Raw genomic sequence first — 52,196 nt, forward strand, 5'->3', positions numbered from 1 at the left:
GTTTTCCAGATAGGAAATCCAGTTCTCCCACGGCGCTTCCATGAAGTGGACATCGACCATCTCGATCGGGATTTCCGTCGTGCCGTAGAAGCTGATCAGCTCGGTCAGGGCAACGAAAGGCGCAGAAGCCGCGAAGTGCTCCGACGCGATGGTCGCGCCCCAGGAAGAGGCAAAGCCGCCATAGGAGCCGCCGGTAATACCGACGCGGTCGCTATCGACAATACCCGCTTCGGACAGGGCCGTGATGCCATCAACCAGATCCCAGAATTCCTCGCCCGGCGCATCGAGATGGTCGAGCTTGGCAAAACGCTCACCGCGGCCCGTCGAGCCCCGGTAGTTGGGATAGAAGACGGCGAAGCCCTCACCGGCCCCGATATGACCAAGGCGGGAATAGCCATTGACCCAGCCATTATTGTCATGCGCTTCCGGGCCGCCATGGACGGTCATGATCATCGGCCAGCCGCCCTCCGGCGCCTCGCCCTGCGGCGTCACCAGAACACCCTCGATACGCTCGCCATCGCGGGCGGTGTATTCAAAGACGGATTGATTACCCCAAGCGATATCGGCCAGTTGCGGATTGTGATCGGTCCAGCGCTGCAGCGAACGGCCGCTGGCGACAAACAGCTCGCGCGGATGGTTGGCGGCATGAGCGGTAACAGCGAGTTCGCGATCGTCACGGTCATAGTCCATGGCGGAGATGACCATGCCCTCATGATTGGAGCGGCGCTCCTCGCGGCCATTGACGTTGTAATCCACCAATGCCGTACCCGTGCCCACAGCCGTCAGGGCGATGATGCTGTCGCGGTCACGCCAGGCGATCTGGCTGATGTGCTGCTCGGCATCGCGGGCGATCTGGGTGAACTCACCGGTCGCCGTATCGGCCACATGCAGCGTGCCTGCCGTCGGGTCAGCGCGGTCAGCGCCGGCCAGATAGGCAAAGCGTGAATTGTCCGGCGAGAAGGCCCCGCCGCCAATCTTGGCCGGGCTTTCAATGGCGGAGATGACCTCACCCGTGGCGGCGTCGACGATATGCCAGTCGCGCTCCATCAGGCTGTCATCAACCAGTGTCGTCGGGGCCAGCGCCACGGCGAGGCGGGACCCGTCCTCGCTCATCACCATGGAGGAGGCATGGCCCGGCAGGTCATGCTTGACCGGCTCGGCGCCTTCTTCGGCGAGATTGACCGACCACAGATAGGAAAAGACGCCGTTTTCTTCATAGACATTGGCGCGGAAGCCACGCTCGCGCAGCTGGCGCTGCACCGGGTCAGCAGCCTCGCGGGCGATGAAGAAAAGGGTCTCGCCGTCCGGCGCCAGGGCGTAGGACTGGATCGAGCTGGCATGGCTGAACACACGGCTCGCCTCGCCGCCATCGACCGGGATCGCGTACAGCGTCGTACCGCTATCGCCGTCACGGCGGGTCAGGAAGTGAACCGCGTCGCCATTGGGCGCCCATTCCACGCCCCAGACCCGGCCTTCGCCGGTGATATAGGGGCGGGCCTCACCGGCACCGGTCGCGATGTAGAGCTCGACATCGCCGCTGCCATCGGCGTCGCCGGCAACAATATTGCGCGGAACAGAAACGGTGAAGGCGACGTCATCGCCATCGGGTGACAGAGCAATGGCCCCGACCTGGCGAATCTCGAACAAATCCTCCAGCGTCAAGGCGTCCTGAGCCAGGCCCGGTGCGCTCAAGGCCGCCAGGGCGGCCAGCCCGGCAGCGCCGCGCAGAATAGTGCGATACATGTGAAACTCCCCTGTTGGGCACGTAATATTCTTGTAATCGCGCGCACCCTATAGGACCGGCAGGTCACACGTCGAGCAAAACCGGCTGCGGCGAAAGCGTCAAAATTGCTGGGGAAATGGCGCTAGCGATAAGCCTCGGCCTGCAGGGCAAACATCTCGGCATAGGGACCGCCTGCCGCGACCAGCGCATCATGGCGCCCCGCCTCCACCAGACGGCCCGCCTCCAGGACCAGGATATTGTCTGCCGGACGCAGGTTTGACAGGCGATGGGAGATCAGGATCAGGCTCTTGCCATCCCGCGGCTGCGCCATCAGCGCGGCCTCGGCCTTTACATCAAGGGCAGCTGTGGGTTCGTCGAGGATCAGCATGTCGGCGGCCTCATTGGCATAGGCGCGGGCCAATCCGAGGCGTTTCCACTGCCCGCCGGAGAGTTCGAATCCGTCGAGAAACCGCTTTGACAGCCGCGTCTCGAGCCCATGCGGCAAAGCCTCGATCACGTCGCTGGCCAGCCCCTTTTCGGCGGCGCGATGAGCCGCCTCATCGCTGAGCTCGGCAAAGCCGATACCGGCGGCGATGTTTTCCCGGGCCGTGAGCTTGAAATTGGTCGAGGGCTGGAACAGGACGCCGAAGCGGCGGCTCAAGGCGTCCCGGTCCCAATCGGCCAGGTCGAGCCCGTCCAGGGTAACGCGCCCGCTCTGCGGCCGGTACAGTCCCAGCGCCAGCTTCACCAGGGTGGATTTGCCCGCACCATTGACGCCGACAATGCCCAGCGATGCGCCGGGGGGAAGATGAAAACTGACATCCTCAAGGGCCGGGCGCTCGGCCAGCGGATAGGTGAAACTCACGCCCTCAAAACGCAGCCCGCCGGAGAGGTCAGGACCGGCCTTGGCCCCCTGCCCCGCTGGCATGACCGGCCGGTCGAGCAGGGCGAACAGGTTGGATACGTAAAGCACGTCCTCGACGACACCGTTAAAGGCAGAGAGGAGATTGGCGATATTGGCCTGGCCCTGTTTCACCAGGCCGACAAACATCGTCATCTGGCCCAGCGTGATCGTGCCGGCGATGGTGACCCAGACGATCCAGAGCTTGGCACCGAGAAACACAGCAGAGCTGACAATGGCGAGCGCTGCGCCCCATAGCGCCTGACGCCCCTTGAGCGCGACGTCATCCTGATAGAGCTCGCGAAACAGGGCCCGGTAGCGTGCCATGATCCGCTCGCCGAAACGGTAGTGCAGGCGCTCCTTGGCATTCCCCTCGGCCGAGATCAGGCCTTCCAGATAGCTGCGCTCACGTACCTGCGGCGTGCGGCCTTTGTAAAAGTTATAGGCGGTGTCGGAAAAACGCAGATTGCCGAGAAACAGCGGCAGTGCACCGCCCAGCATGAAGACGAGCAGGACCGGCGAGAAGCTCCAGAGCAGGGCCGCGACCGAGATCAGGGTCACCGCCTGCTGGCCGCCATCGAAAATGCGGTTGATCAGGCTATAGGGCCGGCTGGTCGCGAATTGCTTGGTGATGACCAATTGCTGCTGGGTATCGGCACGCTCGATCTCCTCCAGCGTCAGGGCTTCGGCGCGGTCAAGAATGGCCGAGCTGGCCGCGAACCCGACCTCCGCATGCAAGCGAGACTTCTCGAATGTCAGCAGACGGCGCAGCGCCAGCAGCGCGGCGAGAATTCCGGTCTCCACCCCAACCCAGATCAGGGCCTGATTACGGTCCTCAACGGCACCGCTCTCAATCGCCGCGACGACACCATCAACGACGAGTTTGGACGTATACAGCGCCGCGGCCGGTAGCAGGGCGACCGCAAGTGTCAGCACACCGGCCCAGATAATCAGCCCCGGCGAAGCGTCAAAAGCGAGCTTGAGCGTCCGCCAGGCATAGCCCAGCCCCTGCCGCAGGCTGATCGCCTCGCTATCGGGCTCAGCCTGGGCCATGGCCTAGGCCACGGCTTCCACCGCCGCCTGTTCGGCCAGCATTTTGCGCGAGAGGACAGCGCCCTTGTGCGGGAAAGGTTCGGTCGGGATCGGGCGGTCAAGGAAGCCGGCGAGCTTTTCAAAACCCTCACCGGAGACGATGTCGATCACCAACAGGTCTTCGGGCCGGTCCTTGAAATATTCCATCACCTCGCGGACATGACGGTCATAGACGGCGGAGAAGCGCTCGCGGTCGAAATTGTAACAGCCATAGACCGCGGCCCGCAGGAATTGGCGCATTTTCAGATGCACTTCCTCATCGGGATCCTCGACATCCTTGAAGGCCGGGCGGTTGAAATAATGCCGGGCACACGATCCAAGCCAGCCTTCCTTGTCACGCACGGTGAGAATGAATTTGCTGCCCGGGTAGAGCTTGTCGAAATGATGGTAGAAGGGAATGGTCGTGATGTCGGTCAGACCATCGAAATACTTCAGCAGGGTCAGATCGTACTGGGCGTTGGACAGTTCGGTATAGGTGTCCTCGTCGATCGGGTAATGGCTGCAATCATAGCCCAGCACCTGTAGGGCTGCGGTCAGGCTGCGGGTACCGGTACGGGACAGGCCCAAGCCGAAAATCTTCTGCTGCCGCGCCTTGCTGGAATAATCCACACGCGAGCGGTTGGTCTTGAGCCAGGTGTCGAGCTCGTCCCGGGTAAACTCCGGCTTTTCCTCCAGGCCCAGCGCCTGCATCTGCGAGGCAGCATGTTCCGGCAGGGCTTCGATAAAGGCATGCACCTCATCCGGGCTCGCCTCGGCCGGCACGGTCTCACGGGCATAATCCACCGCATTCCGGGCCATGGTCAGGTCGCACATCACGCCCGGCTCGACCTCCCACTTCTCCATCGAGCGGGTCAGTCGCGGCGCCTGGATCTTGGTCCGGCTGCGCAATTCGCGCAGGGCGTATTTCATGAAGATGTGCTGATAGGATTGGAAATGGTCATGCAGGATGTCGAAATTCCGGAATTGCTTCGACATTTTCCGCGGCTTCATGGCCAGGTTGCGCAGCCGTGACTCCGGCCGCAGCACGTACTTCATGTCGTTTTCCGGCACCTCCGTCTCGGCCATGGCCTGCACCAGATCAGCCCGGGTGATATGCACCCCGCAATGCAAACGCCCCCGGAAACGATCCGTGACATAGCTGTCGACATAGGGGGCATCACACCGCTCGATGAAGCCACGAATATCCTCAAGGATCAGACAGTCGGCATCGACATAAACAACATAATCCGCGTCATGCTCGATCCGAAGCATCTGGTTGACGCATTCCGTGAAAGGCCGGACATCATCGATGATATGCGTGGCATCGGGACGGATATGCTCGATGGCCAGCTCAAGCGCTACATCGCGGGTGCGCTCGTCAATCTGACGGAAAACGAGATCGATTTTGGCCATCACGCGGCCTCCCATTTGATCTTGGCATTGATATCGCCGGCCAGCGCCTCAAACAGCGCCGCATGCTCCGCAGACAGCTCCGACATCCAGCGCAGATCGAGCTCGATCCGGCCCGAATGCGCGCCGTAATAGGCCCGCGTCCGGTCCGTAAGAGAGACGAAAGCCTCCTCAGGATTGTCGAAAACCGCCTTGGCGGCGAGGTATTGGGTGCCGTTATTGCCGCCGAGCACATGATGCGGGGTCGCGGCAAAATCGAGCATGGCAGCTTCAAATTCGATGCCGAGCCAGGCGCATAAATCGCGCACCACGGCTTCGGTATCACTGGCCAGGTCCTCATAACGCAATTCGCGCTTGGGCCCTTCGAAAGCGTCATAAAGCGCGCGCGCAGAGGCCATCTTGCCGGTCCATTGCCGGATCTGTTCGCCCGGATCGCGCTCGGGGTATTTGCGGATACGCGAATTGACCACGGCCCGGCCATCGCGGGTGAGAAAAATGAGATAGGGCGTCCCGCCGGCGGCCCGTGTCTCCTCGGCCCGGCTGGCGATCCAGCGCTCGTCCTTGCTGGTATCGACAATCACCCCGGCGCCGGTAAAGCGGGCCAGCTGGGCGTGCAGCGGCTGGTTCTTGTCCCAGTGGAATTTCGACCACACCGGACAGGCCTCGCCGCAGATCTTGCAGACCCGCTTGCGTAGTGGCTTCGCCGCATCGTGGAGATAGCGGACCTTGGCCCCCTCGCCCATGTAGAAGGCGTCGGAGTGGGAGCCGAGCACCATGCCCAAAAGGGTCGAACCGGAGTGGCCCGCCCCGCAGACACCTACCGTTTTCAGGCCGTCTGGCTGCATTGTCGTCGTCATACATGTCCCCGCCGGAATCCCGCCCCCACGGCGATTCCCGCATCCCTCAGGCATCTTTTGGACCGCGAATTACGCCGCATTGCAACAAAAATGCGTCTAGAGAGGTGATTTCAAACGCAGAAGTTGTCCGATGCAGGCGCAAGGCTATGCGCCCCCCTCTCCCGCCATAACCCTGTCAGCATCCCCGCAGCGGGGGCACTGGACGCACCCGCCCCGCAGGCCTACATCTCCGCCTTCGCGCAGCGACTGGACAGACCGGTTATGTTCACGCAATGTTCCGCGCGAGTATTTCGAATCCGGATGAAGGCAGGCAATCCGCATGGCGCTCGACAAGATCCGCGTACAGGGTGCGCGCGAACACAATCTCAAAGACGTTTCCGTCGAGCTGCCGCGTGACAGCCTGATCGTCTTCACCGGCCTATCTGGTTCCGGCAAGTCCTCGCTCGCCTTTGACACCATCTATGCCGAGGGCCAGCGCCGCTATGTCGAGAGCCTGTCGGCCTATGCCCGCCAATTCCTCGAATTGATGGCAAAGCCGGACATGGACTCCATTGAGGGGCTGTCCCCGGCGATCTCGATCGAACAGAAAACCACCTCGAAAAACCCGCGCTCCACGGTCGGCACGGTGACCGAGATCTACGACTATATGCGCCTCTTGTTTGCCCGTGTGGGGACGCCCTATTCGCCGGCAACCGGGCTGCCGATCGAGAGCCAGACAGTGAGCCAGATGGTCGACCGGCTGATGGAGCAGGAGGAACGCTCGCGCTTCTACTTGCTGGCGCCTGTGGTCCGCGGCCGCAAGGGCGAATACCGCAAGGAGTTCGGGGAATGGCTCAAGGCCGGCTTCCAGCGTGTCAAGGTCGACGGGCAATTCTACCTGCTCGAGGAAGCCCCTGAGCTGGACAAGAAGTTCAAGCACGATATCGACGTTGTTGTTGACCGGATCGCCATCGCCGAGGGCCTGGAGAGCCGCCTGGCCGACAGTCTGGAAACTGCCCTGCGCCTGGCCGATGGCATTGCCGTTGCCGAGAGCGCCGACCAGAAGGACGAGCACGGCAATCCCAAGCGTATTGTCTTCTCCGAGAAATTCGCCTGCCCGGTCTCCGGCTTCACCATCCCGGAAATCGAGCCGCGCCTGTTCTCCTTCAACAACCCGTTTGGCGCCTGCCCGAGCTGTGACGGTCTCGGCCAGTCACTGAAATTCGACCCGGACCTGGTCGTGCCCGACCGGGACAAATCCCTCAATGACGGCGCCATTGCGCCGTGGAGCCGGGCGACGTCGAAACTCTATCAGCAGACGCTGCAATCCTTGGCCGGGCATTTCGGCGGCGACATGTTCCAGCCCTGGCGCGACCTGCCGGAGAAGTTCAAGCAGATCATCCTCTTTGGCACCAAGGAAGACGTGACTTTTGTCTATGAGGACGGGTTGCGGAAGTTCGAGACCAAGAAACCGTTTGAAGGCGTGGTGCCCAATCTGGAGCGGCGCTGGCGCGAGACGGACAGCAGCTGGGTGCGCGAGGACCTGGCCCGCTTCCAGTCGTCCCAGCCTTGTGAAACCTGCGGCGGCAAACGTCTGAAGCCGGAAGCCCTGGCGGTGAAGATCGACGATCACGATATCTCCCAGGCCTCCGAACTCTCGATCCGCAATGCGCGTGACTGGTTCGGCCAGGTCGAGGACACGCTGTCGCCGAAGAACCGGCAGATCGCCGAGCGCATCCTCAAGGAAATCCGCGAGCGTCTGAAATTCCTGGTCGATGTCGGTCTCGATTACCTCACCCTCGACCGCGCCTCGGGGACGCTGTCCGGCGGTGAAAGCCAGCGTATCCGCCTGGCCAGCCAGATCGGGTCCGGTCTGACCGGCGTGCTCTACGTGCTCGATGAGCCCTCAATCGGCCTGCACCAGCGCGATAACACCCGCCTGCTCGACAGCCTGCAGGGGCTGCGCGATCTGGGCAATACGGTGATCATTGTCGAGCACGATGAAGAGGCCATCCTGACCGCCGATTATGTCGTCGATCTCGGCCCGGCCGCCGGTGTTCATGGCGGCGAAATCGTGGCAGCGGGCACGCCGGCCGAAATCCAGGCCAATCCGAAAAGCCTGACCGGCCAGTATCTGTCCGGTGCCAAGCAGATCGAACTGCCCTCCCAGCGGCGCAAGATCGACAAGAAGAAACAGGTCAGCGTGATCGGCGCGACCGGCAACAACCTGAAAACCGTCGACGCGCATTTCCCGCTCAAGGTCCTCACCTGCGTTACCGGTGTGTCCGGCGGCGGCAAGTCGACCCTGACGATCGAGACCTTCTACAAAGCCGCAGCCCGCCGCCTGTCCAAGTCACAGCAGGTTCCCGGACCGCATGACCGGGTCGACGGGCTCGATCAGCTCGACAAGATCATCGATATCGACCAGAGCCCGATCGGCCGCACGCCGCGCTCCAACCCGGCCACCTATACCGGCGCCTTCACTCCAATCCGGGAGTGGTTTGCCCAGCTGCCCGAGGCGAAGACCCGCGGCTATAAGCCCGGCCGCTTCTCCTTCAACGTCAAGGGCGGGCGCTGCGAGGCCTGCCAGGGCGATGGCGTGGTGAAGATCGAAATGCACTTCCTGCCCGACGTCTACGTCCCGTGCGATGTCTGCCATGGCAAGCGCTTCAACCGCGAGACGCTGGAGATCCAGTTCAAGGGCAAGTCCATCGCCGATGTGCTCGACATGACGGTTGAGGAAGCCGCCGACTTCTTCAAGGCCGTGCCATCGGTGCGCGACAAGATGGAAACGCTGAAACGTGTCGGTCTGGGCTATGTCAAAGTCGGCCAGCCGGCGACCCAGCTCTCCGGCGGTGAAGCCCAGCGGGTCAAGCTGTCCAAGGAATTGTCCAAGCGCGCCACCGGCAAGACGCTCTACATCCTCGACGAACCGACCACAGGCCTGCATTTCGAGGACGTCCGCAAACTGCTCGAAGTGCTGCACGAGCTTGTCGAGGCCGGCAATACGGTGGTGGTCATCGAGCATAATCTCGACGTCATCAAGACCGCCGACTGGATCATTGACCTCGGCCCTGAAGGCGGCGATGGCGGCGGCGAAATCGTCGCTGTCGGCACGCCCGAGGATGTCGCCGAGGTCGAGCGCTCCTGGACCGGCCGCTATCTCAAACCACTGCTCGAACGTGATGCCGGGCGGGCCCAGTCAGCCAAACAGAAGGCGAGCTAGCACTCGCCCTCACGCCCGCTAGACACGCTGCTCTTCAGCGCCGTCGCCCACACTGTCATCGCGGACGGCGACATAGGCCGCAGGGCCCGACAGGATGAAGAGCATAACGCCGTAAAGCCCCAGCAGGACGAGATAGGCCGGACTCCAGACAAACTGCGCAATCGTCTCACCGGCCGCAACATTCCCAGACTGCCAGATCTCCGTCGGCATGATGGAAAACTGCACCCCCAGGATTACCGCAGTGAGCACCAGGTAAGGCAGGCCAAGGGCGAGGAAAAGCTTGACGCCGACGCCCGATGTGGCCTTCCAGGCGCCCAGGCGGAGCCTGCGATCTCGGGTCGTCAGCGTATAGACCGGCAGGATGCGGGCGTAGATGTAGAGGCCGATCGCCATGACCGGCAGCTGAATGGCGAGCGCCCCGATGATTGTCATCAGCGGGTCTCCGCTCTGCATCCCGCCTGCCATCAGCGGCAGCATGATCATCGACAAGGGGATCATGACGATAAACAGGCCAATCATGACGACAATCGAAATGGCGATCACAAACAGGTGCAGGACCAGGTAGCGCAGCTCGTCGAGGCCCAGCTGCAACGGCAGGAAGACATTGACCGTGTCGCGGACCAGCAAGCGGTTGAGCCCGGCGAACACCACGGTGCCGATGACCAGCTGGATGAGCATGAGCTCACCCCAGAGCTGGACAAAGCTGACCATGTCCAGCCCGCCGCTGGAGGCTTCAACCAGCATCATCTCCGAGTAAAGAACCTCGATGCGCTCGAGATAACCCTGACCGGTGACTATCTCCAGACCGGCAAAGACCGCCCAAGGCACAATAATCACCGAAGCAATGAACACCAGAAACGCCAGCGGCCGTTCGCCGAACCGCTTCACGCTGAAGAACATGGCATCGAAAATACGAAACTCACTGGTCATGATGACCCCCAACTCAAAACCCGTTCGGCCTGCCCGGCACCCCTCTCAGACCGGTATCACTCCTATCAGCCCTCTTCCGGTCCGAAAACCAGCCTATGCGCCCAATTGGCGCTTCGCGGCAATGGCCGCGGTCGGGCCCATCATCAACAAGGCCAGCACCGACTGAAGCGGCGCTGCGATCCACTTCCAGTCGCCGACGGGATTGGCCATTTGTGCGGCCAGGGCTTCGGCATCCGGAGTGGTCACGGGGTCCACGCCCATCGTGAAGCTGGACATCATCACATCATAAGCGAGCACGAACTGCACCAGCATCATCACGGCATAGATCACGAGATGGGCAAAGAAGAGCGACCAGCCCATGCCCTGGCTGGCTTTCCAGCCGCCCAGGGTAAATCGGCGCTGTTTAATGGTGAGCGGAAAGCTGACCGATATCCGGCCGACGAAATAGAGCACCGGCAAGAGGGCCACGAAGCCGGTGAACAAGCCGGCATAGGCCGCGCCTTCCGGATCTCCCGCGGACAGGGCCAGCGCCAATGCTACGCCGACAATGCCGGCCACAATGGCTGCGACGATGACAACACCGAGGAAAATCAGGCCGACAACGAGGAAGAGCAGGAGGAAATTCAGCTCATCACGTCCGAGCTGGATCGGGAAAAACGGCTTGGCATCTTCCCGTACGAGGACGCGATATCCGCTGGCGTAATGGATCGCGCCGAAGATGAGCCCCACCAGCATCATCTGTCCGATCGCCGCGAAATAAGGGCCGACCGCCCCTGTCGACAGCCCCAGGGAGGCCTCGGCATAGCTCAGGAAAAACGCCATCCCGCCCGGCGATTGCGCCCAGCTGTAATAGCCGATCATGATCAGACCGAAGACGGCAACGAAAACCGCTGAATGCACCGGTCGCCAGAACAGGGTCCGCACCCCATAGGTCGCCATGTCAACAAAACCCACGCGCTCGCTCATCGCTTACTCCCCAAATTATTCTTTCCAGCCGGCCCGCGATCAGTCGCCACCGCCATCGCCACCATCTGCGCTATTGTCGATCGTCGCATCGGCCGCGTTTTTATCATCGCCCTCGGGCTTCCGCTCATTCGCTGCCACCACGGGCTGGCCATCACGCCGCATTTCGACCGGCAAGGTTCCAGCATGCCAGCGCACCACATAGGCGACGGGGCCCAACGAATAGCCTATCAGCAAGGAGACCAGCAGAAACAGATAAGCGGCCATAACGACGCCGCCGACGGTCGAAAAATCACCGGCCGTTCCCGTGGCGTCAACGGCCATACCGCTCAGCGTCATGATCGGGAGCATCGGCAGCATCCCGGCAAATTGCATCACCATGCTGATCACGCCCGACACCAGTATCGCCCCGAGGAAGGGCCAGAACACGCCCTTGCTCACCCGCCAGACACTGAGGCCGACAATGCGCCTTTCATGTATGCTCCAGGCGAGTATGGGCGAAAGCCGAATAGCCACCCAGAAATAGGCCCCGACCAGCGCGATCGCCACGACGACTATAGCCGCAGTTGCGGGTCCGTTGGGGGCGCCACCGTCCTGCCCGCCCAATGCTATAGCGATCCACCCGATTGGCAGGAATAGCAGCCCCATCACAAGAGCAATGAGGAGCAGTAGGAGCATGAGCGTGATGATCAGTCGCAGCTCATCGGCGCCGAGGCCGATCGGCCACCAACCTCCGCTCTGATCGCGCACCAGGAAGCGCAACCAGATCGAATAGATCGCCACAAAAGCGAACAACAAACCGCAATAAACCAAAATCAGGAATGGCCAGGACGGAACCTCTTCAAGGCGCCCATCCGGTCCCGACTCGGGCAACAGATCCTGCAGTCCGAACAGGTAGATTGCCGCAAAAATCAGCACAAAAGGCATGAAGGCCCAGACGGCGACCCACAGCGCGGAGAGTGGCCGCTTGAAGACCTGCAGCGGCATGAAGAACACCGCATCGGTGAAGTTGAACCCGGTTTTCATGATTCCCCCAAATCAGATCCGCTCATGAGACACGACACACGTCCGGCGTGCAATGCCGTGACAAAACCAGACGTGGAAACGATCAGAAAACCAACTCGGCGACACCCCAGAAGGCCGCGCCGGAGGCGATGATGCCGGTGAGCAGGATCAGGCCGTCATGCGTGGTCAGGCCGATCGCGAGGAAGATCACACCGATCGCCGGGATGACCACGCCACCGGGAACCACGGAGGCAACGAACATGGCCAGGGAAAGCAGGACGCACAGGATGGCGACCAGGACGGGCCAGGGCGGCCCCATCATCAGGTTGAGACGCGGATGGATGAAACTGTCCAGCCGTTTCAGCCAGGGCCGGCTCCATTCCAGCGAGCGTTCGAACAGTCCGCGCGGAACCGCGATGCGCTGCACGCTGCGCGGCAGCCACAGGGATTGCCGGTTGAACAGGAATTGCAGTGAAATCAGCAAGGTCAGCGCCGACATCGTCCAGGTCACACCCGGAATGGCTCCGATAATGGGCAGGATGGAGATCAGCGCCGGCAGCAGCAGGAGCGGCCCATAGGAGCGGTGGGCCAGCGCATTGAGAATATCGCCGACACAGAGCTGTTCTGTCTGCGGACCGCCGGAGAGGTCGTCGAACAGGGTCTCCAGACGCGCCGGCCGGGCTGAGCCGATCTCGGCCTCGTCCTCGCCCTTAGACGCGCTGCCGGGATCATCCTCGCTGCTGGCCAAACCCTGTCCTGACTGCCGCCTAGCGGCGTTTGCGGCGCATGAGGATCGCCGCCACTACGGCCAGTGTTAGCATGACCGCCAGCTGGGTGAAGAGTTCCGGCGTGACCGGGACCGCCCCGTCCTCGCCCATGCCGGTCGAGTTATTGAGCACTTCGGCGAACAGGCCGAGCCAGTCGTCGTCCGGTTGGCTGAGCATGGCCACAGCCAGCCCGCTGGTCAGGATGGCGACATTGAAACCGCTATGCACACCGCTGGCGCCGGCAATCGATCCCTCCTTCCAGGCGAGGACGGAAAGAAACAGCCCGGTCGCCGCGATACCGCCAAGGGCGATTGATCCGGAGGCGATGCCCATGGCCAGAACATGGGCATGCAAAAGACCAAAGACGATGGAGTTGATCAGGATCGCCGGCATCATGCCGCCGCGCGCCGCCAGAGAGGACATCATCCAGCCGCGAAACGTCACCTCCTCGACCGTCGCCTGGAACATGAAGAGGCCGGCGACAATGAGCAGCGGGACAAAAAGCAAAGGCTGGCCCAGCCGGGAATAGTCCAGATTCTCAAGGTCGGGCATGTCCGCGGGGGTCGAACCGGCCAGCTCGGTCAGGGCGAAGGCCACCAGGCCGAGGCTGAAGGCGATCACCACGCCGCCGATAAAGCCGAAGACATAGCGCAGCGTCCAGCCGGGTCCGCCCAGCCCGATCGTGGCAAAATTCCGCTTCTCCCGGAACCGGGTCCAGATCAGGGTGATACCCCCCCAGACGGTAAACTGCCCCAACAGCGCGAACAGCAGCATCTTGCCCATGAAGGGCCCCTGCATCAGCGCTGCGGGATCATCCAGCTCGCCGCCCGATGAGACCATGGCGGCGACGACCATGGCGATGACGACAAGGATCGAAGCCAGGGCAGCCAGACCGAAGAAGAGAATTTGAACCAGGATCGTGGCCCAGGCCGGTCCAAGCTTGGACTGAGCCGGGATCGGTGCATAAGCCGGTTCGCCGGGCCAGCCCGGATTATCCTCTGCTGTGGTCGACATGGCGGCGTACTCCTGAAGAACGCGGTTGGTGCGGACAAGATGCGGCCCGGCTGTAACAACCGGGCCGCGTATTGGACGTTGTAGCGATCAGCCTTCGCTCGGGCTAGCCCCGGCCGGGTGATCGGCACCGAGAACCGGTGCATCCTCTTCCGGAGCCTCGCCGCCAGCGCGGTGACGCACAGCGTTGTAAGCGCCCACCCCGTGCCAGAAGCCCTCAAGGACGATCTGCAACAGATACATCAGGGTTCCACCGATCAGCAGCGGCACATAAACGGCCGGATCGGAGAGCGCGTTCTGCAGCGTGGCAAAGACTTCCTCGACGGTCGGCTCTGCGCCATGGCCCAGATAGGTGAACTCTTCGATGACCGGCATCATGGCGCCCAGGAAGCTCAGTTCGAGCACAAAGCTGATCACTCCGCCGATGATCACCGAGAGCACCAGGACCACGAAATAGGACAGCAGTGTCGGGAAGAAGACGCGATCGGTCGCTTCCCAGCTCTCGAAGAAGCGGAATTTGCGGTCGTGCACGGTCAGCGCCGGCGCGACGGAGAGTTTGACGGCAACGAAGAGAACCGACAGGGCAATCGCGACAAAGCCGAAAAACATGATCAGACCGAAACCAAGGCCACCGGCGAACGTATTGTCGCCGCTCGCCGCCAGCATGCCGCCGCCGGCGACGCCGAAGGTCACCATCACCATGATGACGCCGAAATACATCGCAATAGCGACAACAAAATAGAGCAGGTTGACGCCAAGCAGGCGGAATTCGTCCCCGCCCAGGCGCAGCGGAATCACCGCCGCCATCGGCCGCTGGGTCAGGAACCGCATCCAGGCGCCCTGGAAGGACAGGCTCGCCAATATCGCCAGGATGATGCCCCAGCTTACACTGGCCAGCACACCAAAGACCGAGGAGAGAATGACCATGGCGGCCTCCTCATCGGAAACACTGCCATTCTCCAGTTCGACGACGGCCGCAATCAGTTCCTTATGCGCCGGGAAGAGGAAGGCCAGCATCAGGGCGATGATCGCGCCTCCGACCAGCATCTGCCAAAGGGAAATCCAAAGCGCACCGGCCGGATTATCGCCGAAGCGTTTGAAAAACCAGAATATCCCGCTACCGAGATCGAATTGCCTGTCGCTCATAATGTCCCCCCTCTGACGAAGCTCCTAGGCTTGCCAGTGTTACCGATCAAACGGAAAACAAAAGGGGGAATTGGCGACCGGGTGTCCCGTGCGCTCAGTCCTGTGCCGGCGCAGCCACACGGTGCCGGTAGATATAGGCGTACAGGCCCGACATCACCGGATAATTGATAAAGGCCATCAGCCCGAACCAGCGCATATACTCACCCAGCCGCTCGAACCCGGCCGGTTGCGGCATGGTATCGGCAACGGTCACAGTACCGCTCAACAGACGCTCTCCGGTCAGCAGGCTCAAGACCTCATAGATCGCGACCTCCACCAGCAACAAGGGCAGGCTGGCGAGCAGGATCGCGGCGGCAATGCGCCAGGCCTGCCCCTTGGACAGCGGCCAGATGCTCAGCACCAGGATTTTCTGCTTGTCGATCGTGGCAGGCAGCGCCAGCGACAGGCGCGCAGTGAGCCAGACCATCATCGCGGCACAGCCGAGACCGGCAATGATCAGTACGCCGGCATCCATGGCGGTGAGGTAGGACATGGCCTCGATGAGATCGAAACCGCTCGCCTCCGGATCAATACCGGCACGCGACAGCGCGCCGCCCACAAGCGCACTCAAAAAGGCCAGCCAGAACATGAAAACAAGGACGAAAACGACCAGAGTCAGCACCGACATCAGGACCGAAACGATGAAAGTCCGGAACTCGTCGGCGCCCACTTTCAAATGCAGCCAGCCGGAATAATCGCCCCGCACAGCCATACGGAACATGGCCGAGGTCAGCGCCACCGAGGTAATCAGATTGATCAGGGTAAGCCCGAAACCCAGCGTCGACAGGGCCGAGTTCTCGGTTCCCTCCGGCCCCACCTGCATCAGCAGGATCAAGAGCGCTGCATAGGACAGCGTATAGGGCGCGGCCGCCATAATGGCGTGGCGCCAGTGCGATACAAAAAAGGCGTAAGCCGCGGCAACGCTTTGCAGGATCGGCACAGGAGCCGGGTTCAGCGGCGCTTGGTTCTGGGCGTTGGAAGTCATGTCACCTCGCTTTGCCCCGTTAAATAGACGGGGCGGCCCGGAGGCAAGATTTGACGTCAGTATGTCGCGGCGCTAGCCGGTCTAGTCCGGCGCGAGGACGAAGCGGTACTGCATGGTATAGCTGGGCGTTGCTATCGGCTCCCCATCCAGCATGGCCGGCTCGTATCGCGTCTCTTCGGCCGCCCTGATTGAGACCCGCTCGAAATACCCTTCCGGCATGGCAAAGGCGACCTCAACATTCTCCGTCTCCCCTTCCGGGGTAATACCGAAACGAAGAATAACCACGCCTTCAGCGCCTCGGTCTGCGGCCCTTATGGGATAGGTTGGGTGAACCCAATTCTCTCGCGGCAATTGCGGCGGAGTAGCGCCTTCCGGAAGCGAACTCGGGAAGACCTCGTCGCCATTGCTCGCAGCCATGTGGAAACGGTGCGATGCAAGTCGTTCCATGACCCGATCGCGGGTTGGGTCATTGGAGCGCCCGCTATCGGCCAGCTCGGCGACCAGACGCGATAATCCGAAGGTATGAATTGCGTTGGCGCTCTGGGGATTGATCAGCTCAAACGCATCGGCTGACAGCCGCATATAATAGGCCGCTTCTTCATGCTCCCGGCGCACAAGCTCTGAAAGACCGACGAAATAATAGGCTCGCGCAACGGCAAAATTCGCCTCGACTTGCTGTGCTTCAAACCCTTCCACCGCGGCGCGGGCCGGACGGCGCAGATCGCGCAGCGAACCGCGCTGGAAGCGAAGCTCGGCGTTGAGGTAATTCGCGTCGGCATACAGCACCGGGTTGGCCGCCAACAGCCCGTCGACATCGCCAAACTCGTCAATTGCGCGATTGGAGCAACGCGCGGCCTCTTCGAGATCGCCTGCGCGCATGACCGAAAGGGCAGCATTGTGCCAGCGCCAGCCGGCAATCATCCCCTCTTCTTCACTCTCACGAGAGAGCTCGGCTGAGGCGCGCCAGTGTTCGTAGGCCATTTGGTTCTCACCCAGCTGCTGGGCGTAGAAACCGACATTCTCAGCCAGGCTGGCCCGCGTGAAGCTGTCGAGATCGGCTTGGCGGGCGGCGCCATAAACCGCACGGGCCGCCGCAAGCGCTGCTTCGGCGTCTCCGCCCTGCTCTGCGGCGACATATACCCGGTAAAGTTCGGCCACATTGGGCGGCAGTGCATCCTGAGCGCCAGCCGGCCAGGACAGGCTGATCGATGCGACAAAGGCCAGAAAAACACCCCGCATTCGACCACCTCCCCAAGTTGGGCGAAGCCTATCATGCAGCTTATTCGGGTCAATCCCTGCCCCGTCGTGCTGCCGCCGCGCGCTTGACAGCCTGCCAGCCCGGATCGATATGCCGGGCATGACACATTCACAGATCAAACCTGTTCACGTCATCGGCGGCGGCATGGCCGGCTCCGAGGCCGCCTGGCAGCTCGCGAGCGCCGGCGTTCCCGTTATCCTGCACGAGATGCGCGGCGTGAAGGAAACCGAGGCCCACAAGACCGATGGGCTGGCCGAGCTGGTATGCTCCAACTCCTTCCGCTCGGACGATCACCAGACCAATGCGGTCGGCCTGCTGCATGAAGAAATGCGCCGCTGCAATTCCATCATCATGGCCGAGGGCGATAATCACCGCCTGCCCGCCGGCGGCGCCCTCGCCGTCGACCGCGACCGCTTTTCCGAGGCGGTCACAAAACGTCTGAGCGAACACCCGCTTGTGACCATTGAGCGCGAGGAAATTCCAGCCTTGCCGCCGGAAGAGTGGGACAGCGTTATTGTCGCCACCGGCCCGCTGACGTCGGAAAGCCTGTCCGAGGCGATCCTGAAGGAAACCGGTGAAGGCGAGCTCGCCTTCTTTGATGCCATCGCACCGGTGCTCTATCGCGACAGCATCAATATGGAAAAAGCCTGGTTCCAGTCGCGCTATGACAAGGGTGAGACCGAGGCCGACCGGACCGCCTACCTCAATTGCCCGATGGATGAAGAGCAATACAACGCCTTCATCGACGCCCTGATTGACGGCGACAAGACCGAATTCAAGGAGTGGGAGGAGAATACCCCCTATTTCGAAGGTTGTTTGCCGATTGAAGTGATGGCCGAACGTGGCCGCGAGACCCTGCGCCATGGTCCGATGAAGCCCGTCGGCCTGACCAATCCGCATCAGCCGGATATCAAGCCGCACGCCATCGTCCAGCTGCGCCAGGACAATGCGCTGGGCACGCTATTCAATCTGGTCGGCTTCCAGACCAAGCTGAAGTACGGCGCCCAGGGCGATATCTTCCGCATGATCCCGGGCCTGGAAGAGGCGCGCTTTGCCCGTCTCGGCGGCATTCACCGCAACACCTTCCTCAACTCCCCCAAACTGCTGGACAAGCAATTGCGTCTGAAGTCCCAGCCGCGCCTGCGTTTCGCCGGCCAGCTGATTGGCGTTGAGGGTTATGTCGAAAGCGCCTCCATGGGCCTTCTGGCCGGGCGTTTCGCGGCAGCCGAGCGGCTCGGTCAGTCGATCGCGCCGCCGCCGGAAACAACGGCTCTGGGCGCACTGATCGAGCATGTGACCGGTGGCCATCTCGATGCCGGCAAGGGCTCCTTCCAGCCGATGAATGTCAATTTCGGCCTGTTCCCGCAAATGCAGGCGCCCAGTCGCGATGAAGAGGGCAACCGCATTCGCGGCAAGGCCAAAAGCGTGGCCAAGAAAAAGCTGATGTCAGCGCGGGCGCTCGACGACCTCGCAAACTGGTTGCCGGCCTGAACCGTTTGACTACCAGGCCAGGTCTTCGCCGCTGATGTGGAAGAAACGGCCACTCATGGCGGGCTGTTTGAAGGCACGGGCAATCAGGTCGAGCTGAGCGGAAACGCTTTCCGGCGCGGTCATCAGACCATTGGGGCCGCCCATATCCGTGCGCACCCAGCCCGGGTGCAGGATCAGCACCACGATATCGCGATCCTTGAGGTCGATGCTCAAAGACTTGCCGACAGCGTTAAGGGCCGCCTTCGAGGCGCGATAGCCATAGGCGCCACCACTGTCATTGTCGCTGATCGAGCCCATGCGGCTGGATTGCAGGGCAATGACCTTCATTTCCGAGGCCGCAACCTGGTCGGCGAAGGCCTCTACCAGGGCCAGCGGGGCGAGCGTGTTGACGCGCATTTCTTCCATGAAGCGCTCATTCGCCGCCGAACCGAAGCTGCGCGTCTCGCGCGTCATCATGCCGGCATTGGCAAACAGGAGATCGATGGGAGCGCTCACCCGCTGAGCCAGAGCTGCAGCAGACCCCAGCTCCATGGCGTCGTAGGTTTCCAGCACCAAACGCCCATCGCCCGGGTCCAGCGCCTTGAGGTCGTCCGCTGCATCGGGGTTGCGGCATGCCGCCGTGATCGTCCAGCCGCGCTCAAGCAGCTGCCGGGTATGTTCCAGGCCCAGACCGCGATTGGCGCCGGTGATCAAAGCATGGGGCATGTGGTGTCTCCTGTCTCGATTCCGTGACAACCTATTCCAATTCCGCCGCTTGTCAGCCTTTTGTACAGTGAACAGCGTCTAGCGCCCTGTCAGTGACAGCCAGCTCAAGCGCAGCTGACGGGCCAGGAGGGGCGGTTCAGCGGCGGTCTGGAACGGGTTTTCCGGCAAGCGTTTGAGATAGCCTGGAACCAGCCGGACATAGCCCAGCGCCGGCACGGTCTCGGCCGGCAATTCCCCCTGCTCCGCAAGCGTCGCCAATTCGGCATGAATGACGGCGCGAACATCTTCCAGCGCCGGCTTGATCAGGTTTTCACCCAGCCCCTGCGCCAGCATGGCGGCGCTGCCGCCGGCTTCGCTCAGCGTATCGCCGGCGAGCGGGGCGCGGCCGATCTGCGCCCGGTGCGGAAAGGCCCGCAACAGGCCGGTCAGCCCCCAGGCGCGCCCGGCACTGCGGCTCAAGGCATCATCGGCTTGCGCGTCGCTGACAGCCAGCGCCAGCCGCATGAGCGTAACCGAGGTCCGGTCGACATAGGCGATGAGGTCACCCAGATCCGTGAACGGGCGCGCCGTGACATCGTCGAAACGCGCGGCGATCATGTCCAGCAGATCGTCCTTGGGCACGATGCCGGTCAATGTCGCCAGGCCTTCAGTCACGTCATGACGGCGCACCTTCGGGGTATCGGCATAAAGGTCTTCCACGGCATCGCGCCACCAGGTCAGCTTCATCTCGCCGATCAGGCTCTCCGACGTGGCCTCGGCGATGCGTGCGATGTCCTGATTGAAGGCATAGAGCGTGAACAGCCGCTCGCGAATCTCGGCCGGCGCAAACAGGGCCGCCATGCGCCGATCAGGATCGGACTTTTGTAACAGAGCGTTGAAATCTTCAGTTGGCATCAGTTGCTCCTGTGGACAGGCGCCACACACACCCCATATGGACAGGGACGAACCGGTTCCGCCGGATATTCCCCATCTTGTTTGCCTGTGAGGTTCCCATGGCTTTTACCCTGCCCGAACTGCCCTACGCCAAAGACGCGCTTGCCCCTCATATCTCCCCGGAGACGCTCGATTTCCACCATGGGAAGCACCACAACGCATATGTGGGCAAGCTGAATGGTCTCATCGAGGGCACCGATCTGGCCGATAAGAGCCTCGAAGACGTCATCCTGGCCTCGGCCGGCGACGCCTCCAAGGCCGGTGTTTTCAACAATGCAGCCCAGATCTGGAACCATACCTTCTACTGGCACTCCATGGCCCCCAATGGCGGCGGCGCACCGACCGGTGAACTGGCCGAACTGATCGATCGCGATTTCGGCTCGCTGGACGCTTTCAAGAGCGCCTTTGCCGATGCCGGCGCGACCCAGTTCGGTTCCGGCTGGGCCTGGCTGGTGCTGGCCAATGGCAAGCTGGAAGTGCGCAAAACCCTCAATGCGGAAACCCCGCTGACCGAGGACGGTGTTACCCCGTTGCTGACCATGGATGTCTGGGAGCACGCCTATTATCTCGACTTCCAGAACCGCCGCCCGGACTACATCACCAGCTTCCTCGACAATCTGGTGAACTGGGACTTTGCCGCCGCCAATCTCGCGGCAGCCAAAGAAACCGCTGCATAGCGCAAGCAACGGGTCGCCAAGACCCTACTGGCGCTCTAGGTTTCCCTCTGGTCGATAATATTCCCAGAGGGAAACCCATGCTGCTCCGTCTTGGCACTGTATTGGCGAGCGCACTTCTGCTCGCCAATTGCTCCCCGGCGTCCACCGCCGATCTCCCGGCTGAAACCACTGCTCCGGTAGCGATCCAGCCCGTCCTCAACCTGCAACCGCTCGGCGCGCTCGAAGCCCAGCTTTCCGCCCTCGTGGAGAGCGGTGCCCGCCCGGGCTATGCCGTCATGGTCGCGGTCGGTGAGCAGGTTTTCCATACCAGCGAGGTGGGTCTGGTCGATATCGAGGCCGGCCTGCCGATGACCGTCGACAGCCCGATCCGCATCGCCTCCATGACCAAGCCGGTCACAGCACTGGCGACGATGATGCTGGTCGAGACCGGGCAGATCGGGCTGGATGACCCGGTGTCCCAATACATTCCGTCCTTTGCCGATGTCCGCGTTGCGGTCTCGCCGATGGCGAATGAAGCAGGGGAAATCGAAACCCGCGCACCAGCCGGTCCGATCACCATTCGCCAGCTGCTCACCCACACGGCAGGCGTCGGGTATATCTTCGAAGCCGAGACGGATCTGGGCCGCCTCTATCTGGAAAACTCGCTCTATAGCGGCGATGGCGATCTCGCGGCGCGCATGGACCGGCTGGCGGAACTTCCGCTCTATGTCGATCCGGGTGACCGCTGGATCTATTCCTATTCCAATGATGTCCTGGGACGTGTGATCGAGGTGGCGTCCGGCGAGACGCTGGCGGATTTCATGGAGAACCGCATCTTCACCCCGCTCGCCATGCACAATACCGGCTTCTTCTTCGACGATGTCGCCTTCGATGAAGCCGACATGCCGCCGCTCTACATCCACGATGAAACCGGCGCCATGACGGTCTTTGACCAGCCCAATCCCGATTGGGCCTCGGGCGGAGGCGGCCTAGTCTCGACCGCCTCGGACTACATCCGCTTCGCCATGATGCTTGCCAATGGCGGCGCGCTGGGTGATGTGCGCCTGATCAGCGAGGCAAGTTTGCAGGAGATGATGTCCCCACAGGTGAGCCGTGAACAATTGGGCGAAGGCTGGGAAGGCGCCAGCTACGGCTATGGCTTCGCGGTGGTCATCCCGCCGGCCGAGGGTGAGCAGCCGCAGGGCATTCCCGGCGATGTCAGCTGGGGCGGTTATTTCGATACCGACTTCGTCGTCATCCCCTCGCAGCGTATTTCCGCGGTGATCATGACCCAGATCCAGCCCGGGCCGCACCGGCCCGAGCCGCGCTCCAGTGCGGTCTTCCGGCCGTATCTCTATCAGAGCGTGACGGCCGCCCAGCCCGAATAACCCGTCCGAATGAAAAGGCCCGCCAATCGGCGGGCCTTTTCAATTCTTATGCGTGCTCTGTCCTAGCCGAAAAGCGTCTGTGCCATCGACATGGCCACCAGCATCGGGAAGGACAACAGCGTATTGGTGCGCGAGAACAGCATCGCCGTGCGGGCCGCTTTCGGCTTGGCGTCAGCGTCGGCGTCCACAATGCCCAGGGCAATCTTCTGGTTTGGCCAGATCACGAACCAGACATTGAAGGCCATGATCAGCGCCAGCCACATACCGATACCGATAAAGGAATATTGCGGCGTATAAGCATCCGCGATCAGACCCAGGCTGAGAACCTCAACCATATAGCCGCGCAGGGCCGCAACGATCAGACCGGTGAGTACTGTGAAGGCCGCACCCCAGCGGAACCAGAACAGGGCCGCAGGCGCGATCACCTTGCCGATAGCCGGCTTCTGTTCGTCCGGGATATTCGGCATGTTCGGGATCTGCACGAAGTTGAAATACCAGAGCAGCCCGATCCACATGATCCCGGCGACCACATGGGTCCAGCGCGCGATCGCCTGCCAGAGCGCAGGGCCAGCATCGACCCCGCCCCAGATGACATAGGCCGCCACCAGCAGGATCGCGATCAGTATGGAAACATGTACCGTAGTACGCAGATTGGTCAGAATTGCAGCCATGAGGCCCCTCCCCGAGGAATCAAAGTCCTGTATCGGGGAGGGAAATTAGCCGAATTCGCCTCTCAGGATAAGCCCTGCTCTATTGCTCTTCGCCTTCGCCGTCCTCGCTGGAGCGCGCAACATTGAGGCTGAGCAGCAGGGGAACGGCAACGAAGACCGAAGAATAGGTACCGATCACGACGCCCCAGATCATCGCCAGGGAGAAGCCCTTCAGGGCCGACCCACCAATTAGGTAGAGCGAGAACAGGGCGATCAGCGTCGTGACAGAGGTCAGGATAGTGCGCGAAAGCGTGTCGTTAAGCGACAGGTTGAGCACTTCATCCAGTGGGCGTTTCTTGTACTTGCGCAGGTTCTCCCGGATGCGGTCATAGACCACAACGGTGTCGTTCATCGAATAACCGACAATGGTCAGGATCGCTGCAACGGTCGCCAGATCAAAGGTCATCTGGGTGATCGCGAACAAGCCGATCGTGGCGATGACATCATGCGTCAGCGCCAACACGGCACCGATCGAGTAGGCCGGCTGATCGAAGCGGAAAAGGATGTAGATCAGCATCAGGACCAGAGCCACGACGATGGCAATAATCCCGGTCTGGATCAGTTCGCCGGAGACCGCTGCACCGATCACGGAATCATCGCGCAGCTCGATACCGGGGAAACTCGCGGCCAACGCTTCGCGCAGCGCCAGGCCTGCGGCCTGCTGAGCCCGTTCCGCCTCGATGCCCTCACCGGGCTGTAGCGGCAGGGTCACCATGACACTACGGACTTCGCCGGCTGCGGCGCGAGCGGCTTGAATCTCCGATTCACCGAAACCCAGCCCGTCTGCGACGGCGCGCAGCTCATCGGCCGGAACGTCGGTCATCACTTCCAGCTGGATACCGCCACGGAAGTCGATACCGAAATTGATACCGAGGCCGAAATAGGTGCCCACGGAGCCGAGCATCAGGGCGATGGAGACGAGCAGCGCCATGCGGCGCATCCGGATGAAACCGTATTCTGTGCCGGTGGGCAGGTATTTGACGAGAGCAAAGGACATTGTCTGATCCCTCCCCTTAAAGCGGCAGCTTGGTCGGCTTCACGGTCCGCAGCCAGGTGACGGCCAGCAGACGCGAGAAGACGAAAGCAGTGAAGACGGAGGTGACAACGCCGATACCCAGGGTGATGGCGAAACCACGGACCGGACCGGCGCCGAGGAAGATCAGCACCAGGGCAGCGATCAGCGTCGTGACGTTGGCATCAAGAATGGCCGCGCCGGCGCGCTTGTAACCGCCCTCGATCGCCAGCATGGGTGAGCGCTTGTAGAGCCGGACTTCCTCACGTATTCGCTCGAAAATCAGCACGTTGGCGTCCACAGCCATACCAATGGTCAGGATAATCCCGGCAATACCCGGCAGGGTGAGCGTTGCTCCGAGCCCCGACAGCGCCCCGAGGATCAGCACGACATTCACCAATAGCGCCATGGTCGAGAAAATCCCGAACACGCCATAGGCAGCGAGCATGAAGATGATGACGCCGACGAAGCCGATAATGATGGCGATCCGGCCGCTCTCGATCTGGTCCTGACCAAGGGTCGGGGAAATGGTGCGGCGGTCAACCGGCGTCAGCGAGGCAGGCAGTGCGCCGGCGCTGAGCAGGATGGCCAGGTCATTGGCCGTCTCATAGCTGAAATTGCCGGTAATGATGCCGGAGCCATTGAGGATCGGGTCGTTGATCCGCGGATCAGTAATCACCTCATCATCGAGCTTGATGGCGAAACGGCGGCCACGGAAATTCCGGGTCGTATCGGCAAAGATGCGCGATCCCTGCGGGTCGAAACGGAAGGACACCGCCGGAAGACCGGTTTTCGGGTCCGTGCTGACACCCGCATCGGTGAGGTTTTCACCGGTCAGGAGCTCGCGCGATTCGATCACCACGAAGCCCCCGCCATTGGACGGCGAGCGGCGCACAATCTGGCGTCCCGGAGGAACGCGGGCTTCGCCATTGGGACCGGGGTCGATCCGGTCATCAACCATGTGGAAGGTCATCACCGCCTGGGACGTCACCAGATCAATAATGCGCTGCGGGTCATCGGCACCGGGGACCTGGACCAGCACCCGGTTCTGGCCCTGGCGGGCGATCGTCGGATCATTCGTTCCAAGTCCGTCGAGACGCCCGCGGACCACCTCGATCGACTGGGCGATGGTGCGGTCCTGGATCGACTCAAACTGGGCATCGGTGATCGACATGCGGATTTCATTCGGCGTGTCGTCGCTGAGCGATGCGAAATTGAGCACGTTCTCCTGCACAAAACTCGTCGCGGTCGGCTGGGCCTGAACCGGACGCTGCAGGGTCTGCAGGCGGTCATAGGCCTCCTGGCGATCCTGCGGGCGGATCACCAATACCACGACCTCGTCACCGATCACGGTCACGGACCGATACAGGCGCGGGCCATCGCCCTGCATGGCCACTTGCGCATCCTCGCGCAGGGCCGCCAGCTGACGCTCGCGCACCTCATTCATATCGACCTGGAAGACGATATGAGACCCGCCTTGAAGGTCGAGGCCGAGATTGACCGACCGGCTGGGGATATAGCCCCAGATGCCCTGTGCGACCGGCTCACCCGCAGCGTTGGGCTGATAACGCTGTGCCTCGGGCACGAGATTGGGAATGGAATACATCACGCCCAGGGCAATCGCCCCGATAATTGCGAGAAGCTTCCAGCGGCCGAAATAGAGCATGGCGGAAGACCTGGAGGTTTGGAGACTTAGTTTTCGGCGTCGTTGGCCGGCTTGGGCTCGGTACGGCCGCGCACATCGATGACGGTCTGCTTGACGACCTTCACCTTGACGCCATCGCCGAGATCGAGCGTGACCTCGGCGTCGGCGACTTTCGCGACCTTGCCGATCAGACCGCCCTGGGTGACGACTTCATCGCCCTTCATCAGCGCTTCGAGCATCGAGGTATGCTCTTTCTGGCGCTTTTGTTGCGGACGGATGATCAGGAAATAGAAGACGGCGATCATCAGGCCGAACATGACGATCATGTTCATGATTTCGGGATTCATGGGCGATCTAAGCTCCGCATGCATGCCGGCAGGCGCCGGCGGGAAAAGGTTGCGCGGGACTATATCGGTGTGAGGACAGCTTGCAACAAGCCCAAGCGGTAGAAAGCGTGTGAGAAATCAGCGCAAATGCCGCATCGGGTCTTCCGGATTGACGCCGCGGCGGATTTCAAAATGCACTTGCGGCGAATCCACCGTGCCGGAAGAGCCGGCTTCGGCAACCACTTGGCCGCGTTCGACCTGGTCGCCCTCGCGCACCAGAAGGCGGCGATTATGGGCATAGGCGGTGACGTAGCCATTCGAGTGGCGCAGCAGGATAAGCTGCCCATAGCCGGCCAGTTCCGAGCCGGCATAGACGACCTGTCCGGCCGCAGAAGCCCGGACCTCGGTCCCGGCGCTGACCTCGATATTGATGCCGTCATTGCGACCGCCGCTCTCGGTACGGCCGAAACCGGAAATCACCCGGCCGCGAACAGGCCAGTCGAAGCGCGGGGCGTTGGCCGCCGGCTCACTTCTTTCCACCCGGGCATCACGCCGGCTCGTGGCGCGCGGACGCGACGGGCCTGATGTCGAACGGGTCGAGGTGCTGGCCACCTGGGTTCCGCGGGGCAATTGGATCTGCTGACCGACTTCAATGGCATAGGGCGCGCGGATACCGTTGTGCGAGGCCAGCGTCTGGAACGGAATATTGTAGCGCAGCCCGATGCGATAAAGATTTTCACCCCGCTGGACGACATGCACCGGCGGGCGGGGCATGGACAGCGATTGACCGACGCGCAGCGTGTAGGGCGCGTTGAGACCGTTGGCACTGGCGAGCTCGCGCAGGGGCACCCCGCACCGCTCGGCCACCTCTGACAGCGTATCGCCGGAACGGACTGTATAGCCGTTGCGGCAATCGCGATTAATCGGCCGTGCGATGCCCGAGCGGCTGGTGTTCTCCACCGATCGATAGTCCACGCGTGCAGGCTCACGCGGCGTCGAGGCACAGCCCGCGAGCACGGTAGACACCACCGCAAACACACCGATGAGGACGGACAAACGCATCGACCGGAACACACCTTTCGGACAGATCAAACACAAATTCCTGGCCATCAAGCCAGAGAAGGCTTAACCGGCGGTTATCCATGCCCGCCCCCCGGGCTCGAACTTTTTCCATTGCATCGCCAACCTGCAAATTTAATCCTGTAACCTGTAGTTGGGAGACCGCGCATGTCCCGATCGGCCTATTGGCGCGACCATGTCGGCAAACCGTTTGAGGTCAGATTTCCGCTCCCGGCGCTCGCCCGGCGCGGCGCTTTCGCGGCAAACGAGGCGCGCTCGGTCGAGAGTGGCCTGCAAATCCTTGACCTGATCGAGCATGAGCGCTCTTGCACCGGGGCCCGCATCCTCGACTTCGGCTGCGGGGTGAAAATCGTCCAGGCGCTGATCCAGCGGGATGCCCCGCAGGCTTTCTATCTCGGCATTGACGTCGCGCCGCAGGTCATCGAAACCCTGAAACACGAGCTGCATGACAATCCGAAGTTCGAGTTCCAGCTGGCGAATTATCGCAATGAAATGTACCGGCCCAATGGCGAGCCGATGTCGTGCGAAAACGGCTTTGGGCCAACGCAACGCGATTTCGATATTCTGACCATGTTCTCCGTCGTCACCCATCTCGACCCGGACGATAGCTACCAGGCCCTCAAAGGGTGCCGGTATCACAGCGCCGAGGATGGCCGCGCCATTTTCACAGCCTTCATCGATCCCGAGTTGGAGAACGATTTTGTAGACGTAGTGCCTGACCGCCCCCTGCTGATCGCCGCCTACCGCAAGGAATACCTGACCGAGATCATCAACGCGGCGGGCTGGGAGATTATCGCCCATCGCGCCCCGATCCACGCCTTGACGCAGGACTGGTTCGTCTGCCGCCCTGTGTGAGCGGTTACAGCGCCTTGGCTTCGCCTTTCACCAGCGGCACGAAGCGGACATCCATCAAGTCCTGCTCGTGGATGCCATCATCGTCTCGCATATAGCGCACGAGAACCTGCCGCCCGGGCCGGTCGACCGGAGCGATCGCGATACCGCCCAGCTTGAGTTGTTCAAGGATCGTGTCGGGCCGCTCCGGTGCAGATGCGGTCAGGATGATGCGGTCGAAGGGGGCCTGCTCGGGCCAGCCCTTGGACCCGTCCCCGATACGCGTGACGACATTGGTCAGACCGAGTGCGGCGAAGCGCTGTTCGGCTTCCTTGGACAAGGTGCGATAGCGCTCAACCGAGTAAACCCGCCGGGCGAGGCGTGACAGGATCGCCGCCTGATAGCCTGAACCAGTGCCGATCTCGAGCACCTTGTCGCGATCCCCGAGCTCCAGCGCCTGGGTCATCAGGGCGACAATAAGCGGCTGGGAAATGGTCTGGCCGCAATCGATCGGCAGCGGCCGGTCATCATAGGCCTGGTCATCAAAACGCTGCGGCACAAACAGGTCCCGGGGCGTGCGCTCGATGGCGCCGAGCACAGCCTTGTCGGTCACCCCGCCGCCGCGCAGCGACATCACCAGCTGGATCATGCGCGGATCGGGCATAGTCATCAGCTTGGCTTCCTAGTGCTTCGGCGGGACGCCGCCCAGCATGCGCTTCAAACTGCCCAGAGTCTCGCCATGGGTGAGGTCCATATGCAGCGGCGTGACGGAAATCTTGCCGTCATAGATCGCCTTGAGATCGACGCCCTCCGGCGGGTTAGACAACAGCCCCTTGAAGCCGAACCAGTAATAATCCACGCCGCGCGGATCGGTGCGCTGCTCGGCATGCAGAATGTCCTGATCCCGGCGGCCCTGCCGCGTGACCTCGACCTCATGCACATCATCCGGCTTGCGATCGGGGAAGTTGATGTTGATGAGAACATCGTCCGGCCATTTCAGATCAAACAGCCGGCGCAGGATGGGCGCACCATATTGTTCGGCGGTTTCCCACTCGATCGGGTCGCCCTTCTTGAAACCGTAAGCCTGGCTCAGCGCCACCGAGGGAATGCCCAGCTGCATGCCCTGCATGGCGCCGGCCACGGTACCGGAAAAGGTCACATCCTCGGCGATGTTCTGGCCGCGATTGACCCCGGACAGGACCAGGTCGGGGCGTTTGCCGGGGATAATGTCCTGGACGCCCAGGAGCACACAATCGGTCGGGGTGCCTGTAACCGAATAGCGCCGCTCATCCCACTGCCGGATGCGCAGCGGGTCATGCAGGGTCAGGGAACGCCCGGCCCCGGACTGTTCCTCGTGCGGCGCGACGATCCAGATATCATCGGAGAGCTCCCGCGCGATACGCTCCAGCGAGACCAGACCGCGGGCGCGGATACCATCATCATTGGTCAGGAGAATGCGCGGATTGTCGGGGATCATGGCAGGCCTTCCAAACTGTTTGCATCGCTTCTAGCGCAAATCAGGATCAAGGCTAGCCATCCAGCGCTGTGCAAAGCGGGAAAACAGGTCCCCAGACCGAGACAAGCCCGCCCGCTCGCCAGGCCTGCAAGCCAAGACCGCCAGTCAGGCCAGCGTTACTCCGCCCCCTCGTCCACCTCATCGCGCTCCATCAATTTCATGGCGCCGATGGAGAGGAAGTAGAGCAGCAAGAGTGCGCCACCGAGCAGGATCTGGCTGACCGGATCGGGCGGCGTGGCAAAGGCTGCGAAAAGGGCGATGCCAACGACCGCAAAGCGCCAGCCCTTGAGCATGGTTTGCGAGCGAACTAGCCCGGCCTTGGCCAACAACATCATCAGGATCGGCATCTGGAAGGAGATCCCGAAGACGAGCATCAGCGTGGTGATCAGATTCATGTAATCCGACACGTTGAGCAAAAGCTCGATCGACAGGCCTGTACCGCTGCCGACCTGTTCCTGGCCCAGCGAAAACCGCATCACCATTGGCAGGACGATGAAATAGACAAAGGCCACACCCAGCCCGAACAATCCCGGCGACAGGATCATGAAGGGCAGGAAGGCGCCGCGCTCATTATTGTAGAGTCCGGGCGCGACAAAGCCGTAGATCTGCCAGGCGATGACCGGGAAGATGACAATGATCGCGGCAACCAGGGCCAGCTTCAAACGGACGAAGAAGAACTCAAGGGGGGCGAAGAAGTTCGCCGTGAGTTCCAGCTCTTCAACCGGCACGCCGCGCGTCGCCGCAGCAGCATCGCGATAGGGCAATAACAGCCATTCATAGAGCGTGTTGGAAACGATGAAGGCGCCGATAAAGGCGACCAGCAAAAAGCCGATAATCAGTATCAGGCGCTGGCGCAGCTCGATCAGATGCTCCATCAGCGGCGCCCGGCTGGCCTCGACCTCGTCTTCTTCAACCGTACTCATTTGGATTGATCGCCATCCTCGGCGGGCGTAGCAGGGGCCGGCGTGACAGCGGCCGGCTTCTGACCGCCCTGCGCCTTGCGGGCCATCAGTTTTTGTTCGAACGGATCGGCCTTGGACATTTTCAACTGACGGATTTTCTCGTCCTGGGCTTCCAGCGCGACCTGATCCAGCTCACCGCGAATTTCCTCGATCGGATTGGCCTTTTTCAGGGCCTCGATTTCCTTGCGCAGCTCCGACAGCTCGGTCTCACGGCCGATTTCCTCGAAACTGTGCTGGAACTCACGGGCCATGGCCCGGGCCTGGCCGACCATACGGCCAACGCGCCGCATCAATACCGGCAGCTGCTGGGGTCCAACCACAACCAGGGCCAGGACCAGCACCACCAGCATTTCCGGCATGCCGATGCCGGGGCTCATCGCTTAGCTCCCGGTCTTTTCGTCTTCGCGGGACTTGTTATCGATGGCGCCGGCCTGTTCTTCACCGTCCTGGCCATCGGTCTCGTCGTCTTCGCGCAAGCCCTTGCGGAAGCTGGTGATGCCCTTGGCGAAATCCCCCATCACGGCAGCAATCTTGCCGCGACCGCCGAACAAGACTGCAGCCAGAAGAACCACAATCAGGATTTGCCACATACCTGGAGCCATCTGCCCCTCCGTCTCACCAATTACCGTTTAGGTCTAATGCAGACACACGCTCGCGTCCAACCCCTGCCTCAGGAGGTTTCGCCGCCATTGTCATCATCGCTTTCCATGAAATCGATGTGGAAGGCGTGTGCCTCTTCCTCATCCATGGGGTCTTCCTGCAAGGTCAGTTCCTCTGTGCGGGACGGATCGGGGATCTGAAAATCCGCCGGGATACGCGCATCGAGGAGCCCGGCTGCCTTGAGATCGCTCTGGCCGGGAAGGTCTCCGACAGAGGGCAGGCCGAAATATTCGAGAAATTGCGGCGTGGTGCCATACGTCACCGGCCGCCCCGGCGAGCGCCGGCGGCCGCGCGGGCGCACCCAGCGCAATTCAAACAGCAGATCGAGCGTGCCCTTGGAGACCGCGACGCCGCGGATTTCCTCGATTTCGGCGCGGGTTACCGGCTGATGGTAGGCAATGATCGAAAGGGTCTCAAGCGCGGCCTGGGACAGTTTGCGCGGCTCCTGGCGAACCTCTTCCAGAGCACCGGCAAGATCCGGCGCGGTCTCGAAGCGCCAGCGCCCGCCGACTTCAACCAGGCGGACACCGCGCTCGGCATAATCCGCTTCCAGCGTCTTCAACAGCAAAGGAATATTGGCTTCAAGCGGTAGACGGCCGATCAGCGTTTCTTCATCGAGCGGTTCGGAGGCGGCGAACAAGAGCGCTTCGAGCACGCGCAGATATTGCTTCTCGGTATCGACGGCGAGGCGAACCCCCAGCGCCTTGGCCGCTTCCTCATCCTCCAGCGCAGAGGCAGGCCCCTGGCGTGACGCCTGCTCGCGCAGCGCCGCAATGGCATCGGAAATCGGGTCGCTGTCCGGCTTGTCCTCGCCGGAACCGCCCTCGCCGCTTTCGTCGTCACGCATTCGGGGTCTCGTTGCGCTCCGCCGCTTTCACATAGAGCGGCGCGTAGGTCTCACGCTGTCGCAATTGCGCCTGACCTTCCTTGGTAATCTCCAGGGCCGCAAGCATGGAGCTCGCGCGCACTGAGCGCAAGGGCGGCGGGTCAGCGCCGAGTTCACCGCCCGCCGGGAGCAGGCTTTCCAATTCCTGCCAATCGGAGACATCGGGCATCATCCGCACGAGCCGGCTGCGTGCGGCTTCAAGCCCGTAGACTTTCGGCGTCGGCGGCCGGTAGGTCGCCAGGATCCGGGCCGAGCGGCGCTTGGCATAGGCGGCGAGCAGATCATGCAAGTCCGCTTCATAGATGACGGATCGGGTCGAGCGCACGCCTTCCGGTGCGCCACGCATGAAGACGTCGCGTTCAGCCAGGGGCCGGGCATAAAGCGCCTCTCCGGCCGCCCGCATGGCGTCGAGCCGGCGCAGACGGAAGGCCAGGGCCGCCGCCATTTCCTCCGCCGGCGCCTCGTCATCACCCTTGGGCGGCTTGGGCAGGAGGAGTTTGGACTTCAGGAAGGCGAGCCAGGCGGCCATGACCAGATAATCGGCAGCAAGATCGAGACGCTTGCGCCGGGCTGCGGCCATGAATTCGAGATACTGCTCGGCCAGTTCAAGGATGGAGATCCGGGCCAGGTCGATCTTTTTCTTGCGCGCCAGCGCCAGGAGCAGGTGGAGCGGACCTTCAAAACCGTCCAGATCGACCACGAGCGCTTCCGTCTCCGCGCTTTCGGCGGCTTCAAACCGGACGACTTCCTCGAACAGGTCGCTCTCTGCCAAATCAAACCTCGATCAGATCAAGAAGACTATTGAGACGCGATTCGGTTTCACTGGCGTCAATGGGCTGGGCTTTTCCACGGGCATCCAGGGCCGTATCCGCGCGTTCCAGCGCCTGCCCCTCGAGGGTCACTGCCGATTCCGCGACCGCCTGCATCTCGGACATGTCGCCATTGCAGTGCAGCAGCATATCGCAGCCGGCCCGCAAGGACGCCTCGCCGCGATCCCGGAAACTTCCCGACAGTGCCTTCATCGACAGATCATCCGTCATCAAAAGACCGTCAAAGCCGATCTCGTCACGAATAATGCCCTGCACCATGTCCGGCGAGGTGGTCGCCGGCTGACCCGCATCAATCGCGCTGTAGATAATATGCGCCGTCATCGCCATCGGGGCATCATTCAATCCCTGGAACGGCGCGAAGTCGGTTTCGCGCAGCAAGTCGGCTTCGGCATCGACGACCGGGAGTTCGAGATGGCTATCGACCGAGGCGCGGCCGTGACCGGGGATATGTTTGATGATCGGGGCCACACCGCCGGCGATCACGCCCTCCATGGCCGCGCGGCCAAGATCGATGATCGGCTGCGGGGTTTCGCCCAATGCCCGGTCGCCGATAATGGCATCCGCCCCCGGCACGCGCAGATCGAGACACGGCACGCAGTCGACATCGACACCGACAGCCCGCATTTCCTGCGCCATCAGGTGATGATTGAGCCGGACCGCCTCAATCGCGGCCTCCGGTTCGCGCAGATAGAGATCGCCATAGGGCTGGGCCGGCAGCATTTCGCGCCAATGCGGCGGGCGCAAGCGGCGCACCCGGCCGCCCTCCTGGTCGATCAGCACCGGCGCATCGCGGCCCACGCAATCGCGCAGCGACATGGTCAGGCGGGCGAGCTGTTTCGGCGTGTCGATATTGCGGGCGAAGACGATAAAGCCCCACGGATCGGCATCACGAAAAAAGGCCCGCTCATCCGGGCTCAGTTCGAGCCCGGCAAAGCCATAAATGACCGAGCGCGCGCTCATCGGCTGCGAACCAGGCAGTCTTGCCCGCGCGATTGCAGGGTCGAGCAGAAGCTTGTCGCTGCATCACGCGAGGTAAAGGCGGCAATCCGCAGCCGGTAATACGTGCCCCGGCCTTCAATCTCGGCCGCCTGGACATCCGGGCCAAGCCCTGAAGCGATATCGGAGAAACGCCCCTGGAAGGCGAGCCAGGCGGCTTCAGCTTCGGCTTCGGCGCGGAAGGATGCGATCTGGACAACCCAGCCGCCCGTCGCGCTGACACCATCGGCACGCGATTGCGCCGGAGCGGGCTCTGCCACTTGTGTTTCAACAACCGGTTCGGGATCAGGCTGACGCTGCGGCGCCGGCTCGGTCTGCGGCGGCGTTTGGGTTTGCGGTTGCGGCGCCGGGCGTTCGGGCGCCTGCCGCGGCGTGACATCAGGAGCCGGTTCGGCTGCGACCTCGGCCGGCGCCTGCGTTGCATCGGCTGTCACCGTTTCAACCCGCAGCGCAGGACGGGTTTCTTCCAGCGGTTCTTCCGGCGTCGGCCGCGTCTGGACATTCTCGGGCTCGTCGGAGTCGCCGCTCAAGCGGTTATAGACATCGAGATCGGTGTCAGGCGTCTGCTCGCCGCCGGGATCTGCCGGCCGTTCGCGATAGGGCTCGACATCAGCGACGATCCGCGGCGCACTCTCGCGCTCGCGCGTGCCCTGTTCGAAGGCTTTGTAGACGACAGCAGCGAACAGCAAGATGACGAACACCGCCGTGGTCAATAGAAGAGTGCCGCGGCGGCTTTCCTCCTCGCGGGCGTCAAAGGTCTGGAATTCATCCGCTGGCGGCGCATAGGCGCCAATGCGGGAGTCCTCATCCTGATCCGTCATAACTCGCTTTGCCTGCCTCTAGATCCCGAATCGTCCGGGCTGCCAGTAAGATAGCACTTGCATGCTAGATCGCTCACGTCCGCCGCAGCCTAAAAATATCCCTGCACGGTAAACAGTCGCCGATGTTCCTCGACCGCATACCGGTCCGTCATGCCGGCGATGTAATCGCAGATCACCCGCGCCCGCGCCTTTTCGTCCAGATCCTGCATCTTCAGCTGGATGTCCGTGGGCAGGACACCAGGGTCGTTGAGATACAGGTCGAACAGGTCACGCATGACGCGGCCAGCCTGGCTCATCATCCGGTTGACCTTGTAGTGCGTGTACATGTGGGCAAAGAGATGGCGGCGCAGAACCGCCAGGGTTTCCAGCATGTCCTCGGAGAAGGCGACAACCGGCTGGCCGAGCTTGCGCAGCTCCTCATAGGAGCCCGGCTTGTGCTCAGCCAGGCGCCGGCGGGTCTCTTCCAGGACATCGCCGACCATCAACCCGATCAGCTCCCGCACCGCCTCATGGATTTTCACCGTCTCGGCCAGATCGGGCCAGCGCGCCTCGATGCGGTCGAAAATACCCCCGATGAGCGGGATTTCGCGCAGCGGCCCAAGCTCGAGCAGGCCGGAGCGGATCCCGTCATCAATATCGTGATTATTGTAGGCGATATCATCGGACAGTGCCGCAATCTGCGCCTCCAGCCCGGCATGGGTGTCGAGCTCGAGATTCTGCCAGTCGCCATAATCCGTGAAGGCCCAGGGCAGGTCTTCCGGTGCGCGGCCCGGACCGATCAGCGGCCCGTTATGCTTGACCACGCCCTCGAGGGTTTCCCAGGTCAGATTGAGACCTTCAAACTCCGGGTATTGCACCTCCAGCTTGGTCACCACCCGCAAGGTCTGAGCATTGTGATCAAACCCGCCAAAGGCCTGCATCCGCTCCGCCAGAACGCGTTCGCCCTCATGCCCGAAGGGCGGATGCCCGAGATCGTGCGCCAGGGCCAGCGCCTCGGCGAGGTCTTCATCTGCGTTCAGGGCACGGGCCAGGGTGCGGGCGATCTGGGCCACTTCCAGCGAATGCGTCAGTCGCGTGCGATACTGATCGCCCTCATGGGCGACGAAAACCTGGGTCTTTTCTTTCAGGCGCCTGAAAGCCGCGGAATGGATGATCCGGTCACGGTCGCGCTGGAACGCGTTGCGCATGGCACTGTCGGGCTGTGCGTACAGGCGCCCCCGCGAATGCGAGGGATGACAGGCATAAGGCGCGCGCGAGCGGTCGGTTGCCGCAATTCTCATCAGGGTCAGGTCTTTCTAAAACGGGATGGAGGGTCCATATAAAGGACAAAGCCCGTAACGGAAATGCCAACGGAAACAAGATGACGGTTCAGGTCTCCCTCTCCGCCTCTGCAGCCAAGCAGATCAATACGATTATTGCCGCCCAGAATGATGCCAACCTTTTGCGTATCGGCGTCGTCGGCGGTGGATGCTCCGGTTTTTCCTACACGTTTGATCTTGACAAGGAGGTCGCGTCCGATGACCTGGTCATCGAGCGTGACGGCGCCAAGGTCGTGATCGACGAAGCCTCCCTGCCCTTCCTGGACGGGTCTGAAATCGATTATGTCGACGAGCTGATCGGCGCGGCTTTCAAGATCACCAATCCGAATGCGACCGCTGCCTGTGGCTGCGGGACCAGTTTTTCGGTCTGACGCAATACTCGCCATCGCATTGAAATCATTCTAGGCTCGCCCGAAATTCGGGAGGAGCAGGATGCAATACGTCGATGTCTACATCGCCGCGGTACCTATCGAGAACAAGGCCGCCTACATCGCCTTGGGCGAGGCCAGCGCGCAGATCTTCAAGGATGTCGGTGCGCTGATGTGCGTCGATGCCTGGGAAGACGATGTGCCGGAGGGTGAGCTGACCTCCTTTTCCATGGCCGTGCAGCGCAAGGACGGCGAAGCCATCGCCACCGGCTATGTCGTCTGGCCGGACAAGGAAACCCGCGACAAGGGCATGCTGGCCATGCGCGAGGACCCGCGCATGACCGACCCCAGCTTCACCCCACCCTTCGATGGCAAGCGCCTGATTTTCGGCGGCTTCCAGAAAATCGTCGACCTTTAGCCTGACCGAGTTATTTGCACCGACATGACCGATACATCCGATTTTGAGCGCCTTATTCGCGCCCGCATCTCGACGCGCGCCTTCCTCGACACTGCGGTGAGCGAGGCCGATATCCGCGACCTGCTCGACACGGCCCGCTGGGCCGCTTCTGGCGGCAATCTCCAGCCCTGGAAAGTCTATGTGGTCGCCGGCGAGCCCCGTCAGCGCGTGATCAACGCGGTCCGGGCCAAGATCGAGGCCAATCCGTTCGAGGACGAAAACGAGTTCGGCGCCTATCCGCCCAAACTCTGGGAACCGTATCGCTCACGCCGTTTCGAGCTCGGCGAGGAGATGTATCAGACCTTGGGCATCCCGCGCGAAGCCAAGGCCGAGCGGCTGGGCTGGATGTTGAAGAATTTCGAGTTCTTCGATGCCCCGGTCGGCCTGTTCTTCACCCTCGACGAGCGCATGAATGCAAACCAGTGGGCGCATCTGGGCATGTTCATGATGGCGCTGATGCTGGCGGCCGAAGACAAGGGTCTGGCCACCTGCGCCCAGGAAGCCTGGATGACGCGGTGCAAGACCGTCGGTGAAACGCTCGGCATCGGCGAGAATGAGCGCGTCTATTGCGGTATGGCGCTGGGCTATGCCGACAAGGACGCAGCGGTCAACACGCTGCGCTCATCGCGCGTACCGGTCGAGGACTTCGCCGCGTTTGACGGCTTCTAGCCCGGCTCGCCCAGCCTGGCCTCGAACCGCGTCCGCGCCTCCACTCCGGCCTCGGCTTGCAATGCGTCAAGCATGGCCGGTGTCGTCGCCGTCTCTTCGCGCATCATGCGAGCGATGAAGCGGGCGAAGGCGTCTCGGCCCACCGCGTCTTCCAGTTCCGCCAACAGAACCGGTGCCTTGCGATAAGCCACGAGATAGGGCGGGCGCTCGGTCTGGCCGGGCCGCCAGATCGGTGGCAGAGCGTCATCGCTATTGGCCAGCCGCTCGCGATACTCGCCCAGCCGCGCCTCATAGGCCGCCTCACCATGGGCGGCGCGCAGAGCCATGTTGGCGATATGATCGGCGAAGCCTTCATTGAGCCAGTTCTCCACGGTCATCGGATTGCCCCGGCTCCAGTAGTGCGCCAGCTCATGGCAGATAAACTGGGTCAGCCGCTCCGGTGAGGTGTCGGAGATATCGGTCAGGGCAATGAGGGTCGCACGGGAATATCCGCCACCGTCCCGCCCGGTCACCGTGATGCCGGCGCTGGGCAGCGGGCCGGCCGGACCGGCCAGGTTATTGAGATAGCCGGTACAGAAATCCAGCGCGTCAATGAGCGCAGTCAGATCCTGCTCGCCCTCACGCAGATCATAGATCCGATACGCCTCGGTCTGCTGCAGCCGAAAACGCGACATCAGGGTGAAGGCGATATCGAGAGCCGGGCGGTCCTGCACCAGCCGGAAACCGTCCGCCGTCCGCTGCAGCGACTGCATAGCCACACCGCTCCAGGCTCCATCGATCCGGATATCAAAATCGGCTGTGACCAGACTGTTGAAGCGCTGATCGAACGGCATCCAGAAACTATCGACCGTGAGCTCTATCTTCTGCGCATCCAGCGTGTTGATACGGTAGGGTAACGGCTCGGGCAAAAGCTCGCCGGAATAGCGCACAGCCAGGCGTCGTGCCCTGCCATCGCCCGCCGGCCGGAGAATGATGGTGTAGCTGGCCAGCGTCCCGTTAAAGCCCTCAACTTCGGCCCGCCGGACCTCCACAACATCGGGACCATCAATCTCGACAGGTCCGAGATTGCGATTGAGCAGGAAGGTGAGCGCCTCCAGGTCCGCCTCCAGAACATCGATGTGCCAGTCCGCACTCAGCGTTCCCGCGTCCGGATTGAACTCAAGCGCTCCGGCATAGTGAAACCGGGCTTGCGTCTGAGCCGCCGGGGCAAGGCCCGCCAGAAGCATCAGAACCGCACTCAACAAGGCTGGAAAACGGGTCATTCATCCCTCCGGTGTGTCAGTTGCGAATAACCCTTGGATGCCTGCTCGCCGCGAAACGGATGCGCGCAGCTATATGCCGCAAGACCAGTCATCGGCGCAGAATGTGCTGAGGACGCCAATCAGGCCGAGCAATCCCACGAGCCAGATCAGGGGCAGCAGGATCATCCATTTCACCCCGCGGCTGCGCTCGCCGCGCAGGATGCGCCACCAGCCGGCGGCGAGGCCCGCAATCGCAGCCAAAGGCCCGCACGCAGAATAAATGGCAAAGAACCAGACCTGCGGCAGGTCGGCCACGCCGGGCGCATCGAACATCATCACCGCCGGGGCCCAAAGACCGCTGGCCAGCCCGGCAAAAGCCAGCACCGTAACGCTGGCCAGGGTGACCCAGAACCAGCCGATTTGTGTGGAGCCGTGTTGCGCCATCGGCCTGCTCCTTGCGCCGCGCCTGGCGGCATTGTCCACTTTCGCAGCCGCTAAAACACCCTATCCTGCGGCGCATCGAATCCCGTCCTCAGCCGAGATCAGCATCATGACCCTGACCGTTGCCTCCTGGAACGTCAATTCCATCAAGGCCCGCCTGCCCAACGTTCTAGAATGGCTCAGCGAGGCCAAGCCGGACGTCGCCTGCCTGCAGGAGATCAAGACGGTGGATGAAGGCTTCCCGCGCATGGAGATCGAGGATCTCGGCTATAATATCGAGACCCATGGCCAGAAATCCTACAATGGCGTTGCGATCCTCTCACGCTATCCGATCGAGGAATGCCAGGCCCGGCTGCCGGGCGATCAGGAGGATGAACAGGCCCGTTATCTGGAGGCCGTGATCGCCGCCGAGAGCGGTCCGGTCCGGGTGGCCTCGATCTATCTGCCCAATGGCAATCCGGCCCCGGGCCCCAAATACGATTACAAGCTGGCCTGGATGCAGCGTCTTCATGATCACGCCACGGGCCTGCTTGAGCTGGAAGAGCCGCTGATCCTGGCCGGAGACTATAACTGCATTCCGCGCGACAGCGACTGCTGGGACCCGGCAATCTGGGCCAGCGACGCGCTCGCCCTGCCGCAAACCCGCGCGGCCTTCAAGAAGCTGAAATGGCTCGGCCTGACCGAAGCCTTCGAGCAGCTCGACAATCGCGGGCACCAATACACATTCTTCGACTATCAGGGCGGGGCCTGGCAGAAGGGCTATGGCATCCGCATCGACCATCTTTTGTGCTCGCCGCAAGCGGCCGACGCGCTGGAGGCGATCGAGATCCACACCAAGACCCGCGGCAAGACCAAGGCGTCGGATCACATTCCGATCGTCGGGACGTTCGCGCTCTAGTCTCGCCCCATAGACGCAAAATTCAGGCTGGGTTCACCCGGCAGGTGTGTTAATGTCCTTTTAACGTGAAACTAAAAGGACGTGAGACGCCTATGCGCATCATCCTTATCTCGGCCTGCACCCTGGCCTTTTATGCCGGCCCGGTATTGGCCCAGGACGCCAATCAGACCCAACCGGTCGACCAGCAAATCCAGTCTCGCGGCGTCGATTACGCCCGCGATGATTCTGACCGCGAACGCGCCCGCACCTATGCCCGCGAGACGCAGCGCATGATGCGCGAGCGTCAGCAAAATGAAGAGAGCCAGACCCAGAATGCGCCTCTTCCGATCGGCGAGACCGTCATTGTCGACAATGCCAGCGGACCGGACCGGGAAAACTAATCATGCGTCTTGTGTGGGTGTGTCTGGCCGCAGCGGCGGCGCTTGTCTTCGCGCCGCAAGCCGATGCCGGCGGGAGTAATGGCCGGCCGGTGGATCGCTTCACCCTGGTGGAGATGGCCGATTTCTCGAAACAGATCGAGGAAGAACTGGCCCAGCGCGGCGCCTATGTCGCCATGGTCTTCCGCACCGGCCGCGACCGCTCGGAGCTGCCTGAAGGCATCCGCTATACCCACGGCGCGTTCTGGGTTTACACCCCGATCCCGACCCAGGGCGGCGGCACGCAATACGGCTATGCCGTCTACAATCTCTATCACGAGCTCGACCCGGTCACGGTCTCGAACCTGTATCAAGACTGGCCACTCGATTTCACCCGCGGCGACATCGTCGGCCAGGTCGGGGTGATCATCCCGAATGCGGAAATGCAGCAGCGCATCATCGATGTGATTGCATCGCCCTATTTCGAAGCACTGCACCAGCCGGACTATTCCCTGCTCTCCAACCCGGCAGACGGGCGCTACCAGAACTGCAATGAGTTCATGCTCGACGTCGTCTCCTCAGCGATCTGGCAGACGGCGAGCCGGGAGCAGATCAAGGTCAATCTCGACGCTTATTTCAGCGCCTCGCGGGTCAATCTGAACTTCTTCCAGCGCTGGGTCGGCCCGCTGATCGACCAGCGTTTGCGCTTTGACGATCATTACGGCGAGATTCGCACCGCGACCTTCGCCTCCATTGCCGATTTCATGCTGGCATTCGATCTGGCCGAGGACGAACAGATTTTCGAGATCGACGCGCCCTTCTCACTGGCGGAGGATACCGCCTATCCGCCGACCTATGACGCGCCCGCGGCAGCGGAATAGGGCCGCCTTGACCCGCCTGCCTCAGGCAGGCGGATTTTCCCGCTTGTCTGAATAGTATTCACCGCCAGGCTTCATATCCGCGCACAGAATTTTCAATGTGACACGGAGATCGACATGAAGCGTCTGCACTCACTCTCACTTGCGATTGGCACGAGCGCTGCCCTCGTCCTCGCTCCGGCGGCCATGGCCAATGAGGCCGGTCCGCCTGCGGCCCGGGCCTCCGGGGACAGCGCGGCGGCCTCGGTAGAGGTCGCGGCGACCCTCGCCTCCGGTGCCGTCGTCCTGGCACCCAGCGCGGCCGTTCTGGTTGCCGGCACGGGCGCAAGCCTGGCAACGGGCGATCCCTATTTCATCGAGGAAAGCGCGGATCTGGCGGAGGATATGCTGGAGCTGACTTTCGGTTCCGAACCGCTCAAGATCAGCGACGAAACCCTTCTCGCGCCGCCCCCGGACGTTCCCTTCGAAGTCTCCGGCGATGAGGACCGCTAGCCTCGCCGCCCTCGCCCTGTTTGCGCTCTGTGCGGAAGATGCGCAGGCGGGGTCCGAGGCGCGGCCGGTCAGCCATTTCCCGATTGAACTGTCAGCCGATTTCGCCAAGCAGATCGAACGCAACCTGGCAGCCAGCGGCACCCGCATCGCCATGGTGTTTCGCACCGGCCGGGCCCGGGAGGACCTGCCCGACGGCATTCGCTACACCCATGGCGCCTTCTGGATCTATTCCGAAGTCGCGGGCGAAAACGGTGAGATGCTGCGGGGCTATTCCGTCCATAATCTCTATCACGGCGAAGACAACCGGCAGCAATCCTATCTGGCCCAGGACTGGCCGCTGAATTTCACCCAGGGCGATGTGGTGGGCGAAGTTGGCATCATCATCCCCTCACCGGAAATGCAGCGCCGCCTGCTGATGCTGTTTGTCCGCGGCGATATACGGGCGCTGCACCAGCCCGCCTATTCGCTGATCGCCAACCCGCTCGATGAACGCTTCCAGAACTGCAATGAGCTGATGCTCGACATGGTCGCAGCCGCGGCCTGGGAGACGACAGACCGTGATGTCCTCAAGACCAATCTCGCGGCCTGGTTCGAGCCGGCCCGGGTGCAGACGAGCTTGCTGGAACGCATGTTTGGCCCCTCCGTCGATGACCGGATCCGGCTCGACGACCATGACGGTCCCATACGCACGGCGACATTCGCCTCTATGGGAGACTTCATGACCCGGTTCAATCTGGCCAGCGATGTCTATGAGCTGAAAGCGGACTTCCTCGACGCCAGCGAAAGCTGACCCGTCACACCACCTGGACACGCGGCGCGCCGTCGGTGATTTCACCAATCACCGCGGCGTCGCCATGTCCTTCGGCACGGAAGGTCTCAAGCACCGTGTCGACACTTTCCTCGGCACAACTGACCAGCAAACCGCCCGAGGTCTGCGGATCGCACCACAGGATCTCGTCGATACCGGACCAGTCCGCGGGCGTTTCGATCCGGCCATCGAGCGCGGCCCAGTTGCGTCCGGAGGCCCCGGTTTTCATACCGGCTGCGGCCAGCGCCCTTGCCTCGTCAAACACCGGCACACGGGCGCGCTCGACGCGCCCGGTCACGCCAGCGCCCTCACACATCTCACTGAGATGGCCGAGCAGACCGAAACCGGTGACATCGGTCATCGCATGCACGCCCTCAAGGCCCGCCAGTTTGGCACCGGGCGTATTCAGCCGTGTTGTCGAGGCGACCATCTGCTGATAGGCCGCCGGGCTCAGCTCGCCGCGCTTCAGCGCCGCGCTGAACACGCCAATCCCCAGGGGCTTGCCCAACACCAGCGTGTCACCCGGCTTGGCACCGGCATTGGTCTTGAGCCGGTCCGGGTGCACGGTGCCGAGCGCGACGAGACCGTAGATCGGCTCTGCTGCATCGATGGAGTGACCGCCGGCGACCGGTGCGCCCGCCGCCTCGGCCACGGCGCGACCGCCGGCCAGGATCGCCCGCACCGTTTCGCGGGGCAGTTTGCCGACCGGCATGCCGACCAGGGCGAGGCAGAAGATCGGCGTCGCCCCCATGGCATAAACATCCGACAGGGCATTGGTCGCAGCAATACGGCCGAACACGTCCGGATCGTCGACGATCGGGGTGAAGAAGTCCGTCGTGGCCACCAGAGCGGTTTCGTCATTGATCCGCCAGACCGCCGCGTCATCGCGCGTGGCCGCATCCACCAGCAATTCCTGCGGCATCGGCAGGGCCGGCGCACCGCCGAGAATATCGCTCAGCACCGCCGGATCGAGCTTGCAGCCGCAGCCGCCGCCATGGGCCAGAGCGCTCAGCCGGACCGGCGCAGTGTCATCCATCATCCCAAATTCTCCGGTTTTGTCTTATCCCTCAGATAAGACGGGACCTGCCGATGAACAGCATCGCCACCACAGATGACCTATCCGCGGCCGGATTGGAACGCTTCGATTGCATTATCGATGTGCGATCGCCTGCGGAATTTGCCGAAGACCACCTGCCCGGCGCCATCAACCTCCCGGTTCTCGACGATGAAGAGCGGGCGCTGATCGGGACGCATTACAAACAGGTCTCCGCCTTTGAAGCCCGCCGCATGGGCGCGGCGCTGACGGCGCGCAATATCGCCCATCATGTCGAAACCGCCCTCGCCGACCGGCCGAAGGATTTCAAGCCGCTCGTCTATTGCTGGCGCGGCGGTATGCGCTCCAACTCCATGGCCATGGTATTGGGCGCGGTGGGCTGGCGGGTGACGCTGGTCAAGGGCGGCTATCGGACCTGGCGCCAGCAGGTCTCAGCCGGGCTTGAGGCCGATACGCCCTGGCCGGTCGTCCTGATCGACGGGCAGACAGGAACCGCCAAGACCAAACTCCTGCACCTGTTGGCCGAGCGTGGCGAGCAGGTCATCGACCTGGAAGGCCTGGCCCGGCATCGCGGGTCGATCTTCGGCGGGTTCGGCGATGCCGGGCAGCCCAGCCAGAAGGCGTTTGACACGCAGATCTGGACGCAGATGCGCGCGCTGGACCTTGAACGCCCGGTCTATGTCGAGGCCGAGAGCCGCCTGGTCGGCCGAAGGCGCGTACCGCAAGGGCTGTGGGACGCGATGCAGACGGCACCGCGGCTGGTGATCGACGCCCCGGTTGAGGCCCGGGCGCGATACCTGCTGACGGCCTATCCGGACCTGGCCGAGAATTCGGCACAGCTGCGTGATGCCATCGAAGGTCTCAAACGCTTCCAGGGTGGCGAAACGATCACCCGCTGGCTCGAGCTCGCCGACGCGGATGACTTCGAACCGCTCGCGGCCGAGCTGGTTCAGGCGCACTACGATCCGGCCTATGACCGGGCCCGGCAACGTCACCAGCGGGATGGGGTAGAAACCGTTCTGAAGACAGACGCGCTGGACGATCCGACGCTTGACGCGCTGGCGGACCGGATTACGGCTGCAGCTGCGTCTCACCGCGCTCAACCAGCACACGGATGATCTCGGTCACCAGCTGGATTTCCTTGACGATGGACATCACCCGGCCCTGATCGGCCAGCGGTTTGAACATCGATCCGGCCTCGAACAGATCGCCGGTCTCGACCGCGATCAAAAGCTCGCCCTGGCCCGAGTTCTCGTCAAAGGCGGCGCGGATTTTTTTGCCCTTGAGAGCGGTTTCTAGCGCCAGGAGTTTTTCCATGAAGTCCGGCGTCACCATATAGCGCGCCAGCACCTGGTCAGAGCCATAGACCTCGAACGCCCGCTCGAAGCGCTGGTCGACAAGGCCGATGCGCTCCAGTTTCTGCGAACCAAAGGATCGGCCCAGCGCGCTGAGCCCGTTGAACCAGCCCTGGTCGCGGGTGATCACGGTGACGCCCTCGACCCGGCGCGGAAAGGTGACGCGGATCAGGGCGCCATGGAAGACGGTGACATAATAGGTCCGCTTGCCGCTACGGCGGCGTTGTTCAAGATGCGCCTCGTAGAGCTCGAAATCACAGCCCCGCACCGTGCCGGAGAACAGGTCCTCGAACTTGCGCCGCGTATGCCCGGGCAAAAGTCCGAGGCTCTTGAACACGTCAAAGCGCGGCGTCTCATAGACCTTCGCGGAATAGGACATGCCGCAGACCTCGGCGATCTGGGTATTAAGCTCGGCCTTGACCCGCTTGCGCACGTCCTCAAGGCTTGTCAGCCCGATAATGAAGACGATCACGCCCGGCACCGCGGCGGCCACGACAAAGCCGCTCAGATCATCATTGACCACGCCCAGCACGATCAGGGCGGCGATCGCCATCGCCGCACCCAGACAGCTATAGGTCCAGAAGTTCCGCAACGCCTTCTTGCGATCACCCTCGACCGATTGCAGCCAGGGCTTGAGCTTGTCTTCCCAGAGGGTGTCGAAGCGATCCCCGGCCATGGCCTAGGCCTGCTCCAACCGGGACAGGGCCTCCGCCATCTTGGCTTTCTGGGCGGTGTAATCACCCAGTTTTTCGCGCTGTTCAGCGACCACGGCTTCCGGTGCATTGGCGACGAATTTCTCGTTGCCGAGCTTCTTCTCCAGGCGCGTGATCTCGCCATCGAGCTTTTTCAGCTCCTTGGCGATGCGCTCGCGTTCAGCACCGAAATCGATGACGCCCTCCAGCGGCAGGGCGAAGGTGGTCTCGCCGATCACCGTCTGGGCCGAGGCCGGCGGGACGCTGTCGCCGAGGGTGATCTCGGCCAGGCGCGCCATGCGCTGGATTAGCGGACGATTGCGTTCGATACAGCCGGCGATCTCGCCCGACGCCCCGACCGCGACGGCATTGAGCTGAGCACCGGCCGGCACATTCATCTCGGCGCGGACGCGGCGGATATCGGTGATGACGGAGATCAGCCAATCCATCTCGGACTGGGCAGCCGCATCATCAAGGCCTTCAAGGCGCGGCCAGTCGGCGACGATCAGATGCGTGTCACGCTGGCCGGTCTGCTCCCACAGCGCCTCGGTCACGAACGGCATGAAGGGATGCAGGATTTTCAGCGCGATATCGAGCACATAGGCCGTGGTGGCCCGGCACTCGGCCTTGGCCGCTTCGTCATCGCCCTGCAGCAGCGGCTTGGCGAATTCCAGGTGCCAGTCGCAGAAGATGTTCCAGGTAAAGCGATAGGCCGCCGCAGCCGCTTCATTGAAGCGGTATTCGGCGAGGCCCTTTTCAACCGCCGCGACGGTGGCCTGGGCTTCAGACAGGATCCACTTATTGACCGTCTGGCTGACGGTCTTGGGATCAAAACCGGCGGGCACGGCGCACTCATTCATTTCGCAGAAACGCGCCGCGTTCCACAGCTTGGTGCCGAAATTCCGATAGCCCTCAACGCGTTGTTTGGACATGCGGATATCGCGGCCCTGGCCGGCCTGCGAGGCGAGCGAGAAACGCACCGCATCCGCACCGAACTCGTCGATGAGTTCCAGCGGATCGATGACATTGCCCTTCGACTTGGACATCTTCTGCCCCTTCTCGTCACGGACGAGGGCGTGGATATAGACGTCCTTGAAGGGAATTTGCGGCTTGCCGTTCTCATCCTTCATGAAGTGCAGGCCCTGCATCATCATGCGGGCGACCCAGAAGAAGATGATGTCGAAGGCGGTGATCAGAACCGCGTTGGGATAAAAGCGCTCGAGCTCCTGTGTGTTCTCCGGCCAGCCCAGGGTCGAGAACGGCCACAGCGCGGACGAGAACCAGGTGTCTAGGACGTCGGGATCGCGCGTTAGCTTTTTACCACCGGCTTGGGCGATGGCGGCTTCCTCGGACTCAGCGACATAAACGCCTCCATCCTCGTCATACCAGGCCGGGATCTGGTGGCCCCACCAGAGCTGGCGCGAGACGCACCAGGGCTGGATATTGCGCATCCATTCGAAATAGGTCTTTTCCCAGTTCTTCGGATGGAAGGTGGTGCGCCCGTCTTCAACCGCCGCAATGGCTTCCTTGGCCAGTTCGCCGGCATTGGCAAACCACTGGTCCGTCAGCATCGGCTCGATGACGACATGGGAGCGGTCACCGAAGGGCTGCTGGATTTTCTTGTTCTCGACATAGGGAACCGGCTGCGGCGCGTCCTCATCCACGTCCTTGGCCTCAGGCGTCACCATGACGGCGAGACCTTCAGCCGTGATATCGGCGATGATCTTCTCGCGCGCCTCGAAGCGGTCGAGACCGCGATAATTTTCCGGCACCAGGTTGATAGCATCGACCTCGGCCTCGGACGGCAGGTCCGCGCCCTTGGCCAGCGCCATCGCCTGCTCGGCACACTGCGCATAGGGCGCCCCGTCGGCGCGCATGGCGGCCCGGGTGTCCATCAGGCGGTAGAGCGGGATATTGTTGCGCTTGGCGACTTCGTAATCATTGAAGTCATGCGCCCCGGTAATCTTCACCGCACCGGAACCGAATTCCGGGTCCGGGTATTCATCGGTGATGATCGGGATCAGGCGGCGATGCTCTTTCGGGCCGACCGGGATTTCGCACAACTCGCCAACGATCGGCGCATAGCGCTCATCATCGGGGTGCACGGCCACGGCGCCATCGCCGAGCATGGTTTCCGGGCGTGTGGTGGCGATGGAGATGTAGTCGCGCTCTTCCTCCAGCACGACATTCCCGTCCGCATCCTTCTCGACATAGGTATAAGTCTTGCCGCCGGCGAGCGGGTATTTGAAGTGCCACATATGGCCGTCGACTTCGATGTTCTCGACCTCGAGGTCGGAAATCGCCGTCTCGAACTTGGGATCCCAGTTCACCAGCCGCTTACCGCGATACATCAGGCCCTGATTGTAGAGCTCGACGAAGACCTTCATCACGGCGGCCTGCATCTGATCGTTCTCAGCGTCTTTCTCACCCATGGTGAAACGCTCACGCGACCAGTCACAGGAGGCGCCGAGACGGCGCAGCTGGGTCATGATCTGACCGCCGCTTTCCGCTTTCCAGTCCCAAACACGCTCGAGGAATTTCTCCCGGCCCATATCCCGGCGGGACGGCTCCTGCCGCTCGGCCAGCTGCCGCTCGACAACCATCTGCGTGGCAATGCCCGCATGGTCGGTCCCGGGCTGCCAGAGCACGCTGTCACCGAGCATGCGCTTATAGCGGATGAGGACATCCTGCAGCGTATTGTTGAGCGCGTGGCCGATATGCAGGCGGCCCGTCACATTGGGCGGCGGAATGACGATGCAGAACGGATCGGCGTTCGGGTCATCCTTCGGCTTGAAGGCCCCGGATTCTTCCCAGTCCGCATAGATACGGGCTTCGGCTTCGGCAGGATTGAAGGTCTTGTCCATCATGATACGCGCATAAGTAAAGGGCACCGACTGTCTCGTCGATGCCCTTAAATGATTTGAGTCTTCAACGAAAGGATTAGCGGCGGCGACGCGCTACGCGATCGATCTCGGCCTGTACCTTTTCATCAACAATGCCCGGCAGGTTGGCATCGAGCCATTCCTTCAGCATCGGACGCAGCATGGCGCGCACAACACCCTCGAGCGTGCGGCCTTCCTCTTCGGAAATCCGGATCGAATCCGCCAGGGTGTGGAAGGAGCCCATCGCTGCCGTGGCAGCAGTGTCGGACATGATGCCGTCAGCCGCTTCGGTCTCGACGGCGTCGAAATCGACCATTGGCTCGGCTTCGGCAACCGCCTCTTCCTCTTCGCGGTCGACAATCATCAGATCATCATCAACGGCGAGCGGATCGGTGCCGGTATCGGGCTCATCAACCAGGTCAGTCAGCTCGAGGACATCATCACCGGCCGGCTCTTCTTCAGCCACCGGAGCCTCGTCAAACATCGAATCAATGTCGTCCTGGCTGTTGGTTTCTTCTTCGGCCGGAGCCTCAGCAGCAGCTTCCGCTTCCTCCGCAGGGGCTTCGTCCTCGTCCTCATTGATGATCCGGCGGATCGAGGACAGGATTTCTTCCATTGACGGTTCGTTTTCGGCGGCTTCAGCCATAACAGCAGATCCTTTGGCGGTTTTTTTCTCGCTACACGCGAATAAACCGGGGTGAACCGGGCATGTCCACCCCTCTGATTCGCCAATAAGGTTAATTCCAGGGCGTTAAGTCAAAGTTATTGAAGAGCCCTGCGGAGTTATCCCCAGCTGCAGGATCATAGGTCTCGACATTGAGATTCAGCAGATCGGCGGACAACAGCCCCATGGCCTGAAGCAGACGGAAGCCGGCGACATAGCTGTCACGCTCGGCGGTCACCAGGGTCAGGCGCGCATCGAGCAATTCCTGTTCTGCATTAAGCACATCCAGCGTCGTGCGCAGGCCGACAAAGGCCTCCTGCTGCACACCGTCGAGGGCGATTTCATTGGCGCGCACAGCCTGCGAGGAGGATTCGATCACGGCCAGGGAGGCGACATATCCACTCCAGGCATTGGTGACGCCCTCGGTGACCTGGCGGCGGGCTTCATTGACCTGGAAGCGGGCCTGATCTTCCTGGGCGACGGCAGCGCGGACGCGCGAGCGATTCAGCCCACCGGTGAAAATCGGCATGGAAACCCGCGCCGTCACCGAGGTCGAATCACGGCTGTCACCGGAAAACTGCGAATCACGGGCGGCCGAGGCGGTCGCGGACAGCGACACTTCGGGCAGCATGGCGCCGCGTGCGACCTGGATGCCGTAGCGGGCCGCTTCCTCACCATATTGCGCAGCGAGAAGCTGCGGGCTGTTGGCATAGGCAAGCTCGGCTGCCGAAGCGAGGCTCTGCGGCAGGTCGGGCAGCGCCGGCGGCTGTTGCAGCGTGGCGGCCGGCTGGCCGGTGACGCGCTCATAGGCCGCGCGGCTGGCCGCGAGCTGGGACTGGGCGGCAGACAGCTGCGCCTGGGCGCCGGACAGGCGGGCTTCGGCCTGGGCCACATCGGTGCGGGTAATCTCGCCAACCTCGAACCGGTCGCGGGCGGCCTGCAGCTGCTGGTTCAGGACCTCGACATTATTGCGGCGGATGGAAACCACCTCGCTGTCGCGGCGCACATCCATGAAAGCGGTGACGGCATCGACAAGAACGCCCTGCTCGACAATGCGCAGCGTTTCACGCCCGGCCATGACCTGGGCCGTGGCCTGGTCAATCGCGCCGGAGGTGCGACCGCCGCGGAACAGGGCCTGGCTGGCCGAGATCGAATAGTTTTTCGGGGTCGAGTCGGTTTCGCTATTGGAGGCGACCGGCTGACCATTGATCACAAAGGTGCTCTCGCTCTCGGTGCTATTCCGCGAGATCGAGGCATCGGCCGAGACTGAGGGCAGGCGCGCCGAGCGGGCCTGGACACGTCCTTCGTCGGTAACGCGCAAACGGGCACGTTCAGCCTGCAGGGTCGGATTGGAATTATAGGCCTGGGCCAGCGCCTCGCTGAGCGTTTGCGCTTCAACCTCCACGCTCACTGCGAACAGCGAGACACCCCCGGCCAGGGCGATCGCCCATTTCGACATACGCAGCATGATCATTCCTCGCACTGAGTGGAGCGCTGGGCCCCTGTCCACAATTTACTCTCTAGCACAAATACCGCCGCACCCCATCCAAAAGCCGGCTGGCGTGGATATAGGCATGGCGACATTAAAAGTGAACACTGTTCACTCTGATTTTTTCGTAATGAGCCTTACGTGGCCATGAAACGGTTTTCCATAGGCAAAACCGTCGCAGCCCATTGCGGCAGATTACAGCGAGAAGCTTTGTTCGCGCTGGAAGCCTGGCAAGGGCGAGACGGCGGCATCGAACACCACGCGTTCACCGATTCCCGCGGCAGAACGGGAAAAAATCGTCGCTTTACCGACCGGACCGTCGCGTACAACAACGGCCAGACGCCCCCCTTCCGCCAGCTGATCGAGCCAGGATTGCGGGACTTCCTCGACCGCGCCATTGACGAAAATGACGTTGTACGGGCCCTGGTCGGGCATACCGTTTTTCGGGTCTGCGTCGATCACAACCGCGTTATCGGCATCGCACTCTGCCAGAATGCCGCTGGCGCGGGACAGCCCGTCCTCATCATTCTCGACGCCGACCACGGTTTCCGCCATGCGGGCCAGGATCGCCGTGGAGTAACCGCGGCCACACGCGATATCGAGCACCAGCTCATCGCTCTGCACGTCAGCCGCATGGATCAGCTTGGCCAGATCGCGCGGACGCATCATGCGGCGCTGCTCCCCGGTAGAGACCTCGGCATCGGCATAGGCCGAGGCATGCTTGGAGCGCGGCGTGAAAAGCTCACGCGGCACGGTCTCGAAAGCCGCGAGCAAACGTCGGTCCGTTACGTCGGACGGACGGATCTGGCTATCAACCATGGCTTGGCGGGCTTCTGCGAAATCGCTCACGGGAATCTCCTTGCCGGACGGCGGGATGAATGTGCAGCCATATATCCTGCGCCGCCGCGATGCGGCAAGCACCTCACTGCGCCCGCGACACATCGTCTGCAAATATCAAAAACTGCAGGTCGATCTGTCCGCCCCGATTGCCCATCGCCCGGCCGGTGGCTATAGAACCGGTCTTGCATTTTTCGGCACCGTGGCGGAGTGGCTACGCAGCGGATTGCAAATCCGTGTACCCCGGTTCGATTCCGGGCGGTGCCTCCAGCCTTCGCTCGCTGCGCGAGCTTCGGCTAGGCAAGCCTCCCACATTTGATGCGAGCGAAGGCTGTCGCGCCGAAGCCCCGGCGTAGGCGGACCTTATCATTTTTGGCGCTCGCTGCGCGAGCTTCGGCTAGGCAAGCCTCCCACATTTAATGCGAGCGAAGGCTGTCACGCCGAAGCCTTGGCGTAGGCGGGCATTGCTTTTTTTTGGCGCTCGCTGCGCGAGCTTCGGCTAGGCAAGCCTCCCACATTTGATGCGAGCGAAGGCTGTCGCGCCGAAGCCTTGGCGTAGGCGGACTATCTGCGCCGG

Annotated in this window: 51 protein-coding genes and 1 tRNA gene; 15 read left to right on the top strand and 37 right to left on the bottom strand. The window is 62.3% G+C overall.

The window, feature by feature from the left end; translation table 11 throughout:
* The 4 genes from Q1V57_RS09410 to Q1V57_RS09425 all read right to left on the bottom strand — a co-directional run.
* A partial coding sequence (locus tag Q1V57_RS09410; RefSeq protein ID WP_300529956.1) for a prolyl oligopeptidase family serine peptidase occupies positions 1–1,743 on the bottom strand: 1,743 nt, incomplete at its 3' end.
* 122 nt (positions 1,744–1,865) lie between these two features.
* A complete protein-coding gene (locus tag Q1V57_RS09415) occupies positions 1,866–3,677 on the bottom strand; it encodes an ABC transporter ATP-binding protein (RefSeq protein ID WP_300529958.1) in 1,812 nt (603 codons plus the stop codon).
* Positions 3,678–3,680: 3 nt separating this feature from the next.
* The gene (locus Q1V57_RS09420) at positions 3,681–5,108 is read right to left on the bottom strand and encodes a sulfotransferase family protein (protein WP_300529960.1); all 1,428 of its coding nucleotides are present in this window, start codon (positions 5,106–5,108) and stop codon (positions 3,681–3,683) included.
* The gene (locus Q1V57_RS09425) at positions 5,108–5,962 is read right to left on the bottom strand and encodes a sulfotransferase (RefSeq protein ID WP_300529962.1); all 855 of its coding nucleotides are present in this window, start codon (positions 5,960–5,962) and stop codon (positions 5,108–5,110) included. The genes Q1V57_RS09420 and Q1V57_RS09425 overlap by 1 nt, the downstream gene beginning before the upstream one ends.
* Before the next feature lie 313 nt (positions 5,963–6,275).
* Here Q1V57_RS09425 and uvrA point away from each other — a divergent pair, with 313 nt between their 5' ends.
* Positions 6,276–9,167: an excinuclease ABC subunit UvrA gene (gene uvrA / locus Q1V57_RS09430; RefSeq protein ID WP_366145123.1), complete on the top strand. Its 2,892-nt coding sequence runs from the start codon at positions 6,276–6,278 to the stop codon at positions 9,165–9,167.
* Positions 9,168–9,185: 18 nt separating this feature from the next.
* Here uvrA and Q1V57_RS09435 read toward each other — a convergent pair whose 3' ends face one another.
* The 8 genes from Q1V57_RS09435 to Q1V57_RS09470 all read right to left on the bottom strand — a co-directional run bounded on the left by Q1V57_RS09435 (position 9,186) and on the right by Q1V57_RS09470 (position 17,252).
* Positions 9,186–10,097, bottom strand: a complete 912-nt coding sequence (locus Q1V57_RS09435; RefSeq protein WP_300529966.1) for a hypothetical protein — start codon at positions 10,095–10,097, stop codon at positions 9,186–9,188.
* A gap of 93 nt (positions 10,098–10,190) precedes the next feature.
* Entirely contained in the window at positions 10,191–11,063 is an 873-nt protein-coding gene (locus Q1V57_RS09440; protein WP_300529968.1) for a hypothetical protein, read from the bottom strand.
* Between the two features lie 39 nt (positions 11,064–11,102).
* Entirely contained in the window at positions 11,103–12,086 is a 984-nt protein-coding gene (locus Q1V57_RS09445) for a hypothetical protein (protein WP_300529969.1), read from the bottom strand.
* Between the two features lie 82 nt (positions 12,087–12,168).
* A complete protein-coding gene (locus tag Q1V57_RS09450; RefSeq protein WP_300529971.1) occupies positions 12,169–12,813 on the bottom strand; it encodes an exopolysaccharide biosynthesis protein in 645 nt (214 codons plus the stop codon).
* Between the two features lie 19 nt (positions 12,814–12,832).
* Positions 12,833–13,846 carry a type II CAAX endopeptidase family protein gene (locus Q1V57_RS09455; RefSeq protein ID WP_300529973.1) on the bottom strand — a complete coding sequence of 338 codons (1,014 nt, stop codon included), beginning with the start codon at positions 13,844–13,846 and terminating at the stop codon, positions 12,833–12,835.
* 87 nt (positions 13,847–13,933) lie between these two features.
* The gene (locus Q1V57_RS09460) at positions 13,934–14,989 is read right to left on the bottom strand and encodes a hypothetical protein (RefSeq protein ID WP_300529975.1); all 1,056 of its coding nucleotides are present in this window, start codon (positions 14,987–14,989) and stop codon (positions 13,934–13,936) included.
* 94 nt (positions 14,990–15,083) lie between these two features.
* On the bottom strand, positions 15,084–16,013 hold the full coding sequence (locus tag Q1V57_RS09465) for a hypothetical protein (RefSeq protein WP_300529976.1): 930 nt from the start codon (positions 16,011–16,013) through the stop codon (positions 15,084–15,086).
* An 81-nt stretch (positions 16,014–16,094) separates the two neighbouring features.
* Positions 16,095–17,252: an energy transducer TonB gene (locus Q1V57_RS09470; protein ID WP_300529977.1), complete on the bottom strand. Its 1,158-nt coding sequence runs from the start codon at positions 17,250–17,252 to the stop codon at positions 16,095–16,097.
* Positions 17,253–17,361: 109 nt separating this feature from the next.
* On the opposite strand from Q1V57_RS09470, the gene trmFO reads away from it, so the two are divergent.
* Positions 17,362–18,762, top strand: coding sequence for a methylenetetrahydrofolate--tRNA-(uracil(54)-C(5))-methyltransferase (FADH(2)-oxidizing) TrmFO (gene trmFO, locus Q1V57_RS09475; protein ID WP_366145122.1), 1,401 nt, complete (start codon positions 17,362–17,364; stop codon positions 18,760–18,762).
* A 9-nt stretch (positions 18,763–18,771) separates the two neighbouring features.
* On the opposite strand, the gene Q1V57_RS09480 is transcribed toward trmFO, so the two are convergent.
* Complete coding sequence (locus Q1V57_RS09480) at positions 18,772–19,467, bottom strand: SDR family oxidoreductase (RefSeq protein ID WP_300529981.1); 696 nt, start codon at positions 19,465–19,467, stop codon at positions 18,772–18,774.
* Positions 19,468–19,545: 78 nt separating this feature from the next.
* Positions 19,546–20,361 (bottom strand): squalene/phytoene synthase family protein, encoded by an 816-nt coding sequence (locus Q1V57_RS09485; protein ID WP_300529983.1) that lies wholly within the window; start codon positions 20,359–20,361, stop codon positions 19,546–19,548.
* A 98-nt stretch (positions 20,362–20,459) separates the two neighbouring features.
* Here Q1V57_RS09485 and Q1V57_RS09490 point away from each other — a divergent pair, with 98 nt between their 5' ends.
* Both Q1V57_RS09490 and Q1V57_RS09495 read left to right on the top strand, forming a co-directional pair.
* Positions 20,460–21,077: a superoxide dismutase gene (locus Q1V57_RS09490; protein ID WP_300529985.1), complete on the top strand. Its 618-nt coding sequence runs from the start codon at positions 20,460–20,462 to the stop codon at positions 21,075–21,077.
* A 77-nt stretch (positions 21,078–21,154) separates the two neighbouring features.
* Positions 21,155–22,444 (top strand): serine hydrolase domain-containing protein, encoded by a 1,290-nt coding sequence (locus tag Q1V57_RS09495; protein ID WP_300529987.1) that lies wholly within the window; start codon positions 21,155–21,157, stop codon positions 22,442–22,444.
* A gap of 62 nt (positions 22,445–22,506) precedes the next feature.
* Here the strand turns inward: Q1V57_RS09495 and Q1V57_RS09500 are convergent, their stop codons facing one another.
* The 5 genes from Q1V57_RS09500 to Q1V57_RS09520 form a co-directional block, all read right to left on the bottom strand.
* Positions 22,507–23,115 (bottom strand): urate hydroxylase PuuD, encoded by a 609-nt coding sequence (locus tag Q1V57_RS09500; RefSeq protein ID WP_300529989.1) that lies wholly within the window; start codon positions 23,113–23,115, stop codon positions 22,507–22,509.
* Positions 23,116–23,194: 79 nt separating this feature from the next.
* The gene (secF, locus tag Q1V57_RS09505) at positions 23,195–24,151 is read right to left on the bottom strand and encodes a protein translocase subunit SecF (RefSeq protein ID WP_300529991.1); all 957 of its coding nucleotides are present in this window, start codon (positions 24,149–24,151) and stop codon (positions 23,195–23,197) included.
* 16 nt (positions 24,152–24,167) lie between these two features.
* Complete coding sequence (secD, locus tag Q1V57_RS09510; RefSeq protein ID WP_300529993.1) at positions 24,168–25,832, bottom strand: protein translocase subunit SecD; 1,665 nt, start codon at positions 25,830–25,832, stop codon at positions 24,168–24,170.
* Between the two features lie 26 nt (positions 25,833–25,858).
* A complete protein-coding gene (yajC, locus tag Q1V57_RS09515) occupies positions 25,859–26,158 on the bottom strand; it encodes a preprotein translocase subunit YajC (protein WP_300529994.1) in 300 nt (99 codons plus the stop codon).
* 117 nt (positions 26,159–26,275) lie between these two features.
* A complete protein-coding gene (locus Q1V57_RS09520; RefSeq protein ID WP_300529996.1) occupies positions 26,276–27,199 on the bottom strand; it encodes a M23 family metallopeptidase in 924 nt (307 codons plus the stop codon).
* A 165-nt stretch (positions 27,200–27,364) separates the two neighbouring features.
* Here Q1V57_RS09520 and Q1V57_RS09525 point away from each other — a divergent pair, with 165 nt between their 5' ends.
* Positions 27,365–28,072, top strand: coding sequence for a methyltransferase (locus Q1V57_RS09525; protein WP_300529998.1), 708 nt, complete (start codon positions 27,365–27,367; stop codon positions 28,070–28,072).
* Positions 28,073–28,076: 4 nt separating this feature from the next.
* Here the strand turns inward: Q1V57_RS09525 and Q1V57_RS09530 are convergent, their stop codons facing one another.
* From Q1V57_RS09530 to Q1V57_RS09575, 10 genes are all read right to left on the bottom strand, one after another.
* Positions 28,077–28,718 carry a protein-L-isoaspartate(D-aspartate) O-methyltransferase gene (locus Q1V57_RS09530; RefSeq protein WP_300530000.1) on the bottom strand — a complete coding sequence of 214 codons (642 nt, stop codon included), beginning with the start codon at positions 28,716–28,718 and terminating at the stop codon, positions 28,077–28,079.
* Positions 28,719–28,730: 12 nt separating this feature from the next.
* Complete coding sequence (gene surE / locus Q1V57_RS09535; RefSeq protein ID WP_300530002.1) at positions 28,731–29,525, bottom strand: 5'/3'-nucleotidase SurE; 795 nt, start codon at positions 29,523–29,525, stop codon at positions 28,731–28,733.
* A 155-nt stretch (positions 29,526–29,680) separates the two neighbouring features.
* Positions 29,681–30,487, bottom strand: coding sequence for a twin-arginine translocase subunit TatC (gene tatC / locus Q1V57_RS09540; protein WP_300530004.1), 807 nt, complete (start codon positions 30,485–30,487; stop codon positions 29,681–29,683).
* Entirely contained in the window at positions 30,484–30,903 is a 420-nt protein-coding gene (gene tatB / locus Q1V57_RS09545; RefSeq protein ID WP_300530006.1) for a Sec-independent protein translocase protein TatB, read from the bottom strand. Before tatB ends, tatC begins: the two co-directional genes overlap by 4 nt.
* Before the next feature lie 3 nt (positions 30,904–30,906).
* Positions 30,907–31,128, bottom strand: coding sequence for a twin-arginine translocase TatA/TatE family subunit (locus tag Q1V57_RS09550; protein ID WP_300530008.1), 222 nt, complete (start codon positions 31,126–31,128; stop codon positions 30,907–30,909).
* Positions 31,129–31,196: 68 nt separating this feature from the next.
* Entirely contained in the window at positions 31,197–32,033 is an 837-nt protein-coding gene (gene scpB, locus Q1V57_RS09555; protein WP_300530009.1) for an SMC-Scp complex subunit ScpB, read from the bottom strand.
* Complete coding sequence (locus tag Q1V57_RS09560; protein ID WP_300530011.1) at positions 32,026–32,844, bottom strand: ScpA family protein; 819 nt, start codon at positions 32,842–32,844, stop codon at positions 32,026–32,028. Before Q1V57_RS09560 ends, scpB begins: the two co-directional genes overlap by 8 nt.
* A gap of 1 nt (position 32,845) precedes the next feature.
* Complete coding sequence (gene nagZ / locus Q1V57_RS09565) at positions 32,846–33,862, bottom strand: beta-N-acetylhexosaminidase (RefSeq protein ID WP_300530013.1); 1,017 nt, start codon at positions 33,860–33,862, stop codon at positions 32,846–32,848.
* Positions 33,859–34,719 (bottom strand): SPOR domain-containing protein, encoded by an 861-nt coding sequence (locus Q1V57_RS09570; protein ID WP_300530015.1) that lies wholly within the window; start codon positions 34,717–34,719, stop codon positions 33,859–33,861. The genes nagZ and Q1V57_RS09570 overlap by 4 nt, the downstream gene beginning before the upstream one ends.
* Positions 34,720–34,808: 89 nt before the next feature.
* Positions 34,809–35,999 (bottom strand): deoxyguanosinetriphosphate triphosphohydrolase, encoded by a 1,191-nt coding sequence (locus Q1V57_RS09575; protein WP_300530017.1) that lies wholly within the window; start codon positions 35,997–35,999, stop codon positions 34,809–34,811.
* Between the two features lie 80 nt (positions 36,000–36,079).
* Here Q1V57_RS09575 and erpA point away from each other — a divergent pair, with 80 nt between their 5' ends.
* The 3 genes from erpA to Q1V57_RS09590 all read left to right on the top strand — a co-directional run bounded on the left by erpA (position 36,080) and on the right by Q1V57_RS09590 (position 37,532).
* Positions 36,080–36,409, top strand: coding sequence for an iron-sulfur cluster insertion protein ErpA (erpA, locus tag Q1V57_RS09580; protein ID WP_300530018.1), 330 nt, complete (start codon positions 36,080–36,082; stop codon positions 36,407–36,409).
* 61 nt (positions 36,410–36,470) lie between these two features.
* Entirely contained in the window at positions 36,471–36,824 is a 354-nt protein-coding gene (locus Q1V57_RS09585) for a DUF1428 domain-containing protein (RefSeq protein ID WP_300530020.1), read from the top strand.
* A gap of 24 nt (positions 36,825–36,848) precedes the next feature.
* A complete protein-coding gene (locus Q1V57_RS09590) occupies positions 36,849–37,532 on the top strand; it encodes a nitroreductase (RefSeq protein ID WP_300530022.1) in 684 nt (227 codons plus the stop codon).
* On the opposite strand, the gene Q1V57_RS09595 is transcribed toward Q1V57_RS09590, so the two are convergent.
* Together Q1V57_RS09595 and Q1V57_RS09600 are read right to left on the bottom strand one after the other, a co-directional pair.
* Complete coding sequence (locus Q1V57_RS09595) at positions 37,529–38,794, bottom strand: M1 family aminopeptidase (RefSeq protein WP_300530024.1); 1,266 nt, start codon at positions 38,792–38,794, stop codon at positions 37,529–37,531. The two genes, Q1V57_RS09590 and Q1V57_RS09595, sit on opposite strands and share 4 nt — an antisense overlap.
* A gap of 69 nt (positions 38,795–38,863) precedes the next feature.
* Positions 38,864–39,217, bottom strand: a complete 354-nt coding sequence (locus Q1V57_RS09600) for a hypothetical protein (protein WP_300530026.1) — start codon at positions 39,215–39,217, stop codon at positions 38,864–38,866.
* A 106-nt stretch (positions 39,218–39,323) separates the two neighbouring features.
* Between Q1V57_RS09600 and Q1V57_RS09605 the strand changes: the two genes are divergently transcribed.
* The 5 genes from Q1V57_RS09605 to Q1V57_RS09625 all read left to right on the top strand — a co-directional run bounded on the left by Q1V57_RS09605 (position 39,324) and on the right by Q1V57_RS09625 (position 42,628).
* Positions 39,324–40,112: an exodeoxyribonuclease III gene (locus Q1V57_RS09605; RefSeq protein ID WP_300530028.1), complete on the top strand. Its 789-nt coding sequence runs from the start codon at positions 39,324–39,326 to the stop codon at positions 40,110–40,112.
* 92 nt (positions 40,113–40,204) lie between these two features.
* Positions 40,205–40,492, top strand: a complete 288-nt coding sequence (locus tag Q1V57_RS09610) for a hypothetical protein (protein WP_300530030.1) — start codon at positions 40,205–40,207, stop codon at positions 40,490–40,492.
* Between the two features lie 2 nt (positions 40,493–40,494).
* Entirely contained in the window at positions 40,495–41,349 is an 855-nt protein-coding gene (locus Q1V57_RS09615; protein WP_300530032.1) for a DUF2145 domain-containing protein, read from the top strand.
* A 114-nt stretch (positions 41,350–41,463) separates the two neighbouring features.
* Positions 41,464–41,838, top strand: coding sequence for a hypothetical protein (locus tag Q1V57_RS09620; RefSeq protein ID WP_300530034.1), 375 nt, complete (start codon positions 41,464–41,466; stop codon positions 41,836–41,838).
* On the top strand, positions 41,825–42,628 hold the full coding sequence (locus Q1V57_RS09625; protein ID WP_300530036.1) for a DUF2145 domain-containing protein: 804 nt from the start codon (positions 41,825–41,827) through the stop codon (positions 42,626–42,628). Before Q1V57_RS09620 ends, Q1V57_RS09625 begins: the two co-directional genes overlap by 14 nt.
* A gap of 4 nt (positions 42,629–42,632) precedes the next feature.
* Here Q1V57_RS09625 and selD read toward each other — a convergent pair whose 3' ends face one another.
* Complete coding sequence (gene selD / locus Q1V57_RS09630; RefSeq protein ID WP_300530038.1) at positions 42,633–43,685, bottom strand: selenide, water dikinase SelD; 1,053 nt, start codon at positions 43,683–43,685, stop codon at positions 42,633–42,635.
* A gap of 50 nt (positions 43,686–43,735) precedes the next feature.
* Here selD and mnmH point away from each other — a divergent pair, with 50 nt between their 5' ends.
* Entirely contained in the window at positions 43,736–44,818 is a 1,083-nt protein-coding gene (gene mnmH / locus Q1V57_RS09635; protein ID WP_300530040.1) for a tRNA 2-selenouridine(34) synthase MnmH, read from the top strand.
* Here mnmH and Q1V57_RS09640 read toward each other — a convergent pair.
* The 5 genes from Q1V57_RS09640 to Q1V57_RS09660 all read right to left on the bottom strand — a co-directional run bounded on the left by Q1V57_RS09640 (position 44,772) and on the right by Q1V57_RS09660 (position 51,631).
* Positions 44,772–45,731, bottom strand: coding sequence for a DUF3137 domain-containing protein (locus tag Q1V57_RS09640; RefSeq protein ID WP_300530041.1), 960 nt, complete (start codon positions 45,729–45,731; stop codon positions 44,772–44,774). The two genes, mnmH and Q1V57_RS09640, sit on opposite strands and share 47 nt — an antisense overlap.
* 3 nt (positions 45,732–45,734) lie before the next feature.
* Positions 45,735–48,614: a valine--tRNA ligase gene (locus Q1V57_RS09645; RefSeq protein ID WP_366145124.1), complete on the bottom strand. Its 2,880-nt coding sequence runs from the start codon at positions 48,612–48,614 to the stop codon at positions 45,735–45,737.
* 73 nt (positions 48,615–48,687) lie between these two features.
* Positions 48,688–49,275 carry a DUF2497 domain-containing protein gene (locus Q1V57_RS09650; RefSeq protein ID WP_300530045.1) on the bottom strand — a complete coding sequence of 196 codons (588 nt, stop codon included), beginning with the start codon at positions 49,273–49,275 and terminating at the stop codon, positions 48,688–48,690.
* 91 nt (positions 49,276–49,366) lie between these two features.
* A complete protein-coding gene (locus Q1V57_RS09655; protein ID WP_300530046.1) occupies positions 49,367–50,761 on the bottom strand; it encodes a TolC family outer membrane protein in 1,395 nt (464 codons plus the stop codon).
* A 216-nt stretch (positions 50,762–50,977) separates the two neighbouring features.
* Positions 50,978–51,631, bottom strand: coding sequence for a protein-L-isoaspartate O-methyltransferase (locus tag Q1V57_RS09660; RefSeq protein ID WP_300530048.1), 654 nt, complete (start codon positions 51,629–51,631; stop codon positions 50,978–50,980).
* A gap of 184 nt (positions 51,632–51,815) precedes the next feature.
* Here Q1V57_RS09660 and Q1V57_RS09665 point away from each other — a divergent pair.
* A tRNA-Cys gene (locus Q1V57_RS09665) sits at positions 51,816–51,889 on the top strand.
* The last annotated feature ends 307 nt before the right edge of the window (positions 51,890–52,196 follow it).

The organism is Maricaulis sp. (assembly GCF_030149425.1).
Classification (GTDB): Bacteria; Pseudomonadota; Alphaproteobacteria; order Caulobacterales; family Maricaulaceae; genus Maricaulis.

What these genes read in the sequence shown, in the direction of transcription:
- Q1V57_RS09415 (WP_300529958.1), bottom strand. Translation starts at nt 3,677, where the DNA reads ATGGCCCAGGCTGAGCCCGATAGCGAGGCGATCAGCCTGCGGCAGGGG.
- Q1V57_RS09420 (WP_300529960.1), bottom strand. Translation starts at nt 5,108, where the DNA reads ATGGCCAAAATCGATCTCGTTTTCCGTCAGATTGACGAGCGCACCCGC.
- Q1V57_RS09425 (WP_300529962.1), bottom strand. Translation starts at nt 5,962, where the DNA reads ATGACGACGACAATGCAGCCAGACGGCCTGAAAACGGTAGGTGTCTGC.
- Q1V57_RS09435 (WP_300529966.1), bottom strand. Translation starts at nt 10,097, where the DNA reads ATGACCAGTGAGTTTCGTATTTTCGATGCCATGTTCTTCAGCGTGAAG.
- Q1V57_RS09440 (WP_300529968.1), bottom strand. Translation starts at nt 11,063, where the DNA reads ATGAGCGAGCGCGTGGGTTTTGTTGACATGGCGACCTATGGGGTGCGG.
- Q1V57_RS09445 (WP_300529969.1), bottom strand. Translation starts at nt 12,086, where the DNA reads ATGAAAACCGGGTTCAACTTCACCGATGCGGTGTTCTTCATGCCGCTG.
- Q1V57_RS09455 (WP_300529973.1), bottom strand. Translation starts at nt 13,846, where the DNA reads ATGTCGACCACAGCAGAGGATAATCCGGGCTGGCCCGGCGAACCGGCT.
- Q1V57_RS09460 (WP_300529975.1), bottom strand. Translation starts at nt 14,989, where the DNA reads ATGAGCGACAGGCAATTCGATCTCGGTAGCGGGATATTCTGGTTTTTC.
- Q1V57_RS09465 (WP_300529976.1), bottom strand. Translation starts at nt 16,013, where the DNA reads ATGACTTCCAACGCCCAGAACCAAGCGCCGCTGAACCCGGCTCCTGTG.
- Q1V57_RS09470 (WP_300529977.1), bottom strand. Translation starts at nt 17,252, where the DNA reads ATGCGGGGTGTTTTTCTGGCCTTTGTCGCATCGATCAGCCTGTCCTGG.
- trmFO (WP_366145122.1), top strand. Translation starts at nt 17,362, where the DNA reads ATGCCGGGCATGACACATTCACAGATCAAACCTGTTCACGTCATCGGC.
- Q1V57_RS09480 (WP_300529981.1), bottom strand. Translation starts at nt 19,467, where the DNA reads ATGCCCCATGCTTTGATCACCGGCGCCAATCGCGGTCTGGGCCTGGAA.
- Q1V57_RS09485 (WP_300529983.1), bottom strand. Translation starts at nt 20,361, where the DNA reads ATGCCAACTGAAGATTTCAACGCTCTGTTACAAAAGTCCGATCCTGAT.
- Q1V57_RS09490 (WP_300529985.1), top strand. Translation starts at nt 20,460, where the DNA reads ATGGCTTTTACCCTGCCCGAACTGCCCTACGCCAAAGACGCGCTTGCC.
- Q1V57_RS09495 (WP_300529987.1), top strand. Translation starts at nt 21,155, where the DNA reads ATGCTGCTCCGTCTTGGCACTGTATTGGCGAGCGCACTTCTGCTCGCC.
- Q1V57_RS09500 (WP_300529989.1), bottom strand. Translation starts at nt 23,115, where the DNA reads ATGGCTGCAATTCTGACCAATCTGCGTACTACGGTACATGTTTCCATA.
- secF (WP_300529991.1), bottom strand. Translation starts at nt 24,151, where the DNA reads ATGTCCTTTGCTCTCGTCAAATACCTGCCCACCGGCACAGAATACGGT.
- secD (WP_300529993.1), bottom strand. Translation starts at nt 25,832, where the DNA reads ATGCTCTATTTCGGCCGCTGGAAGCTTCTCGCAATTATCGGGGCGATT.
- yajC (WP_300529994.1), bottom strand. Translation starts at nt 26,158, where the DNA reads ATGAATCCCGAAATCATGAACATGATCGTCATGTTCGGCCTGATGATC.
- Q1V57_RS09520 (WP_300529996.1), bottom strand. Translation starts at nt 27,199, where the DNA reads ATGCGTTTGTCCGTCCTCATCGGTGTGTTTGCGGTGGTGTCTACCGTG.
- Q1V57_RS09525 (WP_300529998.1), top strand. Translation starts at nt 27,365, where the DNA reads ATGTCCCGATCGGCCTATTGGCGCGACCATGTCGGCAAACCGTTTGAG.
- Q1V57_RS09530 (WP_300530000.1), bottom strand. Translation starts at nt 28,718, where the DNA reads ATGACTATGCCCGATCCGCGCATGATCCAGCTGGTGATGTCGCTGCGC.
- surE (WP_300530002.1), bottom strand. Translation starts at nt 29,525, where the DNA reads ATGATCCCCGACAATCCGCGCATTCTCCTGACCAATGATGATGGTATC.
- tatC (WP_300530004.1), bottom strand. Translation starts at nt 30,487, where the DNA reads ATGAGTACGGTTGAAGAAGACGAGGTCGAGGCCAGCCGGGCGCCGCTG.
- tatB (WP_300530006.1), bottom strand. Translation starts at nt 30,903, where the DNA reads ATGAGCCCCGGCATCGGCATGCCGGAAATGCTGGTGGTGCTGGTCCTG.
- Q1V57_RS09550 (WP_300530008.1), bottom strand. Translation starts at nt 31,128, where the DNA reads ATGGCTCCAGGTATGTGGCAAATCCTGATTGTGGTTCTTCTGGCTGCA.
- scpB (WP_300530009.1), bottom strand. Translation starts at nt 32,033, where the DNA reads ATGCGTGACGACGAAAGCGGCGAGGGCGGTTCCGGCGAGGACAAGCCG.
- nagZ (WP_300530013.1), bottom strand. Translation starts at nt 33,862, where the DNA reads ATGAGCGCGCGCTCGGTCATTTATGGCTTTGCCGGGCTCGAACTGAGC.
- Q1V57_RS09570 (WP_300530015.1), bottom strand. Translation starts at nt 34,719, where the DNA reads ATGACGGATCAGGATGAGGACTCCCGCATTGGCGCCTATGCGCCGCCA.
- Q1V57_RS09575 (WP_300530017.1), bottom strand. Translation starts at nt 35,999, where the DNA reads ATGAGAATTGCGGCAACCGACCGCTCGCGCGCGCCTTATGCCTGTCAT.
- erpA (WP_300530018.1), top strand. Translation starts at nt 36,080, where the DNA reads ATGACGGTTCAGGTCTCCCTCTCCGCCTCTGCAGCCAAGCAGATCAAT.
- Q1V57_RS09585 (WP_300530020.1), top strand. Translation starts at nt 36,471, where the DNA reads ATGCAATACGTCGATGTCTACATCGCCGCGGTACCTATCGAGAACAAG.
- Q1V57_RS09590 (WP_300530022.1), top strand. Translation starts at nt 36,849, where the DNA reads ATGACCGATACATCCGATTTTGAGCGCCTTATTCGCGCCCGCATCTCG.
- Q1V57_RS09595 (WP_300530024.1), bottom strand. Translation starts at nt 38,794, where the DNA reads ATGACCCGTTTTCCAGCCTTGTTGAGTGCGGTTCTGATGCTTCTGGCG.
- Q1V57_RS09600 (WP_300530026.1), bottom strand. Translation starts at nt 39,217, where the DNA reads ATGGCGCAACACGGCTCCACACAAATCGGCTGGTTCTGGGTCACCCTG.
- Q1V57_RS09605 (WP_300530028.1), top strand. Translation starts at nt 39,324, where the DNA reads ATGACCCTGACCGTTGCCTCCTGGAACGTCAATTCCATCAAGGCCCGC.
- Q1V57_RS09610 (WP_300530030.1), top strand. Translation starts at nt 40,205, where the DNA reads ATGCGCATCATCCTTATCTCGGCCTGCACCCTGGCCTTTTATGCCGGC.
- Q1V57_RS09615 (WP_300530032.1), top strand. Translation starts at nt 40,495, where the DNA reads ATGCGTCTTGTGTGGGTGTGTCTGGCCGCAGCGGCGGCGCTTGTCTTC.
- Q1V57_RS09620 (WP_300530034.1), top strand. Translation starts at nt 41,464, where the DNA reads ATGAAGCGTCTGCACTCACTCTCACTTGCGATTGGCACGAGCGCTGCC.
- Q1V57_RS09625 (WP_300530036.1), top strand. Translation starts at nt 41,825, where the DNA reads ATGAGGACCGCTAGCCTCGCCGCCCTCGCCCTGTTTGCGCTCTGTGCG.
- selD (WP_300530038.1), bottom strand. Translation starts at nt 43,685, where the DNA reads ATGATGGATGACACTGCGCCGGTCCGGCTGAGCGCTCTGGCCCATGGC.
- mnmH (WP_300530040.1), top strand. Translation starts at nt 43,736, where the DNA reads ATGAACAGCATCGCCACCACAGATGACCTATCCGCGGCCGGATTGGAA.
- Q1V57_RS09640 (WP_300530041.1), bottom strand. Translation starts at nt 45,731, where the DNA reads ATGGCCGGGGATCGCTTCGACACCCTCTGGGAAGACAAGCTCAAGCCC.
- Q1V57_RS09645 (WP_366145124.1), bottom strand. Translation starts at nt 48,614, where the DNA reads ATGATGGACAAGACCTTCAATCCTGCCGAAGCCGAAGCCCGTATCTAT.
- Q1V57_RS09650 (WP_300530045.1), bottom strand. Translation starts at nt 49,275, where the DNA reads ATGGCTGAAGCCGCCGAAAACGAACCGTCAATGGAAGAAATCCTGTCC.
- Q1V57_RS09655 (WP_300530046.1), bottom strand. Translation starts at nt 50,761, where the DNA reads ATGCTGCGTATGTCGAAATGGGCGATCGCCCTGGCCGGGGGTGTCTCG.